Origin of the sequence: Aromatoleum evansii, assembly GCF_045689615.1 — a bacterium.
Taxonomy (GTDB): domain Bacteria; phylum Pseudomonadota; class Gammaproteobacteria; order Burkholderiales; family Rhodocyclaceae; genus Aromatoleum; species Aromatoleum evansii.
The window spans coordinates 5,339,444-5,394,747 of sequence record NZ_CP141259.1 but is presented as its reverse complement, the minus strand read 5'-3'; the positions used below and the strand labels follow the sequence as shown (position 1 = coordinate 5,394,747).

Annotated in this window: 57 protein-coding genes (2 of these 57 running past the window's edge); 41 read left to right on the top strand and 16 right to left on the bottom strand. The window is 67.8% G+C overall.

Annotation, left to right across the window (positions count from 1 at the left end; translation table 11 throughout):
- Positions 1–1,392, top strand: partial view of a TrkH family potassium uptake protein gene (locus tag U5817_RS25230; protein WP_169132460.1) — the 3' portion only. 75 nt of this gene lie to the left of the window's left edge; 1,392 of the gene's 1,467 nt are visible here — the last part of the coding sequence; its start codon lies off the left edge, out of view; the stop codon is at positions 1,390–1,392.
- Between the two features lie 481 nt (positions 1,393–1,873).
- Here U5817_RS25230 and U5817_RS25225 read toward each other — a convergent pair whose 3' ends face one another.
- Positions 1,874–2,191, bottom strand: a complete 318-nt coding sequence (locus tag U5817_RS25225; RefSeq protein WP_169132459.1) for a DUF2917 domain-containing protein — start codon at positions 2,189–2,191, stop codon at positions 1,874–1,876.
- A gap of 98 nt (positions 2,192–2,289) precedes the next feature.
- Between U5817_RS25225 and U5817_RS25220 the strand changes: the two genes are divergently transcribed.
- Both U5817_RS25220 and U5817_RS25215 read left to right on the top strand, forming a co-directional pair.
- The gene (locus U5817_RS25220; RefSeq protein ID WP_407279267.1) at positions 2,290–3,321 is read left to right on the top strand and encodes a GlxA family transcriptional regulator; all 1,032 of its coding nucleotides are present in this window, start codon (positions 2,290–2,292) and stop codon (positions 3,319–3,321) included.
- A gap of 117 nt (positions 3,322–3,438) precedes the next feature.
- On the top strand, positions 3,439–4,491 hold the full coding sequence (locus U5817_RS25215) for a porin (protein ID WP_407279266.1): 1,053 nt from the start codon (positions 3,439–3,441) through the stop codon (positions 4,489–4,491).
- 204 nt (positions 4,492–4,695) lie between these two features.
- On the opposite strand, the gene U5817_RS25210 is transcribed toward U5817_RS25215, so the two are convergent.
- Positions 4,696–5,775, bottom strand: a complete 1,080-nt coding sequence (locus U5817_RS25210) for an AbrB family transcriptional regulator (RefSeq protein WP_407279265.1) — start codon at positions 5,773–5,775, stop codon at positions 4,696–4,698.
- 36 nt (positions 5,776–5,811) lie between these two features.
- Positions 5,812–6,906, bottom strand: coding sequence for an ABC transporter substrate-binding protein (locus U5817_RS25205; RefSeq protein WP_407279264.1), 1,095 nt, complete (start codon positions 6,904–6,906; stop codon positions 5,812–5,814).
- A gap of 83 nt (positions 6,907–6,989) precedes the next feature.
- Here U5817_RS25205 and U5817_RS25200 point away from each other — a divergent pair, with 83 nt between their 5' ends.
- From U5817_RS25200 to U5817_RS25055, 30 genes are all read left to right on the top strand, one after another.
- On the top strand, positions 6,990–7,667 hold the full coding sequence (locus U5817_RS25200) for a response regulator (RefSeq protein ID WP_169132245.1): 678 nt from the start codon (positions 6,990–6,992) through the stop codon (positions 7,665–7,667).
- Between the two features lie 18 nt (positions 7,668–7,685).
- On the top strand, positions 7,686–9,089 hold the full coding sequence (locus U5817_RS25195; RefSeq protein ID WP_407279263.1) for a sensor histidine kinase: 1,404 nt from the start codon (positions 7,686–7,688) through the stop codon (positions 9,087–9,089).
- 82 nt (positions 9,090–9,171) lie between these two features.
- Positions 9,172–10,143, top strand: a complete 972-nt coding sequence (locus U5817_RS25190; protein WP_407279262.1) for a Bug family tripartite tricarboxylate transporter substrate binding protein — start codon at positions 9,172–9,174, stop codon at positions 10,141–10,143.
- Positions 10,144–10,293: 150 nt separating this feature from the next.
- A complete protein-coding gene (locus U5817_RS25185; RefSeq protein ID WP_169132248.1) occupies positions 10,294–11,277 on the top strand; it encodes a tripartite tricarboxylate transporter substrate binding protein in 984 nt (327 codons plus the stop codon).
- On the top strand, positions 11,274–11,756 hold the full coding sequence (locus tag U5817_RS25180) for a tripartite tricarboxylate transporter TctB family protein (RefSeq protein ID WP_169132249.1): 483 nt from the start codon (positions 11,274–11,276) through the stop codon (positions 11,754–11,756). The genes U5817_RS25185 and U5817_RS25180 overlap by 4 nt, the downstream gene beginning before the upstream one ends.
- A gap of 1 nt (position 11,757) precedes the next feature.
- Entirely contained in the window at positions 11,758–13,275 is a 1,518-nt protein-coding gene (locus tag U5817_RS25175) for a tripartite tricarboxylate transporter permease (RefSeq protein ID WP_169132250.1), read from the top strand.
- A 10-nt stretch (positions 13,276–13,285) separates the two neighbouring features.
- Entirely contained in the window at positions 13,286–14,029 is a 744-nt protein-coding gene (locus U5817_RS25170; RefSeq protein WP_407279261.1) for a TerC family protein, read from the top strand.
- A gap of 109 nt (positions 14,030–14,138) precedes the next feature.
- Positions 14,139–14,588 carry a universal stress protein gene (locus U5817_RS25165; protein WP_169132252.1) on the top strand — a complete coding sequence of 150 codons (450 nt, stop codon included), beginning with the start codon at positions 14,139–14,141 and terminating at the stop codon, positions 14,586–14,588.
- 160 nt (positions 14,589–14,748) lie between these two features.
- Positions 14,749–14,991: a hypothetical protein gene (locus tag U5817_RS25160; RefSeq protein WP_169132253.1), complete on the top strand. Its 243-nt coding sequence runs from the start codon at positions 14,749–14,751 to the stop codon at positions 14,989–14,991.
- 108 nt (positions 14,992–15,099) lie between these two features.
- The gene (gene hemE / locus U5817_RS25155) at positions 15,100–16,170 is read left to right on the top strand and encodes a uroporphyrinogen decarboxylase (RefSeq protein ID WP_407279260.1); all 1,071 of its coding nucleotides are present in this window, start codon (positions 15,100–15,102) and stop codon (positions 16,168–16,170) included.
- A gap of 490 nt (positions 16,171–16,660) precedes the next feature.
- Positions 16,661–18,832, top strand: a complete 2,172-nt coding sequence (locus U5817_RS25150; protein ID WP_407279259.1) for a primosomal protein N' — start codon at positions 16,661–16,663, stop codon at positions 18,830–18,832.
- Between the two features lie 719 nt (positions 18,833–19,551).
- Complete coding sequence (locus tag U5817_RS25145) at positions 19,552–20,733, top strand: hydrogenase small subunit (RefSeq protein ID WP_407279258.1); 1,182 nt, start codon at positions 19,552–19,554, stop codon at positions 20,731–20,733.
- Between the two features lie 2 nt (positions 20,734–20,735).
- Positions 20,736–21,743 (top strand): hydrogenase 2 operon protein HybA, encoded by a 1,008-nt coding sequence (gene hybA / locus U5817_RS25140; RefSeq protein WP_407279257.1) that lies wholly within the window; start codon positions 20,736–20,738, stop codon positions 21,741–21,743.
- On the top strand, positions 21,740–22,909 hold the full coding sequence (hybB, locus tag U5817_RS25135) for a Ni/Fe-hydrogenase cytochrome b subunit (RefSeq protein ID WP_407279256.1): 1,170 nt from the start codon (positions 21,740–21,742) through the stop codon (positions 22,907–22,909). The genes hybA and hybB overlap by 4 nt, the downstream gene beginning before the upstream one ends.
- 23 nt (positions 22,910–22,932) lie before the next feature.
- Positions 22,933–24,645 carry a nickel-dependent hydrogenase large subunit gene (locus U5817_RS25130; RefSeq protein ID WP_407279255.1) on the top strand — a complete coding sequence of 571 codons (1,713 nt, stop codon included), beginning with the start codon at positions 22,933–22,935 and terminating at the stop codon, positions 24,643–24,645.
- Positions 24,645–25,160, top strand: coding sequence for a HyaD/HybD family hydrogenase maturation endopeptidase (locus tag U5817_RS25125; RefSeq protein ID WP_407279254.1), 516 nt, complete (start codon positions 24,645–24,647; stop codon positions 25,158–25,160). Before U5817_RS25130 ends, U5817_RS25125 begins: the two co-directional genes overlap by 1 nt.
- A gap of 1 nt (position 25,161) precedes the next feature.
- Positions 25,162–25,569 (top strand): HypC/HybG/HupF family hydrogenase formation chaperone, encoded by a 408-nt coding sequence (locus U5817_RS25120; protein ID WP_407279253.1) that lies wholly within the window; start codon positions 25,162–25,164, stop codon positions 25,567–25,569.
- Positions 25,566–26,150 carry a [NiFe]-hydrogenase assembly chaperone HybE gene (gene hybE / locus U5817_RS25115; protein WP_407279252.1) on the top strand — a complete coding sequence of 195 codons (585 nt, stop codon included), beginning with the start codon at positions 25,566–25,568 and terminating at the stop codon, positions 26,148–26,150. Before U5817_RS25120 ends, hybE begins: the two co-directional genes overlap by 4 nt.
- Positions 26,151–26,314: 164 nt before the next feature.
- Positions 26,315–27,436, top strand: a complete 1,122-nt coding sequence (locus U5817_RS25110; RefSeq protein WP_407279251.1) for a nickel-dependent hydrogenase large subunit — start codon at positions 26,315–26,317, stop codon at positions 27,434–27,436.
- Positions 27,429–27,770, top strand: a complete 342-nt coding sequence (gene hypA, locus U5817_RS25105) for a hydrogenase maturation nickel metallochaperone HypA (RefSeq protein ID WP_407279250.1) — start codon at positions 27,429–27,431, stop codon at positions 27,768–27,770. Before U5817_RS25110 ends, hypA begins: the two co-directional genes overlap by 8 nt.
- 176 nt (positions 27,771–27,946) lie before the next feature.
- The gene (gene hypB / locus U5817_RS25100; protein WP_407279249.1) at positions 27,947–28,879 is read left to right on the top strand and encodes a hydrogenase nickel incorporation protein HypB; all 933 of its coding nucleotides are present in this window, start codon (positions 27,947–27,949) and stop codon (positions 28,877–28,879) included.
- 8 nt (positions 28,880–28,887) lie between these two features.
- Entirely contained in the window at positions 28,888–30,036 is a 1,149-nt protein-coding gene (locus tag U5817_RS25095) for a carbamoyltransferase HypF (RefSeq protein ID WP_407279248.1), read from the top strand.
- A 202-nt stretch (positions 30,037–30,238) separates the two neighbouring features.
- Entirely contained in the window at positions 30,239–30,493 is a 255-nt protein-coding gene (locus U5817_RS25090; protein ID WP_169132266.1) for a HypC/HybG/HupF family hydrogenase formation chaperone, read from the top strand.
- Positions 30,490–31,641: a hydrogenase formation protein HypD gene (gene hypD / locus U5817_RS25085; RefSeq protein WP_407279247.1), complete on the top strand. Its 1,152-nt coding sequence runs from the start codon at positions 30,490–30,492 to the stop codon at positions 31,639–31,641. Before U5817_RS25090 ends, hypD begins: the two co-directional genes overlap by 4 nt.
- A complete protein-coding gene (gene hypE / locus U5817_RS25080; RefSeq protein ID WP_407279246.1) occupies positions 31,638–32,702 on the top strand; it encodes a hydrogenase expression/formation protein HypE in 1,065 nt (354 codons plus the stop codon). Before hypD ends, hypE begins: the two co-directional genes overlap by 4 nt.
- A 7-nt stretch (positions 32,703–32,709) precedes the next feature.
- Positions 32,710–34,569, top strand: coding sequence for a hydrogenase maturation protein (locus U5817_RS25075; RefSeq protein ID WP_407279245.1), 1,860 nt, complete (start codon positions 32,710–32,712; stop codon positions 34,567–34,569).
- A complete protein-coding gene (locus U5817_RS25070; protein ID WP_407279244.1) occupies positions 34,566–36,026 on the top strand; it encodes a sigma-54-dependent transcriptional regulator in 1,461 nt (486 codons plus the stop codon). Before U5817_RS25075 ends, U5817_RS25070 begins: the two co-directional genes overlap by 4 nt.
- Positions 36,027–36,251: 225 nt before the next feature.
- Positions 36,252–37,247 carry a HupU protein gene (locus tag U5817_RS25065; protein ID WP_407279243.1) on the top strand — a complete coding sequence of 332 codons (996 nt, stop codon included), beginning with the start codon at positions 36,252–36,254 and terminating at the stop codon, positions 37,245–37,247.
- Positions 37,244–38,698, top strand: a complete 1,455-nt coding sequence (locus tag U5817_RS25060; RefSeq protein ID WP_407279242.1) for a nickel-dependent hydrogenase large subunit — start codon at positions 37,244–37,246, stop codon at positions 38,696–38,698. Before U5817_RS25065 ends, U5817_RS25060 begins: the two co-directional genes overlap by 4 nt.
- A gap of 5 nt (positions 38,699–38,703) precedes the next feature.
- Complete coding sequence (locus U5817_RS25055) at positions 38,704–40,056, top strand: sensor histidine kinase (protein ID WP_407279241.1); 1,353 nt, start codon at positions 38,704–38,706, stop codon at positions 40,054–40,056.
- A gap of 11 nt (positions 40,057–40,067) precedes the next feature.
- Here the strand turns inward: U5817_RS25055 and U5817_RS25050 are convergent, their stop codons facing one another.
- The 4 genes from U5817_RS25050 to U5817_RS25035 form a co-directional block, all read right to left on the bottom strand.
- Positions 40,068–41,690, bottom strand: coding sequence for a methyl-accepting chemotaxis protein (locus tag U5817_RS25050; protein ID WP_407279240.1), 1,623 nt, complete (start codon positions 41,688–41,690; stop codon positions 40,068–40,070).
- Positions 41,691–42,047: 357 nt separating this feature from the next.
- The gene (locus U5817_RS25045) at positions 42,048–42,704 is read right to left on the bottom strand and encodes an MOSC domain-containing protein (protein WP_407279239.1); all 657 of its coding nucleotides are present in this window, start codon (positions 42,702–42,704) and stop codon (positions 42,048–42,050) included.
- Between the two features lie 21 nt (positions 42,705–42,725).
- Positions 42,726–43,088 carry a hypothetical protein gene (locus U5817_RS25040; protein WP_169132327.1) on the bottom strand — a complete coding sequence of 121 codons (363 nt, stop codon included), beginning with the start codon at positions 43,086–43,088 and terminating at the stop codon, positions 42,726–42,728.
- A 511-nt stretch (positions 43,089–43,599) separates the two neighbouring features.
- The gene (locus U5817_RS25035) at positions 43,600–44,109 is read right to left on the bottom strand and encodes a DUF4124 domain-containing protein (RefSeq protein WP_407279238.1); all 510 of its coding nucleotides are present in this window, start codon (positions 44,107–44,109) and stop codon (positions 43,600–43,602) included.
- 203 nt (positions 44,110–44,312) lie between these two features.
- Here U5817_RS25035 and U5817_RS25030 point away from each other — a divergent pair, with 203 nt between their 5' ends.
- The 4 genes from U5817_RS25030 (at position 44,313) to U5817_RS25015 (ending at position 46,208) form a co-directional block, all read left to right on the top strand.
- Positions 44,313–44,522, top strand: coding sequence for a hypothetical protein (locus U5817_RS25030; protein WP_407279237.1), 210 nt, complete (start codon positions 44,313–44,315; stop codon positions 44,520–44,522).
- Between the two features lie 153 nt (positions 44,523–44,675).
- Positions 44,676–44,915, top strand: a complete 240-nt coding sequence (locus U5817_RS25025; protein ID WP_407279236.1) for a hypothetical protein — start codon at positions 44,676–44,678, stop codon at positions 44,913–44,915.
- A gap of 239 nt (positions 44,916–45,154) precedes the next feature.
- Positions 45,155–45,406, top strand: a complete 252-nt coding sequence (locus U5817_RS25020; RefSeq protein ID WP_169132331.1) for a hypothetical protein — start codon at positions 45,155–45,157, stop codon at positions 45,404–45,406.
- Positions 45,407–45,461: 55 nt separating this feature from the next.
- Positions 45,462–46,208, top strand: a complete 747-nt coding sequence (locus U5817_RS25015) for a hypothetical protein (RefSeq protein WP_407279235.1) — start codon at positions 45,462–45,464, stop codon at positions 46,206–46,208.
- On the opposite strand, the gene U5817_RS25010 is transcribed toward U5817_RS25015, so the two are convergent.
- Positions 46,205–46,879, bottom strand: a complete 675-nt coding sequence (locus tag U5817_RS25010) for a hypothetical protein (protein WP_407279234.1) — start codon at positions 46,877–46,879, stop codon at positions 46,205–46,207. The two genes, U5817_RS25015 and U5817_RS25010, sit on opposite strands and share 4 nt — an antisense overlap.
- A gap of 46 nt (positions 46,880–46,925) precedes the next feature.
- Positions 46,926–47,969 (bottom strand): 3-oxoacyl-ACP synthase III family protein, encoded by a 1,044-nt coding sequence (locus tag U5817_RS25005; RefSeq protein WP_407279233.1) that lies wholly within the window; start codon positions 47,967–47,969, stop codon positions 46,926–46,928.
- A 452-nt stretch (positions 47,970–48,421) separates the two neighbouring features.
- Here U5817_RS25005 and U5817_RS25000 point away from each other — a divergent pair, with 452 nt between their 5' ends.
- On the top strand, positions 48,422–49,426 hold the full coding sequence (locus tag U5817_RS25000) for a hypothetical protein (RefSeq protein WP_407279232.1): 1,005 nt from the start codon (positions 48,422–48,424) through the stop codon (positions 49,424–49,426).
- A 53-nt stretch (positions 49,427–49,479) separates the two neighbouring features.
- Here the strand turns inward: U5817_RS25000 and U5817_RS24995 are convergent, their stop codons facing one another.
- Together U5817_RS24995 and U5817_RS24990 are read right to left on the bottom strand one after the other, a co-directional pair.
- Positions 49,480–49,839, bottom strand: a complete 360-nt coding sequence (locus tag U5817_RS24995; RefSeq protein WP_407279231.1) for a hypothetical protein — start codon at positions 49,837–49,839, stop codon at positions 49,480–49,482.
- 304 nt (positions 49,840–50,143) lie between these two features.
- Positions 50,144–50,647, bottom strand: a complete 504-nt coding sequence (locus U5817_RS24990; RefSeq protein WP_407279230.1) for a hypothetical protein — start codon at positions 50,645–50,647, stop codon at positions 50,144–50,146.
- Between the two features lie 386 nt (positions 50,648–51,033).
- Between U5817_RS24990 and U5817_RS24985 the strand changes: the two genes are divergently transcribed.
- Entirely contained in the window at positions 51,034–51,720 is a 687-nt protein-coding gene (locus U5817_RS24985; RefSeq protein WP_407279229.1) for a hypothetical protein, read from the top strand.
- A 55-nt stretch (positions 51,721–51,775) separates the two neighbouring features.
- Here the strand turns inward: U5817_RS24985 and U5817_RS24980 are convergent, their stop codons facing one another.
- Together U5817_RS24980 and U5817_RS24975 are read right to left on the bottom strand one after the other, a co-directional pair.
- Entirely contained in the window at positions 51,776–52,033 is a 258-nt protein-coding gene (locus tag U5817_RS24980; protein WP_407279228.1) for a hypothetical protein, read from the bottom strand.
- An 8-nt stretch (positions 52,034–52,041) separates the two neighbouring features.
- Positions 52,042–52,464, bottom strand: coding sequence for a DUF2778 domain-containing protein (locus U5817_RS24975; RefSeq protein WP_407279227.1), 423 nt, complete (start codon positions 52,462–52,464; stop codon positions 52,042–52,044).
- A gap of 246 nt (positions 52,465–52,710) precedes the next feature.
- Between U5817_RS24975 and U5817_RS24970 the strand changes: the two genes are divergently transcribed.
- Entirely contained in the window at positions 52,711–52,962 is a 252-nt protein-coding gene (locus tag U5817_RS24970; protein WP_407279226.1) for a type II toxin-antitoxin system Phd/YefM family antitoxin, read from the top strand.
- Positions 52,959–53,213 (top strand): Txe/YoeB family addiction module toxin, encoded by a 255-nt coding sequence (locus U5817_RS24965; protein WP_407279225.1) that lies wholly within the window; start codon positions 52,959–52,961, stop codon positions 53,211–53,213. The genes U5817_RS24970 and U5817_RS24965 overlap by 4 nt, the downstream gene beginning before the upstream one ends.
- Positions 53,214–53,313: 100 nt before the next feature.
- On the opposite strand, the gene U5817_RS24960 is transcribed toward U5817_RS24965, so the two are convergent.
- The 3 genes from U5817_RS24960 to U5817_RS24950 all read right to left on the bottom strand — a co-directional run.
- A complete protein-coding gene (locus tag U5817_RS24960; protein ID WP_407279224.1) occupies positions 53,314–54,282 on the bottom strand; it encodes a hypothetical protein in 969 nt (322 codons plus the stop codon).
- Positions 54,283–54,425: 143 nt separating this feature from the next.
- Positions 54,426–54,971, bottom strand: coding sequence for a hypothetical protein (locus tag U5817_RS24955; protein WP_407279223.1), 546 nt, complete (start codon positions 54,969–54,971; stop codon positions 54,426–54,428).
- Positions 54,972–55,048: 77 nt separating this feature from the next.
- On the bottom strand, positions 55,049–55,304 hold the end of the coding sequence (locus tag U5817_RS24950) for a restriction endonuclease (RefSeq protein ID WP_407279222.1). 623 nt of this gene lie beyond the right edge of the window; 256 of the gene's 879 nt are visible here — the last part of the coding sequence; its start codon lies beyond the right edge, outside the window — the gene reads right to left on this strand; the stop codon is at positions 55,049–55,051.

The following is a 55,304-nucleotide window of genomic DNA, read 5'->3' as shown; positions in this document are numbered from 1 at the left end:
CTCTTTCCGCTCGCGGTGTCGTGGTTCACCGGTGACGGCGCCACCGTCGCCTTCGACCACGCGGTACTCATCACCTTCGCCGCGGGCCTGCTGATGTGGCTACCCACGCGCGGGCGCAGGCGCGACCTGCACACGCGCGACGGTTTCCTGCTGGTGGCGCTGACCTGGATCGTGATGCCGGTGTTCGGCGCGCTGCCGCTGCTCGACTTCATCCCCGACCTGTCGGTGACCGATGCGTACTTCGAGGCGGTGTCGGGGCTCACGGCGACCGGCGGCACGGTGCTGGTGGGACTGGAGCACCTGCCGGTGTCGATAAACCTGTGGCGCACCTTCATGCACTGGATCGGCGGCATGGGCGTCATCGTGCTGGTGGTGGCGATCCTGCCGCTGCTGGGCATCGGCGGGCGGCAGCTGATGAAGGTCGAGGTGCCGACGCCGATGAAGGAGCAGAGCCTGACGCCGCGGATCGCCGAGACCGCGAAGGGCCTGTGGCTGACCTATTCGCTGCTCACCGTGGCCTGCGCGGCGAGCCTGTGGCTGGCCGGGCTGGACGGCTGGGAGGCGATCATCCACACCTTCAGCGTCGTCGGGCTGGGGGGGTTTTCGAGCAAGGATGCGTCGCTCGGGCATTTCAACAGCGTGCCGGTGGACGTGATCGTGATCGTGTTCGCGCTGCTCTCGGGCCTCAACTTCGCGACCCACTACCTCGCCTTCGCGCGCCGCAGCGTCAGGCCCTACCTCGCCGACCCCGAGCTGCCCTTCTATTTCGCGACGCTCGCGCTGAGCATTACCGTGCTCACCGCCTACCTCATGCAGTTCGATGCGCACGAGGACCTGCTCAGCACGCTGCGCTACGTCGCCTTCCACGTCGTGTCGATCTCCACCTCGCTCGGCCTGGCGACCTACGACTACACGCTGTGGCCGATGTTCGCGCAGATCTGGGTGCTGTTCCTCGGCAGCTTCATCGCCTGCTCCGGGTCGGCCGGCGGCGGCATCAAGATGATGCGCGCGATGATCCTGTACAAGCAGGTGTTCCGCGAGATCGTGCGCTCGCTGCACCCGCAGGCGGTGCATCCGGTGCGCATCCGGCGCCAGCCGGTGTCGGACGACATCCTGCATGCGGTGCTGGGCTTCAGCTTCATGTACATGGTCACCATCGTGTCGCTGACGCTGCTGCTCACCGCGACCGGGCTGGACATCATCACCGCCTTCTCGGGGGTGGTCGCATGCCTCAACAACACCGGCCCGGGCCTCGGCGCCCTCGGCCCGGCGTCGAACTACCAGGGACTGACGGACTTCCAGACCTGGGTGCTGGCCTTCACGATGATCCTTGGTCGCCTGGAAATCTTCACGCTGCTGGTGGTGATGACGCCGGTGTTCTGGCGGCGTTGAGTCCCGCGCCCCGCACGGTCTTGGTGCACGCGATCGCCGTGTTGCGCCATCTCGGGGCGTGGCGTGCGCGCACGTGGCCGCACGCAACCCCCTCCAGTCTCTGTAATACATGAAAATCAGTTACTTAACGAATGTGGCACATCCATTGCAATAAGGCGGCAGAAGCCGCTGTCCTTGCAGGCTCGGTCTCCTGTCTTCCTCTCCGCGCAGGGTGGGGATCTTCGGGACGGACCTGACGCTTGCCTTGCGCCAGCGCGACGAACAACAGGCTGGAGGATGGAGGAGACAATAGGGGCCCGCTCGACGGGCTCCGGGGCGGGAGACCGCCTGCCGCAGAGGCGAACCATCACTCCTCGTGTCACCTTTCGGGGCCGGTCCCGGCCGGCCCTGTATTTTTTCCGGATTCGTGATCGCAGGACGCACGGCAGCCGTTTCCTGTCGCCGTCCTGCCAATGCCTTTCTACAAACACAGGGCCGACGCTCAGACAGTCCTCGCCGCTCCGGGAACATCCCCTATGTCCGGCTTGCACCGGGGTTCAACGGCGTTTCTCCGGGTCGGGCGCAGCGGCTGCGGGTGGAGCCGCAGTGTGGACGGCTGCAAAGCCTGGACCACCCCGCTGCGGCCACCCTCGAGTGTGTGCGACTGTCCCGGCCGCAGCACGAGATCCCCGCTTCGGCCGTGCTCCGTGACCCACAGCAGGCCGCTGACGCAATGCAGGCGGGTGATGCGTCCTTCGGGCAGTTCGACAAATTCGCGGCGCGCGACCGTCACGAGACTAGAATCGGTTTCCGTACGCATGCTCGCCTCCGTGTAGGGGTGATGGGGCCCGGGTGCCGCGTCGCGGCCTCGATGCAGGGCAGTGTGCGTCCCCGGACTTCGTGACGACAGGGGCGGAAATGACAATTACCGGGCCGAATCGGACAACTGGCTGCAAGACCGTCGCGCTGCTCGCCTACGACGGCTGCCAGGGCTCGGCGATCGCGTCGCTGATCGAAGTCCTGGATATCGCCAACCTCTACGGCGCACGCGGCGACCCGCGTGCCGAACCGTTGTTCCGCTGGGGCGTCGTGTCGCCCGACGGGCGCGCGCCGGTCGCGATGGGCGGGCTGGACATCGCCGTCGGCGGTTCGCCGGCGAGCGTCCCCGCGCCGGACCTGGTCTTCATTCCCGGCCTGCATTTCACCGGCGACGTCGCCCATTTCATGCAGCAGATCGCCTCGCTGGCGCAGGACTGCGGCGCCTGGCTGCGCGCCCAGCACGAGGGCGGCCGCGTTGTCGCCGTGAGCTGCGCCGGCGCCTTCGTGCTGGCCGAGTCCGGGCTGCTCGACGGCCGCAAGGCCACGACGAGCTGGTGGCTCGGCAAGCTCTTTCGCGCCCGCTATCCGCGTGTCGATTTCCGCGAGGGCGAGCTCGTCACGCAAGACGGTCGCATCCTGTCCTCGGGCGCCTTCACCGCCTGCCTGGACCTCGCGCTGCGCATCGTCGAGCATTTCGGCGGCCCCGCGCTCGCGCTGTCCTGCGCCAAGGTCCTGCTCATCCATGCCAAGCGCGACTCGCAGTTTCCCTACATGACGCTGCAGGCGCGCGTCGCGCATCAGGACGAACTCGTGCTGCGTGCGGAGAGCCATATCCGTTCGCATGTCCGCGAGACGCTCTCGGTGGAGCAGCTGGCCGCCGAGATGGCCACCACGCCGCGCACGTTGAATCGGCGCTTCCGCGAGGTGCTGGGCTGCTCGCCGAAGCAGTACATCCAGGACCTGCGCGTGGAAGGCGCGAAGCGCCTGCTCGAATCGACCGACCTCGACTTCGGCGAGATCGTCGAGCGCGTCGGTTACGCCGACCCGCGCTCGTTCCGACGGATCTTCGAGCGGGCGACCAAGGTCTCGCCCAGCCTGTACCGGCGCATGTTCTCCATTTCGCAGGGCTGAGCCTCCCGCTGACGGCGAAAGAAAGCAGACTGAAAGCGACTTTGAGTTGAATGCCCTCCACCCGGGCCGCGCTGGAGCGGCCGGGATCGGAAACATCCGACTCACCGGAGGAGCACAATGCACAAGAAAATCATCGCCGCGGCCATCGCGGCGGCCGTCGCCATGCCGTTCGCCGCGCTGGCCCAATCCGCGCCTGCCAATGTCACGATCTACGGGCTGCTGGACCTGAACCTCGCGCGCGAATCGGCGGGCGACAAGAAGCGCGTCGGCGTCGACCACGGCGAGCTGAACGGCTCGCGCCTGGGATTCCGGGGCAGCGAATCCCTGGGCGGCGACCTGAAGGCCATCTTCACGCTGGAGAGCGGCTTCGATCCCTCGACCGGCACCGCCGAGCAGGGCGGCCGCCTGTTCGGGCGCCAGTCCTTCGTCGGCCTGGAGAGCGCCACCTGGGGCCGGCTGACCCTAGGCCGCCAGTACTCGCCGGCCTTCGTCGCGATCGACCCCTTCGACGCGACCGGTGCAGCGGATCGCAGCCCGGGCCTGCTCGTGCGCAAGACGGGCGGCATCAAGCCGGCCTATGAGACGCGCTTCGACAACATGGTGAAGTACCGTTCGCCGAGCTTCGCCGGCCTGGAGTTCGACCTCGGCTACTGGCTGGGCGAGAAGAGCGGCAACGGCGACGCGATGAAGGAAGGCAACGGCCACGGCATCACGGCGCTGTACAAGAACGGTCCGCTGTCGGCCTCGCTTGTCACGCAGAGCGTGTATCGCGATGCGACCGGCGGGCGCGTGCGCACCAGCGGCGGCGGCCTCGCCTACGACTTCGGCGTCGTGAAACCCTACCTCGCCTACACCGAGGACAAGGAAAGCGGCTCGATCGGCAGCGGCAAGGCGCGCACCTTCGACATCGGCGCCGAGATCCGCGTCACCGGCACCGACACCATCGCGCTCAGCTACGCGAAACGCGACGAGCGCAACGACGTCGCCGCCGAGGATGCGCACGGCTGGTCGGCGTACTACATGCACGACCTGTCGAAGCGCACGACCCTGTATGCGGCGTACTCGCAGCTCAGCAACAAGGATGACGCGAACTACGCGCTCGGCAACCTCACGCCGGACGCGGGCGACGATCCGCGCGTCGTGATGGCAGGCATCCGCCACAAGTTCTGAGCGCGCACACCCTCTCCTCTTCGCGCGTGCCCCGCGCGTGTTTTCCCCCGGTATCGCGGTGCGTGGTGCCGGGGGTTTTTCGTTCTGTCCGGAGGGCGGGCTTTGCACAGCCAGCCCGCTCGGTCGGCGCAAAGCGATGCTTCGCGAAACCCCGTCCTCGCCCCCTTGAAGGGGAGGGAGATCCATCGTGGCCGGATCCGGGCTTCAGCGTTCCGCGCTTGCCCGTCGCGTCGCCCAGCGTTCGAACACACGACACGCCGCCGGGGCGCTGAGGCTCAGCACGATCACGCGCAGCACGTGGGCGGCCGTGACGAGCGGGACGCCCAGGTGCAGGACCTGGGCCGTGATGCTCATCTCGGTGACGCCGCCGGGCGCGGCCGCGAGCACGACGGTCGCGAGCGGCACCTGCAGCGCCCAGGACAGCACCCCGGCGAGGATCGCCAGCGTCGTCATGCACAGGCCGGTGCTGGCCGTCGCGGCGAGGATGAAGCGCGGCGCGCTGCGCACGAATCCGGGCGAGAAACGCGTTGCGAGCGACACCCCGATCAGGAGCTGGCCGGCGTTCACGAGCCAGCGTGGCAGCGCCGACAGCGGCAGCGCCAATGCGCTCGCCACGGCGACGCCGCCCAGCGCGCCGAGGATCCATGCGTTGGGCAAGCGCGCGAGGCGCAGCGCCGCCACCCCCGCGAGCGAGGTGGCGAGAAGCAGCGGCAGATGCAGCCACTCCACCTTCGCGGCCGCCGGTGTCCATTGGTCGCTGCCGTGCGCGCCGGCCTGCACGATCACGAAGGGCACCACCGCGACGACCAGCATCATGCGCAGCGCGTGGGCGGTCGCGACGCGCTCGGCCGACGCGCCGCGCCGTTCCGCGAGCGTCGCCATCTCGGAGGCACCGCCGGGCAGTGCGCAGAAGAAGGCCGTCGCCGCATCGACGCCGGTGAGCCGGCGCAGCAGCAACGCGCACAGCATGCCGACCGGGACCGCGCTGAATGCGATCGCCGCGATCAGCGGCGCGTTGAGGCTGAGCTGCGCGACCACCGGCGCCGTGAAGTTGAGGCCCAGCGTCGTGCCGATCACCCACTGCCCGGCATGGCGCGCCGGGCGCGGGGCGACGAGTTCCAGTCCGGCGAGGCGTAATGCGGCGACCGCGAACAGCGGGCCGATCATCCACGGCAGCGGCAGCTTCACGACGGCGGCGGCGAAGCCGGCGGCGGTGGCGAGGGCGAGGGTCAGGAGCGGCGCGGCAAAACGGGGCCGCGCGCCGTCGGAACGGGGCGTCGTCATGGGCGGGAGGGATGGAGGAGTGGTTTCAGCCGCCTGTCAGGGGGCGGGGAACACCGTGTGATGCCATTTGCGCAGGAAGTCGCGGCGCTTGATCTGGTCGAGGTAGGTCATCAGGCCGGGTCCGATCGGGATCGGGCGGAAGGCACCGCCGAGCTGGCGGCGCAGCTCGGAAGCCGCGGTGTCCTCGGGCACGTCGTCGCGCACCGAGAAGAAGCCGGGATGCCGTGCCAGCTGCTGCTGGCCCTCGCGCGACAGCACGAAGTCGAGCCACAGGCGCGCGGCGTTCGGGTGGCGTGCGCCGCGGGCGATGAAGGCGACGCGGCTCAGCACCAGGGTGTAGTCGCGCGGCAGCACGACGCCGATCGCGGGGTCGTCCGCGGCGCGCAGCAGCGCGTAGGAGCCCAGCACGTTGTAGCCGATCAGCGCTTCGCCGGAGGCGATGCGATCGAGCATCTCGGTCGTCGATGGTAGCGTTGCGGTGCCGGTGCGGCCGAAGGCCTCGGCGAGTTTCCAGAACACGACGGGGTTCGCGAGCACATCCTGCGTGTGCAGCATGAAGCCGAGGCCGGAGGTCGAGGGTTCGTAGGTCGCGAGCTTGCCGCGGAAGCGCTCGGGCTGCTGCGCGAGCAGGCGCAGCAGCTCGGCGTGCGTCGCGGGCGCCTCGGCGGGGGCGAGGAGCTTGCGGTTGTAGGCGATCGCGACCGGCTCGAAGGTGGTGCCGAAGGCCTCGTTCTTCCACACCGCCCATTCCGGCAGCGCTGCCGTTTCGGCGGAGCGGTGGGGCTGGGCGTAGCCGTCGTTGACCAGCTTCACCTGCAGATCGACGGCCGAGCTCCACACGAGGTCGGCGTGCTCGCCGCGCGCGAACTCGTCGAGGAAGCGCCGCAACAGCTCGCCGCTGTTGAGATCCACGTACTCGACGCGCACGCCCGGGTAGCGCTGCTCGAAGGCGCGGATCAGCGGGCGCGCGATGCGCTCGTCGGTCGCGGCGTGGATGACGACGCGGCCCTCGCGCACCGCCGCCGCATACAGCGGGTCGGCCGGCTCCGCGTGCACGCCCGCGGCCGGCAGCGCGAACAGCAGTGCGAGCGTGCGGAGCAAACGGGGCAGGTGGAGCAGGAGAGGGCTCAATCAGGGTCCTTGCGGCTTTTTGCGCGGCGCGCGCATTTGCGGCACGATGATCCGTCCAACAGCTTTCGAATCACTTTCAGCCGATGCGCCTGCTGCTCGTAGAGGATCATACCGAACTCGCGGAATGGGTTTCCAAGGCCCTCGCGCAGGCGGGCTACGCCGTGGACGTGATGAGGCGCGGCGACCACGCCGACCACGCACTGCTCACCCAGCCCTACGACCTCGTCGTGCTGGACCTGTCGCTGCCCGGCCTGGACGGCCTGGAGGTGCTGCGGCGGCTGCGCGGGCGCGAGGCGACGCGGACGACGCCGGTGATCATCCTCACCGCGCGCGGCGCGACCGAGGATCGCGTGAAGGGGCTCAACCTCGGCGCCGACGACTACCTGCCCAAGCCCTTCGAACTCACCGAGCTGGAAGCGCGCATCAAGGCGCTGCTGCGCCGGGCGGGCAACCTCGTGCCGAGCGTCAGGATCGGCCGGCTGGAGTTCGACCTCGGCTCGCGCCTCGCGACGGTCGAGGGCAAGCCGCTGGCGCTGACGCCGCGCGAGCTCGCGGTGCTGGAGGCGCTGATCGCGCGCCAGGGGCGGCCGCTCGCGCGCGAGGCGCTGTTCGAGAAGGTGTTCAGCTTCGACGAGGAGGCGCGCCCGGAGGCGATCGAGATCTACGTGCATCGCCTGAGGAAGAAGCTCGAGGGTTCGGGCGCGGTGGTCACGACGCTGCGCGGGCTGGGCTACCTGATCGGCGAGGCGGGCGGTGACTGAGGTTGCGCGCGGATGGGCATGCGCGCATCGCTGAGCCTGCGCGGGCGCGTCGCGCGCTGGCTGTTGCCGCCGTTGCTGATCCTGCTCGCGATCAACGCGGTGCTGTCGTGGCTGGGCGCGCGCCAGGCCGTCAATCGCGCCTACGACCGTTCGCTCACGGCGTCGGTGCGCGCGATCGCCGAGCAGGTGCATTCGCTCGAGGGCGAGATCACCGTCGATGTGCCCTCATCGGCCTTCGAGGTGTTCGAGGCCGGCGTGCAGGAGCGCATCTTCTACGCGGTGTTCGCCCCCGACGGGAGCCTCGTGACCGGCTACGAGGATCTGCGCGCGCCGCGCCCGCCGGCCGAGGACGGCACGCTGCTGCTGGCGGAGACGCAGTACCGCGGCGAGGACGTGCGCATCGGCGCGATGAAGAAGCGCCTGTACGACCCCGCGCTCGCGGGGGGCGATGCGGTGACGATCGTGTTCGCGGAGACCACCGAGTCGCGGGTTGCGCTTGCCCGTGAGCTCTTCCTCGACAGCCTGCGCCGCCAGCTGCTGCTCGTCGGTCTCGGCGCGCTGATGCTGGCGCTGGCGCTGGGCTCGGCCTTCCGCCCGCTCGTCGAGTTGCGCGACGCGGTGCAGAAGCGCGCCGAGGACGATCTCACGCCGGTGCCCACCGGCAACGTGCCGAGCGAGGTGCAGCCGCTGATCGGCGCGATCAACCACCACATGGAGCGCCTGTCGGCGATGCTCGTCGCGCGGCGGCGCTTCCTGACCGATGCCGCGCACCAGATCCGCACGCCGCTCGCGGTGCTCAGCACGCAGGCCGAGTTCGGCGCGCGCCAAGGCGATCCGGGCGAGATGCGGCGCATCTTCGAGAGCCTGCTGGCGACGATACGCAGTACGCGCCGCATGGCCGACCAGATGTTGTCGCTGTCGCGCGCAGAGCCCGCGAACGGGCTGATCCAGGAGCAGGCGCCGGTGGACCTCACCGACATCGCACGCGAGGTCGCGCTTGAGCTGGTGCCGGTCGCCTTGAAGAAGCGCATCGAACTCGCCTTCGAGGCGCCGGGGCCGGCGACGATGACGGGCAACGGTGCGATGCTGCGGGAGCTGGTCGCGAACCTCGTCGACAATGCGATCCGCTACAGCCCGCCGGACACCCAGGTGGTCGTCGCGACGGGCGTGTCGGACCGGCGCGTCGTGCTCGCGGTGAGCGACGAGGGGCCGGGCATCCCGCCGGAGGAGCGCGAGAAGGTGTTCCATCGCTTCTACCGCATCCTCGGCCAGGGCGGGCCGGACGGCAGCGGCCTGGGGCTCGCCATCGTGCGCGAGATCGCGCTCGCGCACGATGGCGAGGTGCGCCTCGCGGATGCGCCGGGCGGGCGCGGGCTGCTCGTGGAGGTGGAGTTCCCGCGCCGTGAAGCTGTCGACCGCTGAAAGCCAATCGAAAGCACTCCTCCGTATCGTCCGTCTCCATGCAGGGCCGGAGCGACCGGCCTGATACCAAGAGGAGACAAGCATGTTCAGGAACATCGTCAGGACCACCCTCGTCGCCGGCGCACTCGGCCTCTGCTTCGTCGCCAGCGCCCCGGCGCTCGCGCTCGACAGCGTCAAGATCCTCGTGCCGGCCAATCCGGGCGGCGGCTGGGACCAGACCGCGCGTGCGCTGCAGGCGGCGATCAATGCCGAAGGCATCGCGAAGAAGGTCACCGTCGACAACAAGGGCGGCGCGGGTGGCACGATCGGGCTGGCGCAGTTCGTCAATGGCACGAAGGGCGACGGCGGCGCGACGCTGGTCGGCGGCATGGTGATGGTTGGCGCGATCGCGACCAACAAGTCGCCAGTGAACCTGACCCAGGTCACGCCGCTGGCGCGCCTGTCCGGCGAGACGCTGGTCGTCGTGGTGCCGGCGAGTTCGAAGATCCAGACCCTGAAGGACTTGGTCGACCAGTTCAAGGCCAACCCCGGCTCGGTGTCGTGGGGCGGCGGCTCGGCGGGCGGCTCCGACCACATCCTTGCGGGCCTGATCGCGCAGGCGGTCGGCGTCGATCCGGCGAAGGTGAACTACATCGCCTATTCGGGCGGCGGCGAGGCGCAGGCCGCGATCATGGGCGGTCATGTCGCGGCCGGCATCAGCGGCTTCGGCGAATTCCAGTCGCAGATCAAGTCCGGCAAGTTGCGCGCGCTGGCGGTCTCGGGCGCCGAGCGCATCCCCGGCGAGAGCGTGCCGACGCTGAAGGAGCAGGGCGTCAATGTCGAGATGGTGAACTGGCGCGCGATCTTCGCCGCGCCCGGCATCACCGAGCCGCAGCAGAAGGAGTTGGTCGCCGCGCTCGACAAGGCGGTCACGTCGAACTCGTGGAAGGAGGCGCTCAAGCGCAACGACTGGCAGGACATGTACCTCACCGGGCCGGAGTTCAAGAAGTTCCTCGAAGCCGACGTCGCGCGCATCACCAAGCTCGTGACCGATCTCGGCATGGTCAAGCCGTAAGTCGGAACCCGACCGTCCAATAACGCCGCGTTCAGCCACGTCCGTGCGCGCCGAGCCCGTCGCAGGGCCCGGCCCGCACGGTAGCGGGTCGGCCGATCCTGCGTGGCTGCACCGTCCCGCCCCGCAGCACCTCTTCCGGAGACATTCCACATGCGACATAACGATATCGGCGCCGGCCTCGGCCGCGCGCTGCGGACCGTCCTCGCCGGTCTCGCCCTCGCGGGCGCCACGACCCTGGCCTGCGCCGCCGACTACAAGATCCTCGTCCCGGCCGCGCCCGGTGGCGGCTACGACCAGCTCGGCCGCGCGGTGCAGGCCGCGCTGCAGGCCAACAAGCTCGCCGACCGCGTGCAGGTGAACAATGTCGCCGGTGCGGGCGGCACGATCGGCCTGGCGCAGCTCATCAACAGCAGCAAGGGCGACGGCGGCGCGCTGATGGCGAGTGGCAAGGGCATGGTGTCGGCGGTGTTCATCAACAAGTCGCCGGTCACGCTCGCGAACGTCACGCCGATCGCGCGCCTGACCGGCGAGTATGAAGTCCTCGTGGTGCCGGCGAGCTCGCCGCTGAAGAACATGGCCGACCTCGTCGCCGCCTACAAGGCCAACCCCGCCGCGGTGTCGTGGGCGGGCGGCTTCGCCGGCGGCGTCGACCAGCTCACCGCCGGCATGATCGTGCAGGCCATCGGCGGCGAGGCGGGCAAGTTCAACTACGTCGCCTTCGGCAGCGGCGGCGAGGTCCTCGCGCAGGTGCTGGGCGGCCACGTCACGGTTGGCCTGGGCGGCTTCAATGAGTTCGCGGGCCAGATCAAGGCCGGCAAGCTGCGCGCGCTGGCGGTCACGGCGCCTGCCCGCGTGCCGGACATCGACGTCCCGACGCTGAAGGAGCAGGGCATCGCGGTCGAGTTCGTGAATTGGCGCGGCATCATGGCGGCGCCCGGCATCAGCGACGCGCAGCGCGACGAGCTCGTGAAGACGGTGACGCAGATGGCGAAGAGCGACGCGTGGAAGGCGACGCTGGCGAAGAACGAGTGGGTCGACATGCTGATGACCGGCGACGAGTTCCGCCAGTACGTCGAGGCCGAGCAGAAGACCGTGCTGAAGCTCGTCAATGATCTCGGGTTGGTGAAGAGATGAGCACGCGCGCGCGCACGGACGTCGGCGAACTGCTGATCTCGCTCGCGCTGCTGGCGCTCGGCGGCTTCGTCGTGTTCGAGACGCAGGGGATCGCCGAGACACAGGGCTATTCGCAGGTCGGCCCGCGCCTCTTCCCCTATCTCATCGGCACCGGCCTCACGCTGTGCGGCACCTGGCTCGCGTGGCAGGCGCTCTCAGGCGGCTGGCGCGCGATGCCGGACGAGGCCGGGACGCACGCCGCGCCCGACCGCACGGGCTTCGTGCTCATCAGCGCCGGCGTCGTGCTGCACATGGTGCTGATCGGCTGGGCCGGCTTTATCCTCGCCTCGACCCTGCTCTTCGTGCTGGTCGCGCGCGGCTTCGGCAGCACGAAACCGGTGCGCGACGTCGCCATCGCGGCGGTGCTGTCGACGGCCGTGTATTTCCTCTTCACGCAGGCGCTGGGCCTGAGCCTGCCCGCGGGCCTGTTCGGAGGCTGAGATGGAAACCCTCAACGCACTCTTGTCGGGCTTCGCCGTCGCGCTGACGCTGCAGAACCTGCTGCTCGGCTTCGTCGGCGTCACGCTGGGCACGGCGGTCGGCGTGCTGCCGGGCGTCGGCCCGGCGCTGACGGTGGCGCTGCTGCTGCCCGCGACCGCAAGCTTCGACCCCACCGGCGCGCTGATCATGTTCGCCGGCATCTACTATGGCGCGATGTTCGGCGGCTCGACGACCTCGATCCTGCTCAACACGCCGGGCGAATCGGCGACCATCGTCACCGCGATGGAAGGCAACATGATGGCCAAGCGCGGCCGCGCCGGCCCCGCGCTGGCGACCTCGGCGATCGGCTCCTTCGTGGCCGGCACGATCGGCACCGTGCTGCTGACCTTCGTGTCGCCCTTCGCGGTCGACGTCGCGCTGAAGTTCGGCCCCGCCGAATACTTCTCGGTGATGGTGCTGGCCTTCGTGACGGTGTCCGCGGTGCTCGGCTCCTCGCCCGCGCGCGGCCTCGCCGCCCTCTTCATCGGCCTGACGATCGGCCTCATCGGCCTCGACAGCCAGACCGGGCAGGCACGCTTCACGCTGGGCGTCCCGGAGCTGCTCGACGGCCTCGACATCGTCGTCGTCGCGGTGGGCCTCTTCGCGGTCGGAGAGACGCTCTACGTCGCGACCTACTTGAACCGCGGCGTCGACACCATCGAGCAGATGAAGGGTTCGATCTGGATGAGCAAGGACGACTGGAAGCGCTCATGGAAGCCGTGGCTGCGCGGCACCGCCTTCGGCTTCCCGTTCGGCTGCATCCCCGCGGGCGGCGCCGAGATCCCGACCTTCCTCTCGTACGCGACGGAGAAGAAGCTCAGCCAGCATTCCGCCGAGTTCGGCAAGGGCGCGATCGAAGGCGTGGCGGGCCCGGAAGCGGCCAACAACGCCTCCGCGAGCGGCACGCTGATGCCGCTGCTGACGCTGGGCCTGCCGACCACCGCGACCGCCGCGATCATCCTCGCCGCGTTCCAGCAGTACGGCCTGCAGCCCGGCCCGCTGCTGTTCGACACGCAGCCGGAGCTGATTTGGGGCCTGATTGCAAGCATGTATATCGGAAACGTCATCCTGCTGGCGCTGAACCTGCCGCTGGTGGGGGTCTGGGTAAAATTGCTGTCGATCCCGCGCCCGCTGCTCTACGCGGGCATCCTGATCTTCGCGACGATGGGCGCCTACGGCATCCGCAACTCGTGGTTCGACCTCGCGCTGCTGTACGGCATCGGTCTGCTGGGATTCGTGATGCGCCGCTACGACATCCCGGTCGCGCCGGTGCTGGTCGGCCTGATCCTCGGCCCGCTGTCCGAGCAGCAGTTCCGCCGTGCGCTGGCGATCAGCCAGGGCGACCTGTCGATCTTCGTGACACAGCCGATCTCGGCGACGGTGCTCGCGATCACCGCGCTGGTCGTGATCGTGCCGCAGGCCTGGCGCCTCGTGCGTCGCATGCAGGCCGACGCGATCGGCCACCATTCCCCGATCTGAGGAGATAACAGTGTTTGAAACCATGATGGATGCCGCCTTCTGGGTATCCGTGCTGCAGATCATCGCGATCGACATCCTGCTCGGCGGCGACAACGCGGTCGTCATCGCGCTCGCGTGCCGCAAGCTGCCCGAGCATCAGCGCAACAAGGGCATCGCGTGGGGCGTGGTCGGCGCGATTGGCCTGCGCGTCGTGCTCATCTTCTTCGCGCTGCAACTCCTGGCATTGCCCTTCCTGAAGGTCGTCGGCGCGCTGCTGCTGCTGTGGATCGGCGTGAAGCTGATGCAACCGGAGGACGACGAGGGCCAAGGCAACATCGAGGGCTCGACCCATCTGCTCGGCGCGATCAAGACCATCGTCATCGCCGACGCGGTGATGAGCCTGGACAACGTGATCGCGGTCGCCGGTGCGGCCAAGGGTGACCTCGGCCTCGTCGTGTTCGGCATCGTCGTCAGCATCCCCATTATCGTGTGGGGCAGCAAGTTCGTGCTCAAGCTGATGGACCGCTTCCCGATGGTCATCACCCTCGGGGCGGCGCTGCTGGGCTGGATCGCGGGCGGCATGCTGATCGGCGACGTCGTCGTGAAGCCCTATGTCGAACACCTGCCGGGCTGGCTGCACTACGTGAGCTCGACCGCCGGCGCGCTCTTCGTCGTCGCGCTGGGCGCGTGGCTCGCGAAGCGGCAGTCCGTCGAGGACCACGCCGCGGGCGAACTCGCGGTCGAAATGGCCGGGCAGGGCGCCGCGCGCGACTAGCGCGACGGTCGGTCCGGAACGACTCCTCCGTTCGCCCGGGCCTGTCGCGGGCAGCCGCAAGGCCGCGACGGGCCCGGGTGGAACGAACCTCTCATCCCAAGGACGCCCCATGTTCCAGCATATCCTCGTCCCCACCGACGGCTCGCCCTTGTCCGACCAGGCGCTCGATCGCGCGATCGCGCTCGCCCGCGGTCTGGGTGCCCGGCTGACGATCCTCAACGCGACCGCCGAACCGCCGTTCCCGGTCACGAATTTCGGCGAGGACGGCCATTACGATCCGGAGAAGACGCGCCGCTTCGCCCGCGAGGCCGCGTCGCACGGCCAGCGCATCATCGACGCGGCGCTTGCGCGGGCGCGGGAGGCCGGCGTGAAGGCCAACCCCGTCGTAGAAAGCAGCGAGACCCCGCACCGCGTGATCATCCAGACCGCCGAAAGCCTCGGCTGCGACCTGATCTGCATGGCCTCGCACGGCCGACGCGGCATCAACGCGCTGCTGCTGGGGAGCGAAACCAACAAGGTCCTCGCGCACTGCACGATCCCCGTGCTGGTCTGCCGCTGAACGCGGCGGCGGTGGAAAGCGCCTGACCGTCGCCCAGTGACGGCTGGAATGACGCTTTCCACCCGGCCGCCGGCGAAGCCAGCTTCGCGGCGGTGGCATGCAACTTGTTTTACCTTGATCCGATTCTGCAGCCGCAGACATTCAATTCGAGGAAAACGTCATGAAGCCGATCCGCAGCCTGGCCGCCCTGGCCCTCACACTCACCACCGGCACGGCCCTCGCGCACGGCGATCACGGCTTCGTGCCCGGCCTCGCGCACATGTTCTCGTCCGGCATCGAGCACCTGCCCTCGGCCCTCGTCACGCTCGTGAGCGCCTTCTTCGCGATCCGCTCGACCGGTGCGCTGCGCTGGACGCTGGGCGGGCTCGCGGTCGCCGCCGGCGCGCTGAGCCTCGCGATCTGATCGTGCAGCGGGGCAAATGCCCCGCAGCCCGCGCGGGAGCGGCATGACGGCGGAAAAACGGCGATAATCGAGGTTTGCGCCCGCTCGGGCAGATTTGAGGACGTAACCGTGACCCGCCTGCAGAACGACACCTTCCTGCGCGCCCTGCTGCGCCAGCCGACCGAATACACGCCGCTGTGGCTGATGCGGCAGGCGGGGCGCTACCTGCCCGAGTACTGCGAGACCCGCAAGCGCGCCGGCAGCTTCCTGAACCTGTGCAAGAGCCCGACGATGGCCTGCGAGGTCACGCTGCAGCCGCTCGCGCGCTACAACCTCGACGCCGCGATCCTCTTTTCCGACATCCTCACCGTGCCGGACGCGATGGGCCTGGGCCTGTACTTCGCCGAAGGCGAGGGCCCGCGCTTCGAGCGCCCGCTGCGCGACGAGTGGGAGATCCGCAATCTCGCGATCCCCGATCCGCATGCCGAACTGCAGTACGTGATGGACGCGGTCGCCGAGATCCGCCGCGCGTTGAACGGCAGCGTGCCGCTGATCGGCTTCTCCGGCAGCCCGTGGACGCTGGCCTGCTACATGGTCGAAGGCGGCTCGTCCGACGACTACCGCAAGGTCAAGGCGATGGCCTATTCGCGCCCCGACCTGATGCACCACATCCTCTCCGTGACGGCCGACTCCGTCGTTGCCTACCTCAACGCGCAGATCGAATCCGGCGCGCAGGCCGTGATGGTGTTCGACTCCTGGGGCGGTGCGTTGTCCGAGGCGGCCTACCACGAGTTCTCGCTGCCCTATCTCAAGCGCGTCGTCGATGGGCTGATCAAGGAGCGTGACGGCGAGCGCGTGCCGAACATCGTGTTCACCAAGGGCGGCGGCCTGTGGATCGAGGGCATCGCGGACATCGGCTGCGACGCCGTCGGCCTCGACTGGACCATGGACATCGGCCGCGCGCGCAAGCTCGTCGGCGACAAGGTCGCGCTGCAGGGCAACCTCGACCCCAACGTGCTGTTCGCGCCGCCCGAAGCGGTCGCGCGCGAAGCGAAGCGCGTGCTCGATTCCTTCGGCAACCACCCCGGCCACGTCTTCAACCTCGGCCACGGCATCTCGCAGTTCACGCCGCCCGAGTCGGTGTCCGTGCTGGTCGACACCGTGCACGAGCACAGCCGCAAGATCCGCGCGGGCGCCTGAGCGTCTCGCGGCGGTACCCGAACCCCGGCCGGGTTGCGCAGGACGCGCCCCGCCGGGGTTCCCTTTTGGGGTTGGGGAAAATTCCCCGCTTGTCGGCACCGTCAAGGTGCGAAGTGCGCAATCGGGAGTGTCCGGTCGACCCTTGTCAAGCGGAATAATATGCGTTGACCGCTTGACTTATGCACACCGGAGCACTTCCGAAGCCGGATCCTGCATGGAATCCGGGTTTATTCACATGAATTTATAAGTAATTGAAAAATAAAGAATAAAAATTTGCCTACTGTTAAGGCAATGTGACACAAGGGCAGGACTGGCGCCGGGTTCAGGGCGTTTCACCCATGCTATCAACAAAGTTATCCACAGGATTTGTGGACAAGCTTCGGAAGGGTTTCGCGGCAAAGATTTACTCCCCGTTTCCGAACAACGAATTTAAGAACTCCTCGTAAACGTCTGATAATTAATTGAAAGTTGTGTAAGAAACGAAACCCGAATGCCCATCGTCCGCGTCGCGCTTCCCGTTCCGCTGCCACAACTCTTTGATTATTCATCGCAAGATGCATGCGATGAGGATGTCGGCCGCTGCGTGCGGGTGCCCTTCGGGCGGGGGGAGAAGAGCGGCCTGATCGTTGCGCGCGTCGCCGAATCGGACGTGGACCCCGCGCGCCTCAAGGCGGTGCGTCACATCCAGCGCGAGGTCGCGCCCCTGCCGGCGGACTGGCTGGAGCTGGTCGGCTTCGTCGCGCGCTACTACCACGCGCCGCTCGGCGAAGTGATCGCGCTCGCCTTGCCGCCGGGTCTGCGCCGCGCCGATGCGGTGAGCGACCGCGAGAGCGACCCGCTGCTGGACCTGAGCGAGGCAGGCCACTCGGCGCTGGCCGAGGCCCGCCGTGCGAGCCGGGCGCTGGCCCTGCTCGGCGAACTGCGCGCGGCCGGCGTGATCCGCCGCAGCGCGGCGCGCGAGCTGCCATCGGGCGCCGCTTTGGGCGACGCGATGAAGCGCGGCTGGGTCGTTGCCGTACGCGGTGCGGATCCGGCGATGCCCGCGGCGAACCGTCCCGAGCTCACCGAGGAGCAGCGCGCCGCGGTCGAGGCGGTGTCGGCAGCGCCGGCAGGCTTCGCGCCCTGGCTGCTGCAGGGCGTGACCGGCAGCGGCAAGACCGAGGTGTATCTGCGCCTCGCCGAGCGCGCGCTCGCCGCGGGGCAGCAGGTGCTGATGCTGGTGCCCGAGATCGCGCTCACGCCGCAGCTCGAATCGCGCGTCGCCAACCGCTTCCCCGCCGCGTGCGTCGTGAGCCTGCATTCGGCGCTCGCCGAGGGGGCGCGTTCGCGCGGCTTCGTGCAGGCGCTGGAAGGACGCGCCGACATCGTGCTCGGCACGCGCCTGTCGGTGTTTGCGCCGCTGCCACGCCTCGGCCTGATCCTCGTCGACGAGGAGCACGACGCCTCCTACAAGCAGCAGGAAGGGGTGCGCTACTCGGCGCGCGATGTCGCGGTGTGGCGGGCGCGCCAGCGCGGCGTGCCGGTCGTGCTCGGTTCGGCGACGCCCTCGCTGGAGAGCTGGCAGCATGCGCGGCTGGAGCGCTACCGCAGCCTGCGCCTCGACGCGCGCGCGCTCGCGAGCACGCTGCCCGCGGTGCGCCGCATCGACACGCGCCGCATGAAGCTCGACGAGGGTCTCAGCCCGCAGCTCAAGACCGCGATCGGCGAGCGCCTCGCACGCGGCGAGCAGAGCCTCGTGTTCCTCAACCGCCGCGGCTACGCGCCGGTGCTGTCCTGCCCCGCCTGCGGCTGGGTCAGCCAGTGTCCGCACTGCTCGGCCAACCTCGTCGTGCATCTGGCCGACCGCCGCCTGCGCTGCCACCACTGCGGCTGCGACACCGAGGTGCCGCACCACTGCCCGGTGTGCAACAACCAGGACATCCAGCCCTTCGGCCGCGGCACGCAGCGCATCGAGGCGCGGCTGGCCGAACTCTTCCCCGAGGCGCGCGTGCTGCGCGTCGACCGGGATTCCGCGCGCACGCGCAACCAGTGGGAAAGCCTGCTCGCGCAGATCGCCAGCGGCGAGGCGGACATCCTCGTCGGCACGCAGATGATGGCCAAGGGCCACGACTTCCCGCAGCTTACGCTGGTCGGCGTGATCGGTGCGGACGCGTCGCTGCACGCGGCCGATTTTCGCGCACCGGAGCGCCTGTTCCAGCAGTTGATGCAGGTCGGCGGGCGGGCGGGACGCGCACACCTGCCGGGCGAAGTGCTGGTGCAGACCGAATACCCCGACCACCCGCTGTATCGCTGCCTCGCCAAGCACGACTTCGACGCCTTCGCCGCGAGCGCGCTGGACGAGCGTCGTGCGGCCGGCTTCCCGCCCTTCACCTTCCAGGCGATGCTGCGCGCCGACGCGCCGATGCTCGACGACGCGATGCAGTTCCTCGCCCACGCGCGCCGCCTCGCGCAGGAGATCGCGCCGGCCGGCGTGAGGGTGTTCGATGCGGTGCCGATGCGCCTGACGCGGCTGGCCCGGCGCGAACGCGCGCAGCTGCTGGTCGAGGCGGACGAACGCGCGCCGCTGCAGGGTTTCATCGGCCATTGGATCGAGGTGCTGCGCGGGCAACGCATTCATCGCGAGCTGCGCTGGCAGCTCGACGTGGATCCGCTGGACGTCTGAACTTGCGGCCGGCCCCCTCTCCGCGCATGTGGAAGGGGAGGCATTCGTGGGAGCGGCTTCAGCCGCGAAGCAGCGTCCCCGCAGTCTGAAGCGCCCATTCGCGGCTGAAGCCGCTCCCACCGAGTTCCTCCACGGCTACCGCGCCCCACTTGTGGATCCGCCGGACGTGTGAACTTGCGGCCGGCCCCTTCTCCGCGCATGTCGAAGCGGAGGCATTCGTGGGAGCGGCTTCAGCCGCGAAGCAGCGTCCCCGCAGTCTGAAGCGCCCATTCGCGGCTGAAGCCGCTCCCACCGAGTTCCTCCACGGCTACCGCGCCCCACTTGTGGATCCGCCGGACGTGTGAACTTGCGGCCGGCCCCTTCTCCGCGCATGTCGAAGCGGAGGCATTCGTGGGAGCGGCTTCAGCCGCGAAGCAGCGTCCCCGCAGTCTGAAGCGCCCATTCGCGGCTGAAGCCGCCCCCACAGAGTTCCTCCACGGCCACCGCTCCCCGCGAGCTCGTGTCCTACGAAAGCCACGTGGAAAGTCAGATGAAAAGAAGCTTTCCAGTGTTGGACCGTTGCTGGCGCCGAACTTGCCGGGTGAACTTCCCCAATTCTTTCAAGCAACTGATCCATAACGGAAAACTACCAGCCCGAAAACCGGCACGCTTCTTGTGATCTCCCCCGCGTACGACGCGCACGCGTGATGCCGTCCATGGACAAGAACAGGGGGGAGTGCATGCACCACGAATTGAAGGAACTGGCGGAGGCTTGGGCGGCGCGGCCGGTCGAGGAGCGCCTGGGCATGAGCCGGCGCGGTTTCATGCAGTTCTGCGCGACGCTGGCGACGACGCTGGGCCTGCCCGCGACCGCCGCGGCGCAGATGCAGACCGCGATCGAGCAGAAGCGCCGCCCGTCGGTGATCTGGCTGCACTTCCAGGAATGCACCGGCTGTACCGAGTCGATGCTGCGGGCGGAGCATCCGACGATCGAGAAGCTGATCCTCGACATCATCTCGCTCGACTACCACGAGACCCTGTTCGCCGCCGCCGGCCACCAGGTGGAGGCGGCGCGCCGGCAGGCGATGGCGGACAACAAGGGCAAGTACATCCTCGTGATCGAGGGGGCGATCCCGACCAAGGAAAACGGCATCTACTGCAAGGTCGGCGGCCAGACCGCGATCGAGATGACCAAGGAGTGCGCCGCCGATGCCGCGGCGGTGATCGCGATCGGCTCCTGTGCAAGCTGGGGTGGCATGCCTTCGACCGGGCCGAATCCCACGGGCGCCTCTGGCGTTGCTGAGGTGCTCGGCAAGCCGGTGCTGACGATTCCCGGCTGTCCGCCCAACCCCTACAACTTCCTCGCGACCGTGGTGCACTTCCTGACTTTCGGGTCGCTGCCCGAGCTCGATCACCTGGGGCGGCCGAAGTTTGCATACTCGCGCCTCATCCACGAGAACTGCGAGCGCCGCGCGCACTTCGACGCCGGCCGCTTCGCGATGGAGTTCGGCGATGAGGGGCACCGCAAGGGCTACTGTCTGTACAAGCTTGGCTGCAAGGGGCCGGAGACCTACGCGAATTGCCCGACCATCATGTTTGGCGATGCGGGGGCAGGGACCTGGCCGGTGGCCTGTGGCCATCCCTGCATCGGCTGTACGGAGCAGGGGGTGGGCTTCCAGAAGCCGATCCACATGCTCGCGAAGGTAAAGAACGTGGAGCCGCCGGCGTCCTATCCGTCGGTCGGCGAGGCGCAGGGTACGGGGGCGTCGCTGGGTTCGGCGGCCGTGCTGACCGCCGTTGCGGCCGCCGCCGCAGGCGCCGGGGCGATGTTCGCGAAGAATCTCGGCAAGTCGCACGCGGACGAGCAGGCCGGGAAGGAGAAGGACGGCAAGCCGGACAACAAGAGCGCCGGGCGGGAGTGATGATGAGCTCCCGACGCGATTTCCTCAGATGTGCGCTGGCAGGCGGCGCGGCCGTCGCGGGCGCGGCGGCGAGCCCCGCCGTGCAGGCGCGCGGCAACGCCGAGATCTCGCCCGATGCGGTGGGGCTGCTGTTCGACTCGACGCTGTGCATCGGCTGCAAGGCCTGCGTGGCGGCGTGCAAGCGTGCGAACGATCTGCCGGTCGATGTGAATACGACGCCTGAATCGCCGTGGGACGTGCCGCTCGATACGACCGCGCGCACCTTCAACGTGATCAAGGTTTATCGCGACGGCAAGGCAACGATCAAGGACGCGGAGCAGGGGGGCTACGCCTTCATGAAGAGCTCCTGTCTGCACTGCGTCGATCCGAGCTGTGTATCGGCCTGTCCGGTGTCGGCGATGACCAAGGATCCGGTGACCGGCATCGTGGGCTACGACAAGGATGCCTGCATCGGCTGCCGTTACTGCGTGGCAGCCTGCCCCTTCGGCATTCCGAAGTACGACTACGATTCGCCGACCGGCGCGATCGGCAAGTGCGAGCTGTGCCGCCATCGCATGAAGGACGGCCACTACGCGGCCTGCGCCGAGGTGTGTCCGACCGGGGCGACGCTGTACGGCAAGGTCTCGGACCTGAAGGCCGAGGCGCAGCGCCGCCTTGGGCTGAAGGCGGGCGAGACGACGGTGTATCCGCGCGGCAACCTGTCGGCGGGCGACCAGCCGTCGTGGGAAGGAGTGGTGCCGGCCTACGTGCAGCACGCATATGGCGAGAAGGAGGTTGGCGGCACGCAGATGCTCAAGCTCGCCGCCGTGCCCTTCGACAAGCTGGGCCACAAGCCGCTGCCCGAGCGCTCGTTCTCGTCGAAGTCCGAGACGCTGCAGCACACGCTGTATGGTGGGCTTGCGCTGCCGGTGGTCGCGCTGGGGGTGATGACCTTCCTCGCGAAGCGCAACATGCCCAAGGATGGCGAGGGCGAAGGCCAATACTCTGACAAGCGGGAGGGCGGCCAATGAGCGCTCATGTCCATGCCGCGCCGGCGCCGGTCGGCGGGCGGCTGCTCAACGCGGTGAGCTTCGTCTGCGGCGTGCTGATCCTCGCGGCCTTCGCGATCCTCGCGTTGCGCTTCTGGGGCGGCCTCGGGGCGGTCACCAACCTCAACGACGGCTATCCGTGGGGCATCTGGGTGGTCGGCGACGTGGTGATCGGCTCGGCCTTCGCCTGCGGCGGCTTCTCGGTCGCGATGCTGGTGTACATCTTCAACCGCGGCGAGTACCACCCGCTGGTGCGCCCGGCGCTGCTGGCGAGCCTCTTCGGCTATTCGCTGGCGGGTGCCGGCGTGATCTTCGACCTCGGCCGCTACTGGAACTTCTGGCACATCCTGTGGCCGGGCTATGCGTCGCCGAATTCGGTGATGTTCGAGGTTGCGGCCTGCATCTCGCTCTACATCATCGTGATGTGGCTGGAGTTCTCGCCGACCTTCTTCGAGAAGTTCGGCTGGACGAACGCCCAGCGCAAGGTGGGCCGCGCGATGTTCTTCCTGGTGGGCCTCGGCACCGTGCTGCCGATGATGCACCAGAGCTCGCTCGGCTCGATGCTGATCGTGTTCGGCACGCAGCTGCATCCGCTGTGGCAGACGATGGCGCTGCCGGCGATCTACCTGATCTCGGCGATCACGATCGGCTACGCGGTGGTGCTGTTCGAGTCCTGCGTCGCCGCTGCGGGCTACCGGCGCTCGATCGAGATGCACCTGCTGACCCCGCTCGCGAAGGTGATGCTGGGCATGCTGGGGCTGTATCTGGCGCTGCGCTTCGGCGATCTCATCGTGCGCGGCGCCATCGTCACCGCCTTTGAGCCTACGCTGCAGGCCTTCATGTTCTGGCTGGAGAGCATCGCCTTCGTGCTGCCGTTGTGGATCCTCGGCTCGCCCGCGAAGCGCGCGAATCCGGCGAACCTGTTCGTGGGCGGCGCCGTGCTGATGATCGCCGGCATCCTGCTGCGCGTGAATTCCTATCTGGTCGGCTACCAGACCGGCGACGGCTGGTCCTACTTCCCGTCCATCCCCGAAATGATGGTCACCTTCGGCATGTTCGCGATCGAAGTGCTGGCCTACATCGTCATCACCCGCCGCTTCCCGGTGCTGCCGCGCGAGGATTACGCGCCGGCCGGGCAGGCGGCCTGAGAATTTCCGAGGAGACTTTTTCCATGAGCCAACGCATCACCATCGACCCGGTCACCCGGATTGAAGGCCACCTCCGGATCGACGTCGAGGTCGACGGCGGCAAGGTCACCAAGGCCTGGTCCTCGGGCACCATGTGGCGCGGCGTCGAGAACATCCTGATCGGCCGCGACCCGCGCGATGCGTGGGCGATCACGCAGCGCATCTGCGGCGTGTGCACGACCGTGCATGCGATCTGCTCGGTGCGCGCGGTCGAGAACGCGCTCAAGCTGGACATCCCGCTGAACGCGCAGCTGATCCGCAACATGATCATCCTGGCGCACGCGGTGCATGACCAGATCGTGCATTTCTACCACCTGTCGGCGCTCGACTGGGTGGACGTGGTCTCGGCGCTGAAGGCCGACCCGGACAAGGCCGCTGCGCTCGGCGAGAGCCTGTCGACGTGGTCGGGCAACAGCAAGCACGAGATGCGCAAGGTGAAGGAGAAGCTTGCGAGCTACGTCGCCAGCGGCCAGCTCGGCATCTTCACCAACGGCTACTGGGGGCACCCGGCGATGAAGCTGCCGCCGGAGGTGAACCTGCTGGCGGTCGCGCACTACCTGCAGGCGCTGGAGATCCAGCGCTACGCGAACAAGATCGTGTCCATCCTCGGCTCGAAGACGCCGCACATCCAGAACGTCGCGGTGGGTGGCGTCGCCAACCCGCTGTCGACGAACGCGCAGTCGGTGCTGACCGTCGAGCGCCTGATGGCGATCCAGGAGTGGATGACCAAGCTCGACGACTTCGTGAAGAACGTCTACATGGTGGACGTCGCAGCGATCGGCGCCTTCTATCCCGAATGGACGCAGGTGGGCCGCGGCGTCGTCAATTACCTCGCCGCGCCGGACATTCCGCTGGATTCCGCGGGCACGCAGTTCGCGATTCCGGGCGGCTACATCCCGAACGGGGACCTGTCGCAGTTCAAGCCCATCACGGCCTTCGGCGACAAGTTCTTCGAGGACGGCGTCTCGGAAGCGGTGAAGCACTCGTGGTACGAGTACGGCGCGGGCGATGCGGCCTCGCTGCACCCCTACAAGGGCGAGACGACGCCCAAGTACACCGACTTCCAGGACGACGGCAAGTACTCGTGGCTCAAGTCGCCGACCTTCCTCGGCAAGCCGGCCCAGGTCGGCCCGCTCGCGCGCGTGCTGTGCGGCCTCGCGGCCAAGCACGAGGGGATCACGAAGTACGCGACGGGAATGCTCGACACGGTGTCCTCGCTGGCGAAGACCAAGGTCGGCCTGGACGCGATGCACTCGACGATCGGCCGCCACGCGTCGCGCGCGATCATGTGCGGCGTCGAGACCGATGCGCTGCAGGGCCAGTGGCAGATGCTCATCGACAACATGGCCAAGGGCGACCTCGACACCTTCAACGCGCCGGTCTTCCCCAAGGGCGAGATCCACGGCGTGGGCTTCCACGAGGCGCCGCGCGGCATCCTGTCGCACTGGGTCGTGATCGAGAACCAGAAGATCAAGAACTACCAGTGTGTCGTGCCTTCCACGTGGAACGCCGCGCCGAAGAACGAGAAGGACGAGATGGCGCCTTACGAGGCCTGCCTGATCGGCAACCCGGTCGCCGACGCGGAGAAGCCGCTGGAAGTGCTGCGCACGATCCATTCCTTCGATCCCTGCCTGGCGTGCGCGGTGCATATCCTGGATACGGAGAATGCGGAAGTGGTGCGGGTGAAGGCTTCGTGATGCGCACGATCAACAGCCCGATCCGCCGCGCCGTGCTGCTGGGCGTCGGCAACATCCTGCTCACCGACGAGGGCGTCGGCGTTCGTCTCGTCGAGCAGCTGCAGGCCGAGTACGAGATCCCCGACGCGCTGACCGTGCTCGATGGCGGCACCGCGGCGATGGAGCTCCTCGAGGATCTGGAAAACCTCGACCTGCTGGTCATCGCCGACTGCGTGCGCGTCGGCAAGCCGCCGGCCTCGGTCGTCGTGCTGAAGGACGACGAGGTGCCGGCCTTCTTCCGCGCGCGCATCTCGCCGCACCAGGTCGGGCTGTCGGACGTGCTCGCGACGCTCGAAATCACCGAGCGCGCGCCGCGCCATGTGGTCGTCGTCGGCGTGCAGCCCTTCGACATCTCGACCTCGATGGAGCAGAGCGCGCCGGTGCGTGCGGCGATGCCGGTCGCGCTGCAGGCGATTCGTGACGGGTTGGCGGACTATGGGCTCGATACGCCGCCGAAGGTCGCGGAGGCTGCTTAGCATGTGTCTATCGGTGCCGATGATGGTCGACTCGTGGATCGGCGATGGCGAGATCGCATGGGTCGTGCGCGGCGAGCGCCGCGAGCAGGCCAACATGCTGCTCGTCGGCCCGCAGCCGGTCGGCACCTGGGTGCTCGTCGCGCTCGGCTTCGCGAAGGACGTGCTGGACGAAGAGAGCCTTGCGCTGACCGAGGAGGCGCTGGCGGCGCTGGCGGCGACGCTGGACGGCGATTACGACCCGGAGGCGTGGTTCGGCGACCTGCGGATGCCCGCCGCCGAATGCGACCCCGGTTCTGTGGGAGCGGCTACAGCCGCGAATGGGCGCCGATTCGCGGCTGAAGCCGCTCCCACAGCAGCAACCCCCTCCACTGCAGAGCCGGTGGAGACTGCGGCAACCGAAACCCCATGAGCGAGGTGATCCCCTTCGTCCGAGTGCCGGCGGTCCGCCCGCCGGAAGCGGCGGTCGCCGCGGTCTGGCATGATGACCCGAGCACGACGCTGCAACGCCATTTCCGCCGCGTCCATGAAACGCGTATGGCCGGGCTGCCCTTCCTCAACGAAGCCCTCGACGTCGCGGTCGCCGCTTGCGAGCGCGTCGCCGGCGACTGGCTGGCGGCGCTCGTGACGCCGTGGAGCATCCAGCTCGTGCTGTTGCCCGGCGGCGGCACCTTGTGGCGCGATACCGCGGCCGGCGCGCGCCATACGCTGAGCCTGCCGGTGGGCGATCTCGTGTTCATCGGCGAGGCGGCCGAGCACGCGACCGACCTCGTGCCGGCCTTCCTGTACTGCCCGCTGATCACGCCGCCCGAGGGCATCGCGAACACCGACGCAGCCTGCGCGATCGCGCGCGAAGCGCTCGCCACCGTGCTCAAGCCGCTGCCCGCAAGCGCCCCCGACACTACTGGAGCGGCCCGCTCCGAAGACGCCGATCCGAATCCGCGGACGCCGCCTTCGCCCTCGCGTCGCGCCTTCCTGCGCGGCCGCGTCTAGACATGCGTCAACGGTTGCCGTCGGCAGGCTTTCGCGCTCGCACGTCTGCGCCTATCATCGTCCGCACCCGGCGGATGCGCGCCAACGGCGCGTTGTCCGGGCCGCGCGCGCATGGGGTGCGGCGGCAAGCGTGTGGCGACCGGACGGCGGAACGGAGAAGGCGGATGAACCCGGGGGGAGTGATGCGGCTGGTGGCGCGGCGGCAAGGGCGGAGGATCGTCCATGTCGAGGTCGACAACCCCCGGCCGCAGGCCGCGCGCGTACTCGTCGGGCGGACGGTCGAGGAGGCGCTCAAGCTCGTTCCGACCCTCTTCAGCCTGTGCTCGCACGCGCAGCGGATCGCCGCCACGGCGGCCTGTGTCGCGGCGGGCGCCACGCAAACGGCGCGCCCCGAGGCCTGGGCCGAGGAGCGCGAGCTCGCGACCGAAATGACGCAGGAGCACCTGTGGCGCCTCATGCTCGACTGGCCCACGCTGTTCGGCCACGCGCCGCGCCGCGACCGCTTCGCGGAACTGCACCGTCGCCTGGCGCGCCTCGTGGATGCCCGTGCAGCCTACGAGTTGGGCGGAGATATCCTCGACCTGGTCGCCGTGGAATTGCTGCAGGGCTTCTTCATGGCCACGCGCGGACCGAGCAGCCTGCGCGAGTTCGTCGAGCGCGCGCGGCGCGGCGGCACCATCGGCGCGGCGCTCGGCGACCTGATCGAAATGGGCTCCTCGACCCCGAAAGAGGAGGCCGTACCGCTCCTGCCCATGCTGTCGGCGGGCGCGTGGGCGAACGAGCTGGGCGGGGTGCCGTCGGCGGATTTCTGCGCGACGCCGACCCTCTTCGGCAAGGCGCACGAAACCGGGGTGTTGTCGCGTCACGCCGGGGAATTGATGGTGCGCGGCCTGCTCATGCACCGCCATCGCATCGCCGCACGGCTGTTCGCGCGGGTGGTCGATCTCTCGGAATGTGCGAGCCGCCTGCGCCATCCGCTCGCGTCCGACATGCCCAAGCTGATCGATGCGGCGCCGCTCGGCGAGCACGCCGGCCTCGCCTGCGTCGAGACTGCGCGCGGCCTGCTGATGCACGCGGTGCGTCTCGACGGCGAGCGCATCGCCGAGTACGCGATCGTCGCGCCGACCGAGTGGAACTTCCACGCCGACGGACCCTTCGTGCGCGAAGGCTGCGGCTGGGAGACCGATTCGGACGAGGCGGCGCTGCTGCGCCTGAAGGCGCTTGCGCTGTCGCTGGACCCCTGCGTCGAGTACCAGATCGCGATCGAGGATGTCGCCGATGCATGAGATGTCGCTCGCCGAGAGCGTGCGCGGCATCGTCGAGGACGCCGCGGGCGCGCAAGGCGCGCAGCGCGTGAAGACCGTCGTGCTGGAGATCGGCGAGCTGTCGTCGGTGGAGGTCGAGGCGCTGCGCTTCTGCCTCGACGTCGTGTTGCGCGACTCGCTCGCGGACGGCGCGGCGATCGAGATCGAGGCCGTCCCCGGCGTCGGCTGGTGCCTCGCATGCGACCGCGCCGTGCCGCTCGCGCAGCGCTACGATCCATGCCCCGAATGCGGCGGCTATCAGGTCAGGCCGACCGGTGGGACAGAGATGCGCGTCAAGGAAATCGAAGTCGAATGAAGGGATGATGCGTTCGACCGAGGCTTTCGAGCGGGGATGAAGGCGTAGGGCGGGAGGAGCGCAGCGCATCCCGCCGTGCGGCGCGGGAGTGCCCTCCGGCGGAGGGATTGGCGGGATACGCCTTCGGCTCCTCCCGCCCTACGGTTCGTGCGGGAAATGAGAGGACGGAGCAGGACATGTGCACGGTATGTGGTTGCGGGGCAGGTGAAGTGAGTATCGGCGGTGCGGGGTGGTCGAAGGCCGCGCGGCCGAAGGGCGGCGCGACGCGCGGGTGGAAGGCCGCGGCCCCCGCGCCCGCGCATGAACATTCTCGCGAACCCGCCGCTGAGGCCGCGGCCGGCGACGCGCACATCCATTCCGCCGATCACCACCTGCACTTCGGCACCGGCCCGGCCCACGCGCACGCGCCCGGGCTCACGCAGTCGCAGATGGTCAGGATCGAGCGCGACATCCTCGGCAAGAACGACGCCCGGGCCGACGAGAACCGGCGTTCCCTCGCCGCGCGCGGCATCTTCGCGCTGAACCTCGTCTCCAGCCCCGGGTCGGGCAAGACGACGCTGCTCGTGCGCACGCTCACCGAACTCGCCGGGCGCATCCCCGCGGCCGTCATCGAAGGCGACCAGCAGACCGAGTTCGACGCCGAGCGCATCCGCGCGACCGGCGTGCCGGCGCTGCAGATCAACACCGGCAAGGGCTGCCATCTGGACGCCGACATGGTCGCGCGTGCGTTGCGGCAGATGGACCTCGCCGACGACAGCCTGCTGCTGATCGAGAACGTCGGCAACCTCGTGTGCCCGGCGGCCTTCGACCTCGGCGAGGCGCACAAGGTCGCGATCCTGTCGGTGACCGAGGGCGAGGACAAGCCGCTCAAGTACCCCGACATGTTCGCCGCCGCCGACCTGATGCTGCTGAACAAGGTCGACCTGCTGCCGTATCTCGCCTTCGACGTCGAGCGCGCGATCGCCTACGCGCGCCGCGTGAATCCGGCGATCGAGGTGATCCGTACCTCCTCGACGAGCGGCGAGGGTATCGCCGAGTGGCTCGCTTGGCTCGAGCAGGGCATGGCGAAGGCGCGCGCCGCTCGCGCAGCCGCGGTGCAGTCGGCCTGAGTCGGACGATGAGTGCCGCGCACGACGTACCTCCCTTCGCCGTGACGCTGCCGCTCGCGCCGCGCGGCCCGGCCGTGCTCGCGTTCGGCGCCTGGTTCAAGAACGCGCTGTGCCTCGCCGCCGAGGGCGAGGCCCGGTTGGGGGCGACCGTCGGCGACCTCGACACCCCCGAGGCCTGTCACGACATGGACGCGTGGGCCGAGGCGATGATCGCCCATCGCACGCCCGCCGTCGTCGCGCACGACCTGCATCCCGATTTCCATTCCAGCCGTCGCGCGGTGGAGTTGGCGGAGCGCCTCGGCGTACCGGCCATCGCCGTGCAGCACCACCACGCGCACGTCGCCGCGGTGCTGGCGGAGCACGGCCACCGTGGCCCGGCGCTGGGCCTCGCGTTGGACGGCGTCGGCCTCGGCACGGATGGGATGGCCTGGGGCGGCGAGCTGCTACGCGTCGACGGCGCGCACTTCGAGCGCCTCGGCCATCTCGCTCCCCTGCCACTCGCCGGTGCCGACCGCGCGGCGCGCGAACCCTGGCGCATGGCCGCGGCGGTGCTGCACCGTGCCGGCCGCGCCGCCGAGATCGCGAGCCGCTTCGCCGCCCAGCCCGCGGCGGCGATGCTCGCGCAGCTGCTGGATCGTGCCGCGCTGTGTCCACCGACCTCCAGCCTCGGCCGCGTATTCGACGCCGCCGCGGGGCTGCTGGGCCTGTGCCCGGTAATGCACGTCGAGGCGGAAGCCGCGATCGCGCTGGAGCGCGCGGCGGCCGAGCACCTCGACAATACCGGCGAAGTCGAACCCGAGGCCGGTGGCTGGACGATAGACGGGGCAGGGCGGCTCGACCTGCTGCCGCTGCTTGTCGCGCTGGCGGACGAACCGGACACGGGCCGCGGCGCGGCGCGCTTCCACGTCACGCTCGCCGCCGCACTCGACGAGTGGGTCGCGCTGGCGGCAATGCGCACCGGCCTCGACGTCGTCGCACTTTCCGGCGGCTGCCTGCACAACCGCATCCTGTCGCAACGCCTCGCGGCGGCCCTGCGCGCGCGCGGCCTCACGGTCCTCGAAGCGCAGCGCCTGTCGCCCGGCGACGCCGGCCTCGCGCTTGGGCAGGCGTGGGTGGCGGTGCATCGCCTGATAGCCGGGGAAGGCCGTGAATCGTAGGGCGGGAGCAGGGCAGCGTATCCCGCCATCGGCCTTCGTCGCAGGGTCGGACGCGGTCCGGCGGAATGCGCCTTCGGCTTCTTCCGCCCTACGGTTTTGCGCGAACCGGACGCTGTGGGAGCGGCTTCAGCCGCGAATCGGCGCCCATTCGCGGCTGAAGCCGCTCCCACAGCCACGCATAACCGAATCGAAGGAACAAGCAATGTGCCTCGCCATCCCTGCCCGCATCGTCGAACTGCTCCCCGGTGACGCCTGCCGCGTCGACCTCGGCGGCGTGCGCAAGGAGATCTCGCTCGCGCTGGTCGACGGCGCCGAAGTCGGGGATTACGTGATCGTGCATGTCGGCTACGCGCTGTCGAAGCTGGATGAGGAGGAGGCCGAACAGACGCTCGCGCTCTTCGCCGAAGCCGGCCTCGCCGGGCCCGCACTCGCCGCCGCGACCGAGGACGGCGCGTGAAATACGTCGACGAATTCCGCGACGGCACGCTCGCGCGCAAACTCGCCGACGCCATCGCACGCGAGGCCGACCCCGGCCGCAACTACGCTTTCATGGAATTCTGCGGCGGCCACACGCACGCGATCTCGCGCTACGGCGTCACCGACCTGCTACCCGCCAACGTGCGCATGATCCACGGCCCCGGTTGCCCGGTATGCGTGCTGCCTATCGGCCGCATCGACATGGCGATCCGCCTCGCGCTCTCCCGCCCCGATGTCACGATCTGCACCTACGGCGACTGCCTGCGCGTGCCCGCGTCCGACGGCCTGTCGTTGCTGAAGGCCAAGGCGCGTGGCGCAGACATCCGCATGGTGTATTCGGCGGCCGATGCGCTGGCGCTCGCGCAGAAGCTCCCCGAGCGCGAAGTCGTGTTCTTCGCGATCGGCTTCGAGACGACGACTCCGCCCACCGCGCTGGTGCTACGCCAGGCGCAGGCGCTGGGGCTCGCCAACTTCAGCGTGCTGTGCAACCACGTGCTGACGCCCTCGGCGATCCTGACCATCCTCGAATCGCCCGAAGTGCGCGAGCTCGGCACCGTGCCGCTCGACGGCTTCATCGGTCCGGCCCACGTGTCGACGATCATCGGCAGCCGCCCCTACGCCTTCTTCGCCGAGGAATACCGCAAGCCCGTCGTGATCGCCGGCTTCGAGCCGCTCGACGTGATGCAGGCGATCCGCATGCTGATCCGCCAGGTGAACGAAGGCCGCGCCGAGGTCGAGAACGAGTTCACCCGCGCGGTGAGCGAGGAGGGCAACCTCAAGGCGCAGGGCCTCGTGTCCGAAGTCTTCGAATTGCGCCGCAGCTTCGAATGGCGCGGCCTGCGCGAAGTGCCGTACTCCGCGCTGCGCATCCGCGCGCCCTTCGCCGCGTGGGACGCCGAGGCGAAGTTCGGCCTCGAATTCGTCTCCGTCCCCGATAACCGCGCCTGCGAATGCGGCGCGATCCTGCGCGGCGTGAAGACGCCCATCGACTGCAAGCTGTTCGGCACCGTGTGCACGCCCGAGAACCCGATGGGCTCGTGCATGGTGTCGTCCGAAGGCGCCTGCGCGGCGCACTACAACTACGGGCGCTTCCGGGACATCCCGGTCGTCGCCGGGACCGCCTCATGAGCCTCGCCGGAACCGTCAGGAAGGGCTACGTGCGCCCGCTGGATCTCAAGCACGGACGCGTCGACATGGGCCACGGCGCGGGCGGCCGCGCGATGGCGCAGCTGATCTCCGAACTCTTCGCCGCCGCCTTCGCCAACGAACACCTCGACCGCGGCGACGACGGCGCCGTGCTGCCGGCTCCCGCGGCAGGCGAGCGCCTCGTCGTCGCGACCGACGCCCACGTCGTGAGCCCGCTGTTTTTCCCCGGCGGCGACATCGGCTGCCTGTCCGTGCACGGCACGATCAACGACCTCGCCGTGATGGGCGCCCGCCCGCTGTACCTCGCCGCGAGCTTCATCCTCGAGGAAGGCTTCCCGCTGGCGGACCTCGCGCGCATCGTCGCTTCGATGGCGCACGCGTCGCGCGAGTCCGGGGTGCCGGTCGTCACCGGTGACACCAAGGTCGTCGAGCAGGGCAAGGGCGACGGCGTGTTCATCACCACCACCGGCGTCGGCGCGCTGCCCGTGGGGCGCGAGATCGGCGGTGCGAACGCGCGTCCCGGCGACGCGATCCTTGTCTCCGGCACCCTCGGCGATCACGGCATGGCGATCATGGCGCAGCGCGAGTCGCTCGCCTTCGACTCCGAGATTGCCTCCGACACCGCCGCGCTGCACGGCCTGATTGGCGCGATGCTGGATGCGGTGCCGACGATCCGTGTCCTGCGCGACCCGACGCGCGGCGGCCTCGCGACGACCTTGAACGAGATCGCCACCCAGTCCGGCGTCGGCATGGAGCTCGACGAGGCCGCGATCCCCGTCCAGCCCCAGGTCGCCGCCGCGTGCGAGCTGCTGGGCCTGGATCCACTGTATGTCGCGAACGAAGGCAAGCTGATCGCGATCTGCGCGGCCGACGATGCGGAGCCTCTCCTCGCCGCGATGCGCGCGCACCCGCTGGGCGAACGCGCTGCGCGCATCGGCACGGTCACGGCGGATCCCAATGCCTTCGTGCAGATCCGCACGTCGTTCGGCGGGCGGCGCATGGTGGATTGGTTGTCGGGCGAGCAACTGCCGCGGATTTGTTGAGACCGACATGCGCATCCTCCTCCTCACCCACAGCTTCAACAGCCTCACCCAGCGCCTCTTCGCCGAGCTGCAGGCCGACGGCCACGAGCTCTCCGTCGAGTTCGACATCGCCGACCGCGTCGCCGAGGAGGCCGTCGCGCTCTTCCGCCCGGATCTGATCCTCGCGCCCTTCCTCAAGCGCGCCGTGCCCGAATCGATCTGGTCGTGCCACCTCACGCTGATCGTGCACCCCGGCATCGTCGGCGACCGCGGCCCGTCCGCGCTCGACTGGGCCATCACCAACGGGGAAGGGGAGTGGGGCGTCACCGTCCTGCAGGCCGAGGCCGCGATGGACGCCGGCCCCGTCTGGGCGAGCGTCACCTTTCCGATGCGCGACGCGACGAAGGCGAGCCTCTACCGCAACGAAGTCACCGCCGCCGCATTGCAGGCGGTCCGATCCGCCATCGAAAAGCTGCCCGCCTGGCGTGCCGGCACATGGGTGCCGACGCCCCTGGCCGGGATCCCGTCGGGCGCCTCCCTCGTAGGGCGGGAGGAGCCGAAGGCGTATCCCGCCACACCCGGCATGGCGGGATGCGCTGCGCTTCTCCCGCCCTACGACCGTGCCCTCGCATGTGGGACGCGCGGTATCGAACGCCCGCTGATGCGACAAGCCCACCGGCAAATCGACTGGTCCAACGACAACACGACAACCATCCTGCAAAAACTCCGCGCCGCCGACGGCTTCCCCGGCGTCGCCGACGCGCTGTTCGGCGTTCCCTGCCACCTCTTCGACGCCCACCCTGCGACGCCCGACGAACTCCGCCCCGCCGGACCCGGCGAAGTCATCGCCCGCCGCGACGGCGCCCTCCTGCGCGCCACCACCGACGGCGCCGTCTGGATCGGCCACGTCAAACGCGCCGACCACGAGCACCCCTTCAAGCTCCCCGCGACCGTCGCCTTCGCCGCCGAATCGGCCGCGCTGCCCGAACTCGCCATCCCCCTGATGCGCGACGCGACCGACCTCCGCTGGAGCGAACTGCGCTACCGCGAAAGTCCCGACGGCACGATCGGCTTCCTCGCCTTCGACTTCTACAACGGTGCGATGGCGACCGACCAATGCCGCCGCCTCACCGCCGCGATCCGATTCGCGGCGACCCGCCAGACCCGCGTCCTGGTCCTCGAAGGCGGGCGCGACTTCTGGTCCAACGGCATCCACCTCAACCGCATCGAGGCCGCCGCCTCGCCCGCGGACGAATCCTGGGCCAACATCAACGCGATGGACGACGTCTGCCTCGCGCTGCTCACGCTCACCGACCGCCTCACGGTCGCCGCGCTGCGCGGCAACGCCGGGGCAGGGGGCTGCTTCCTCGCGCTCGCGGCGGATTACGTGTGGGCGCGCGACGGCATCGTGCTGAACCCGCACTACAAGAACATGGGCAATCTGTTCGGCTCGGAATACTGGACCTACCTGCTGCCGCGCCGCGTCGGCACGGAAGCCGGCCGCCGCATCATGGCCAACCGTCTGCCGCTGCTCGCGCGAGATGCGAAGCCCCTCGGCCTGGTCGACGCCACCTTCAGCCCCGACCTGCCCACCTTCGAGACCGAAATCGCCCGCCACGCCGCCGCGCTCGCGGCCGATCCCGCCCTCGCCGAGCGCATCGCCGCCAAGGCTTCCCGGCGCGCCGCCGACGAAGCCGACAAGCCGCTCTCCGCCTACCGCGACGAAGAACTCGCCGCGATGCGCCGCAACTTCTACGGCTTCGACCCCAGCTACCACGTCGCGCGCTACCATTTCGTGATGAAGAGCCCGCAATCCTGGACCCCGCGCCACCTCGCGCGCCACCGCGACCTCGGCTGGCGCGTGCCGGACGAGGCCGAAGCCGCATGACGAGCCGCCTCCCCGCCGGCGCCCTGCCGACCGTCCTCATCGTCGACGACGAAGTCCGCTCGCAGGAGGCCCTGCGCCGCACGCTCGACGAGGACTTCGAGGTCTTCACCGCGTCCTCGGCCGATGAAGCGCTCGCGATCCTAGAACGCGAGTGGATACAGATCGTGCTCTCCGACCAGCGCATGCCGGGCACCTCCGGCGTGCAGCTGCTGCGCCAGGTGCGCGAACGCTGGCCCGACGCCGTGCGCATCATCATCTCCGGCTACACCGATTCGGAAGACATCATCGCCAGCATCAACGACGGCGGCATCTACCAGTACCTGCTCAAGCCCTGGCAGCCCGAACAGCTCCTGCTCACGCTGCGCGGCGCGGCCGAGATGCACCGTCTGCAGCGCGAGAACCAGCGCCTGTCGCTCGACCTCAGGGTCGCCAGCCCCGTGCTGCGCCAGCGCGTCGCCGGCAAGAAGGACACCGCGCGCCGCCGCTTCGGCGCCGACGCCCTGCTGCGCGCCCCCGACTCGCCGATGAACGCCCTCTGCGCGCTCGTCGCCAAGGTCGCCGACTTCGACATCCCGGTGCTGCTGACCGGCGAATCCGGCACCGGCAAGGAACTCCTCGCCCGCGCGCTGCACTACGGCAGCGGCCGCAGCGAGCAGGCCTTCGTCGTCGAGAACTGTGGCGCCGTGCCCGACACCCTGCTCGAATCCGAGCTCTTCGGCGCCCGCCGCGGCGCCTTCACCGGCGCCCACGAAGACCGCGAAGGCCTCTTCCGCCAGGCCGACAACGGCTCCATCCTGCTCGACGAGATCGGCGAAACCTCCGCCGCCTTCCAGGTGAAGCTGCTGCGCGTGCTGCAGGAAGGCGAAGTCCGCCCGGTCGGCGCCGCGCGCCCGGTGGCCGTCGACGTGCGCGTGATCGCCGCCACCAACCGCGACCTCGAAGCCGACGTCCGCGAAGGCCGCTTCCGCGAAGACCTCTACTACCGCCTCGCCGCGATCACCATCGCCGTGCCGCCGCTGCGCGAGCGCCGCATGGACATTCCGCTCATCGCCCAGCAATACGTCGACAGCGCCCGCCAGTCCCTCGGCCGCGAGTTCGAGCCGCTCGGCGCCGACATCCTCGCCTGCCTGCAGGCCTACCGCTGGCCCGGCAACGTGCGCGAACTCAGGAACGAAGTCCTGCGCATGATCGCGCTGTCCGACGGCCCCCGGCTTTCCGCGGCCCACCTGTCGCCGCGCGTGCTGCGGGCCGCCGAAGACCACCAGGAACCGGAACTCCAGCTCCTGGCCGGCCTCGACGGCGACCTCAAGACCCGCCTCGAAGCGCTGGAGGCCCGCATCGTCAAGGAAAGCCTGATCCGCCACCGCTGGAACAAGACCCGCGCCGCGCAGGAACTCGGCCTGTCGCGCGTCGGCCTGCGCAGCAAGCTTGCGCGCTATGGCCTGGAGACGAATTGAGATGGGAGACGGACAACGCCGTCGTACCGGCGGCGGGTTGGCGGCATGCATTTCGCTTTCCCGCACGGCCGAAACGGCATCTGGCGCGGGCCCGATTCCGTGGGAGCGGCTTCAGCCGCGAATGGGCGCCGATTCGCGGCTGAAGCCGCTCCCACAGGCATGTAACGCGGCCGAACACCCCCAGCCGGGCGCGGATTCGACGGAACAAAGAGCACGAAAACAGCCATGAACCTCCTCTGGCTCCAATCCGGCGGTTGCGGCGGCTGCACGATGTCCCTGCTGTGCCACGACTCGCGCGACCTCGTCGCCATGCTGCGCGACGCCGGCATCAAGCTCCTGTGGCACCCCGCGCTGTCCGAGCAAACCGGCGCCGAGGTCATCACACTGCTCGAGTCCTGCGTCCGCGGCGAAACCGCCGTCGACCTCCTCTGCGTCGAAGGCTCCATGCTGCGCGGCCCGCAAGGCACCGGCCGCTTCCACATGCTCGCCGGCACCGGCCGCCCGATGATCGACTGGGTCCGGGACCTCGCCGCCCGCGCCAAACATGCCCTCGCGATCGGCAGCTGCGCCGCCTGGGGTGGCATCACCGCCGGCGGCATGAACCCGGCCGAAGCCTGCGGCCTGCAATACGACGGCGAAACCCGCGGCGGCCTGCTCGGTGCCGAGTACCGCTCCGTCGCCGGCTGGCCGGTGATCAACGTCGCCGGTTGCCCGACCCACCCCGCCTGGGTCGTCGAGACACTGCTCGGCCTCGCGCTCGGCGAACTCGGCCCCGACGGTCTCGACGCCCTCGGCCGTCCGCGCTTCTACGCCGACCACCTCGTGCACCACGGCTGCAGCCGCAACGAGTTCTACGAGTTCAAGGCCAGCGCCGAGAAGGCCTCCGACCTCGGCTGCCTGATGGAAAACCTCGGCTGCATGGGCACCCAGGCCCATGCCGACTGCAACGTGCGGCCGTGGAACGGCGGCGGCTCCTGCATCACCGGCGGCTACGCCTGCATTGCCTGCACCGAACCCGGCTTCGAGGAACCCGGCCACCCCTTCGCCACCACGCCCAAGGTCGCCGGCATCCCCATCGGCCTGCCCTCCGACATGCCCAAGGCCTGGTTCGTCGCGCTCGCCGCGCTGTCGAAGTCCGCGACGCCGAAGCGCGTGCGCGACAACGCGCGCGTCGACCATCCGGTCGTCGCACCGGCGCTGCGCAAGGCGAGGCCGAAATGACTCGCCTCATCGTCGGCCCCTTCAACCGCGTCGAAGGCGACCTCGAAGTCACGCTCGACGTGCAGGACGGCCGCGTCGCCGCCGCACACGTGAATTCCCCGCTCTTCCGCGGCTTCGAACAGATCCTGCTCGGCAAGGACCCGCGCGACGCACTCGTTTTCGTCCCGCGCATCTGCGGCATCTGCTCGGTGTCGCAATCGGCCGCCGCCGCCCGCGCCCTCGGCGACGCGATGGGCCTCGCGCCGCCCCCGAACGGCGAACTCGCCGCGAACCTGATCCTCGCCAACGAGAACCTCGCCGACCACTTCACCCACTTCTACCTCTTCTTCATGCCGGACTTCGCGCGCGACGCCTACGCCGGTCGGCCGTGGTTCGACGCCGCCCGCGCGCGCTTCAAGGCCGTCGAAGGCTCGGCCACCGCCGATGCCTTGCCCGCGCGCGCCGCCTTCCTGCAGATCCTCGGCCTCCTCGCCGGCAAATGGCCGCACAGCCTCACGCTGCAGCCCGGCGGCTCCGCGCGCGCGATCGGCGCCTCGGAGAAGATCCGCGTGCACGCGCTGCTGCGCCAGTTCCGCGGCTGGCTCGAACGCCGGCTCTTCGGCGACACGCTCGAAGCCATCGCCGCGCTCGACTCGATCGCCGCGCTGGAGGCCTGGAAAGCCGCCCGCGCCCCCGCGTCCAGCGACTTCCGCCTCTTCCTCGAGATCGCCGACGCGCTCGCGCTCGATCGCCTCGGCCGCGCCACCGACCGCTTCCTCAGCTACGGCAACTACCCGCTCGCCGGCTCCCCGCTCTTCGCGCGCGGCGTGTGGCACGCGCCCGGCGCCACGCTCGCCCCGGTCGCTCACACCGACGTCGCCGAAGACGCGAGCCACGCCTGGATGGCCGACGCGCACGCGCTCCACCCCTGGCAGGGCGACACCCGCGTCGACATCGAACGCGCCGGTGCCTACAGCTGGTGCAAGGCGCCGCGCCTCAAGGGCGAAGTGGTCGAATGCGGCGCCCTCGCGCGCCAGGTCGTCGACGGCCATCCGCTGATCCGCGAACTCGTCGCCACGAGCGGCGGCAACGTCGCCAACCGCGTCGTCGCGCGCCTGCTGGAATTCGCCCGCGTCGTGCCGGCGATGGAAAGCTGGATCCGCGCGATCGAACCCGGGGAAGCCTTCTGCCACCACGGCCCGCTGCCCGACGAAGCGCAGGGCGTCGGCCTGGTCGAGGCCGCGCGCGGCGCGCTGGGCCACTGGCTGGTGATCCGCCAGGGGCGCATCGCCAACTACCAGGTCGTCGCCCCGACCACGTGGAACTTCTCGCCGCGCGACGCCGACGGCACGCCAGGCGTGCTCGAACAGGCCCTCGTCGGCACCCCGGTAGCGGAGGGCGAGGCCGTCCCGCTGGCGGTGCAGCACGTCGTCCGCTCCTTCGACCCCTGCATGGTGTGCACCGTGCACTGAAAACCATGAGCGAGCAGCCGCCCCCCGACAAGACCCCCGGCCACACCGGCCACCCCGGCGAGCTCATCGCCGTGGACGAGGACATGTGGATGGACGTCATCCACAAGATGGACGAGGTCTACTCCGACCTGCTGCAGTACGAAGTCGCGCTCGAAGAGAAGAACGCCAAGCTCGAGGAATCGCAGCAGTTCATCCTCTCGGTGCTGACCTCGATGTCCGACATCATGGTCGTGTGCGATCGCAACGGCCGTATCGAGGACGTCAATCGCTCGCTCGTCGACTTCTGCGGCCGCGACGCCGGCGAGCTGCGCGGCCGGCCGATCCACGACCTCTTCGCCGAGGACGTCCCGCACGACCGCGCCCGCGAACTCCTCGGCAGCTTCGGCCAGCAGGCCGTGCATGACTGCGAACTGCCGCTGCGCGCGGCCGACGGCGGCGCCGTGCCGGTGTCGCTCAACTGCACGCCGCGCTTCAGCGCCGTCGGCAAGTCGCTCGGCATGGTCATCACCGGCCGCCCGGTCGGGGAACTGCGCAAGGCCTACCACGCGCTGCGCCAGGCCCACGAAGATCTCAAGCGCACGCAGCAGCAGCTCCTGCATTCCGAGAAGATGGCCTCGCTCGGGCGCCTGGTCGCCGGCGTCGCACACGAACTCAACAACCCCATCAGCTTCGTGCTCGGCAACGTGCATGCGCTGAAGCGCTACGCCGAACGGCTGGAACGCTACCTCGCCGCCGTACATGCCGGCGAGCCGCCCGCAGCGCTCGCCGAATTGCGCGGGGAACTGCGCATCGACCGCATCGTCGCCGACCTGCCGCCACTGATCGAAGGCACGATAGAAGGCGCCGAACGCACGCGCGACATCGTCGATGGCCTCAAGCGTTTCTCCGCGATCGACCGCGACGAGAACCGCCCCTTCGACCTGCGCGACGTCGTCGAGCGCGCCGTGCGCTGGGTGTGCAAGGCCGCGCGCGACAACTTCCGTGTCGACGTCGACCTGCCCGACGAACTCCCGCTCACCGGCTCATCCGGGCAGATGCAGCAGGTCGTCATGAACCTCGTGCAGAACGCCTGCGACGCCACCGCCGGCCGCGCCGATCCGCGCCTCGACATCCGCGCCGAACGCAGCGACGGCCGCGTGCGCATCCTCTTCCACGACAACGGCCCGGGCCTCGCGGCCGAGATCCTCGACCGCATCTTCGACCCCTTCTTCACCACCAAGCCGGTCGGCATGGGCACGGGGCTGGGCCTGGCGATCAGCTACGGCATCGTCGAGCGCCACGGCGGGCGGCTGTCGGCGGCCAACCACCCCGACGGCGGCGCCTTGTTCACCGTCGAGCTGCCGCTCGCCGGCACCTGACGCCGCGCGCCTCAGGCGCGAAAGCGGCACACCAGCTCGCGCAGCTCGGCCGAAGTCTCGCCCAAGGTCCCGACCACGGTGGCCGACTCCTTCGCCGAGATGTGATTGCCCTCCGCCATGCGCGCGATCTGCTCGACGTTCTGGGCGATGCCCTGGCTGGCGATGCGCTGTTCCTGCACGGCCTGCGCGATGTCATCAACACCGGCCGCGGCGTGGGTCACGGATCCGTCCGCACCGCCCAGGCTGTCCACGACACTGTCCACGCAGGCATGGCTCTTCTCCAGCGCCAGCAGGCAGTTGCGGATCGCGCCCTCCACTTCGGAGGAGCGTTCGCCCAGGCTGGCGGTGACTTCGTCGATCTGCACCGCGGAATGCGACGATCGCTCGGCCAGCTTGCGCACCTCGTCCGCCACCACCGCGAAGCCGCGGCCGTGTTCGCCCGCCCGCGCGGCCTCGATGGCCGCGTTGAGGGCCAGCAGGTTGGTCTGGTCGGCGATCTCCCTCACCTGACGCGTCATGGTCGTGATGACGGAGGTGCTCTCGATGAAGGCGGCTGCGGAGCTCGCGATGTTGCGCACCCCTTGCTCGATCGCGCTCACTTCCGCGATCAGGCGGTCGAGGTTCTCGCGGCTCTGCTCCGTGCGGTCGCGGGCGCCCTGCGAAAGTGTGCGCACTTCTTCCGCGCTGGCGGCGACCGCCGCAATGCTGACCGACAGCTCCTCGATGGTGGCCGCCGCGGTTTCCGAGGCGTTGCTCTGCGAGAAGGCGCGCTTCTCCGTTTCGCTTGCCGATGCGGCGAGCTCCCTGGCCGCGGTGTCGAGGCTTTCGGCGTTGCGGCTGACGTCTTTCACGATCTGCTGCAAGGTGTTCATGAAGGCGTTGAAGGCCGTCGCGCTGCCGGCGATCTCGTCATTGCCTTCGGTGGGCAGCCGCTTGCGCACATCCGCTTCGCCCGATGCGAGATCCGCCATGAAGGTCTGCAAACTGCGCAAGCGCTGGCTGATGCTGCGCACGGTGAGGATGCTCATGAGCACCAGCAGAGGCAGGGCCACGGCCAGCGCCCCGATCGCCAGGCGCTTCTGCCCCGCTGCGGCCGCGACCGCCTCGTCGCGCGAGCGCTTGGTCTGTTCCACGAGGTGGTCGCTGACCTTCTCCAGCGCAGCCTCGAGCTCGGTGAACTGCTTGTCGAATTCGCCCTTCTTCTCGAAGGCCGCCTCCCTCTGCTCCAGCGCCATCGCCACCAGCGCTTCGGCGCCGCGCGTGTAGGTCTCGAGCGCCGGCCGGGCGTCGGCGATGGATGCCTTGATCGCGGGCGCGATCGGCAGTTCGGCCAGCGCGCCGACGTTGGCCGTGATCGCCGCCGCGTGCTCCCTGACGTCGGCCAGCGCCTGCTTGTGCCCGTCCGCGTCTTCGCGCAGGCCGGCGAGGAGTGCCGCCTGCACGTCGCTGTTGATGGCGTCGTGGAACATGTCCGTCTCGACGTGGTGGCGGATGGCTTCCGCGTAGGTCGCGGAGAGGTCATTCGCTTCGGTCAGACGGACGATCGCGTTGTAGCCGATCAATCCGACCCCCAGGGTGACAAGGACGGCGACAAAGGCGGTGCCGAAGACCTTCTGCCGGATGGTGAGGGTCATGGTGGAGCTCCTGATCAGCGTGAAGCGGCGAAAGGAACGGCTGGTTTGCCGCCGCTTTCAATGGTGGTTGAACGGTAACGGATTGTAACGGTGGGCTTCGCGGAAAACTTTAGGGTGGGTGAGCAAACCGCGGCGAATCGGCGCTCGACTGCGATTGCCAGTGTGAATGCCGACCGAGAGCCAGCGAAACCGCCGAGCGACCAAGCGATGCACTTCTGGTTGGGCCGCTATCGCGTGACCTTCCCGCGGAGTCCGCGAGGGGGAGCAGACCTTACCGTGCAAGCGAAGCAGGAAAAGCCGCCTGCGCACCTTCGCGGTTTCCGGCAGAGGGGCAGCAAACGCCGGGTCTTGGGTGCGTCACGACCGTTCGAGCCAGTCCGCCCGTTCGCTCAGGCGCCGCATCCATTCGGGCGCAAGGCCAGCCGCGGCGGCAATGGCGCGCAGCTCGGCCGGCTCAGGCCGATGCGCCTGGGTCGCACCGATGAACGCGGTGACGCTCAGCGCCGGGTTAGGGCGCTCGACCAGTTCGAAGACGTCGCCCGCCGCGATCGTGCCGGCTTCGCGCACGCGGTAGTACCAGCCGGTGATCCCCGCCTGCGCGACGAACAGCGAGGCGCCCTCGCTATCGAGGCGGTGGTCGATCTTCCAGCATGGCCGGCGCGGCTGGCTCAGCTGGACAAGGGCGGTGCCGATGCGGAACAGGTCGCCGATGCACACCGACTCTTCCGTCCAGCCCCGCGTCGACAGGTTCTCGCCGAGCACGCCCGCCTGCAACAGCGCGGCGCGTTCGGGGTAGCGCAGCGCCAGGCGCGCGTAATGCTCGGCGGGATAGTGGTGCAGCGCCTTCTCCGCGCCGCCGTGGTAGCGTCGGTCGGCCTGGCGGTCGCCGGCGAGGCCCTCGGCCGTGACGGCGACGGGGCCGTCGACCGCCTGCTTGAACATGCCCGTCAGCTGGCCTTCGGGCGGCAGCGGGCGCAACGCGCCGACGAATACGTGGTCGATCAGGGTGTGCATCGCGTCATGCTACTGCACGGATCACTCGGTGGGCGCGAATCCGTAGTACGAGCCATAGGCGGAAGGGGCCGGTGCGTAGGCGGCAACCTTGATTGCGTCCGCCAGTGTGACCTGGTTGGTGAAGCCGTCGACACCGCCTTCCTCGCCGCTCCAACGCTCCTCGACCTCCTTCTCGGTCAGGCCGTCGAGATCGAGGTTGCGGTCGAAACGCTCGGAGCGGTATTCGAAAGCCGTGTCATGGGCGATGAACAAGGTGTGCGCGCAGGCGGTAATGCGTGTCTCGTCAGCCGGGTCGGCCCCCATGACACGCGTGCCGCAGAACGGGCAATGCACGGGGGTGTAGTAGTAGGTGCGGAGTTCGGTTCGCTGGATGGGGCTTAGCATGGTGTGCTCCTTGTCGTGATGAAACGGCGGGTCCTGGCCGCTGCGGCCACGCCGAAATGAAGTGCACGGGCAGACACGCCGCGTGCGGGGAGGGACCAAGCCGTTACTTGATGATGCCGGGCAGAGCCTCTGGGTGAGGCGAGATCAAGAAGGCGAACTGAGAAGGGGGAATTGACGCCGCAGAACTGCGGACATTAGACCAACAAGACAGCAACACTACTGGAAATCGCGCCGTGTACGATACGCGCCGTGGGCGCCTATTGCAACCTAAATATTTGAAAACATAAGATAACCTCAGGTGTGGCCGGGCCCGCGCCGCGCGCCGGCCGCTGCACGCCGAAACGCCGCTCGTGCATCTCGCCGAACTCTGCCCAGATACCGTTCGCCTTGACCGTGCGGCGTTCCAGTCCGCTCATGAGATCCACGGGCGGCCGTCCGGAGTGGTGTCCGATGCGTCGTGCGGGTGCTGCGAAAAGCGAAATGGCAAACCGACCACGATTGCCGTTCCGAATCAATACCGCCCGAGGCACTCGGTGAAGTACTTGTCGCGAAGCGCCCGTGCCTTCTCGCGCCGCGACCGCGCATCGTCGCCCCGTCTCCTGAGCTCGATCTCATATTTCTGTTGCTGCGGGACCAGGGGCTTCTCGAGCTGTTCGGCGCGCTTGATGTAGTCCGCGCATCGGGCCTCGAGGCTCGGTTCCGGCGGTTCCCGGGCCTCACGTTTGCGGCGGGCTTCCTGCTCCAATTCGGCGTTGCGCTCCTGGTCCTCGCGCGCCTCCTCCAACTGCCGCAAGCGTTGTCGTTCAGTGGCAGCGCGCTCCTCGGCATCCAGTTCGTCCCGAACCGACGGGCGACCGGTCTCGATGTGGAGTGGGCGCGGGCTATGTGTGCCGGCGCAGGGCGAATCCTGATAGATGACCTTGCCGTCGGCCAGGACGCACTTGAACACCTCGCCGGTAGCGGGCAGGGGGACTGCCCACGCGAGGGTCGTGAGGACGAGGGTGCGCAGCAATGCCTTCATCGCAGCTTCCGCGGATGACTGGTTGGTCGCGTTGATCGTCCATTGTGCGCGTTCTTTCGTTCAGAGCAAGGCGCCCGATACATGCCGGGACATCTTTGTCGCCCGACCCGCACGCGGCATGAGCCCAGGACCGCCCTTGTATGGCCGCGTCCGGGTTTCTAGTTGGCGAAAGCGGTGCAACGCCACCATTGCAGCAAGCCGTCATGAGCACGATCGTCATGCTCGACAGCGCGAAGGCCCCGGACTGCGCCAACCACAGGATCACCGACACCGAATTGATCGAGAGAAGCCGGCGCCCAAAGCAGTACGTGGAACGTTGGACGCTCGATCGATGCGGGCAAGCGATACGCTACCGCGTGACCTTCATGCCGAGCCCGCGAGGTGGAACGGACTCTACCGTGCAAGCGGAATAGGCAAAGCGCGCCTGCGCGCAGCCCGCCGTGGCCGGCAGGGCGGCCTGCAACGCCGGGCTTCTACCGTCGCAGGGCTTCGGAATAAACCCGCGCGTCGACCTGTTCAGCTCATACGCAGGCATCTTCGTCCGCGTTGTCCCCGAGGAGATCCCCATGAAAAAGTTCGTCATCCTGGCCCTCGCCGCACTGTTCTCCGGCAGCGCCCTGGCCATGCATTGCCCCGCCGACATGAAGAAGATCGACGCCGCCCTCGCCGCCAGCCCCAAGCTGAGCGTAGCGCAAATGAGTGAAGTCAAGCAGCTGCGCGCCGACGGCGAAGCCCAGCACAAGGCCGGCAAGCATCAGGAATCCGTCGACACCTTGGGCAAGGCGATGAAGATTCTCGGCATCTGAGCTGAGCGAGTACGGGGTGGGTCCTGGTCGCCGTGAAGGCGGGAGGGCGCCAGAGACAAGACCCGCCCCGCGCAAGCCGGCTGCCGGCAGTTCGACAGAAAGCACCACAGGGGTTCATGGTACGACCCCGATCCTTGACCTATCTTGTGTAGGGGAGGTTGGTCAAAAAGCGCAGGCCCTCCGGACGCCGGATCGCACCGGTTGCGGCGACGCGCTGCGCGGCAGCGATGGAGGTCATCATGAGCTCAGCCAACGACTATGGGATCCACTACTGGTGCGTGAAGGGCGACGGCGACGCGGTCTACGTCTATGCCGACAGGCTGGAGATCACTCCCTGTGGCGCACTCGTCGCATTGGGCGGGTACCGCAAGGAGGGCACCCATGCCGAGCACGAGCAACAGCTGTGGGCCGCGGCGCCCGGCCAATGGAAGACGTTCTTCGCGGCCAGCATCGTCGATAGGAGGCCGGTCGCGGTGGACGTGCCGGCATGAAGCGCAGGCCGAAAACAAGCGACCGCCGACCATTCCCGTTCCAGGCTCGAAGACAGTGAGGACAGTAGCCGCGTCCCTGTTCCTCATGTTGGCCGCGACCGCCCACGCGGCGGACATCTGGGGCTCCTCCCGGCTCGATGTGCTGTGCGGCGAGTTCCCGGTCGTGTCGCGCGACGCCTTGCAGCTGGCCCTCGGCGGGCACTTCGACGCCGTGGTGCAGCGCGAAGGCGTCGACCCGGCGCGTGTGCATAGGGTCGATCCGGCCGGGCTGGCGCCGGTCCTGCAGCGTGCCGCCGCCCTCGGCGTGGGGCCGCTCGACCTGTTTTCCGACCCGCAGTTTGCCGCAGACGGCCCCTGTGTCCTGTTCCTCGACGAGACGACACTGGCGGCGGTCGACCGGCAGTTCGACATCCACGGCCTGTGGATGGTGCGCGCGACGGTCGCGGGCGAGCCCGACGCACCGCTCGCGATGCGCTACATGCTGCTCGGGCGGGGGCGGCTCATCGTCGGCTATCCGCGCCACGCGACCGTGCAGGTGGCGGACTACCCGATCTTCACCGGGCGCTACGACTACCAGCCCTACATGGCGCTGGACATCGTCGCCACGCCCGAGCGGCGCGCGCACGTCGGTCTGCGCACCCTGCACGAACCGTCCGGCGTCTTCCAGCCCTTCGTCGGACCGCTCGGCGCGGCGATCCGCGAGCTCGAACTCAGTGGCGACGGGATCCTCGTGCGTTACCGCGTGCTGGGCGGGGTCGAACGCGAGATGCAGGTCCGGCACCCGCCGATATCGCTGCGCTAGCGCGTCCCCTCCGGCGGCAGCACCTCGAGCTTGCCGACGGTTTCCGTCGCCTGGCCGGCCGCGTCGGTGACGCGCAGGACCGCCTCCAGCGCGGTCGGCGACTTCACGGCCGGCGCCTTCGTGTCGGTGACGATCCAGCCCCCTTCCTTGACCGCCTGCTGTTCGGCCAGCGTCCGTTCGCCCAGCGTGAGGCGGTAGCGATAAGGCGGGATGCCGCCGATGACGGCAGCGGTGATCCGCAGATCCTGCCCTGCGCGTGCCGGCGCCGGGCTCAGCATGATTGGCGTCAGGCGGGGCAGGGCGGCCGACTCGGCGCGGCTTCCGATCTGCGATTCCGATCCGAAGTAGAAGCCGACGATGGTCCCGAACACGCCCAGCAGCAGCGACAGCACTTCCTTGCCGCGCTGGAAGCGCTTCTCGATCTCCTCGGACGTGCCGCTCGACAGCGCGGACACCACCAGCACCACCGCTGTGCCGATCGTCACGACGGCGAAGAGATAGGTGATCAGCCCGCGCGCGAACTCCAGCCGCGCCATGCTGCCCAGCACCCCGCTGTCGATGCCGAAGATCGCCGCGCCGATCAGCGCGAACACGCCGAAGATGATGATCAGCGGGATCAGCACCACCGGATTGAGCAGGCCGGTGAACGCGCTCTTCTTCTCGGGTTCCATGTGCGACCTCCTGCGCTCGAAGCTCGACGGACGCCGCGCGCGGCGCCTAGAACGTGAACTGCACCACGGCCAGCACCATCCCCGCACTCGCGGGGCACAGCACCACGCGGTCTCCGCGCTTCAACCGGCCCCGGGCCGCGGCATGCCGGATCGCGGCAGGGATCGACGCGGATACGAGATTGCCATATTCACGGAAGGAGTCCAGATAAACTTTGCCCGGATCTATGCCCCATGTCGCGGCGACGCGCGGATAAGGGCCGGCCGCCGCGCTGTGCGGGAACCAGATGTCCGGCTGCGCGACGTCCGCCACGCACTCGCCGATCAGCTCCCCGAGTCCGCCCACCGCCACCTCGAACAGGCGCGTGCCGAAGGACACGAAGCGGTGCTCCCCCTCCGTGCAGGGCGTGGCGTCCGGCGCACAGAAATCGCGATGCCCCGGCAGGGGAATCGCGCACAGCCCCGCCCACTGCGGCAGCGCGCGGAAACGGAAGGACCACGGATCGTCCGAGTGCGACACGATGGTCGCGGTCGCCGCCTCGCCGATCGTGAAGGCCGCGAACGCATGGTTCAGCGCTTCCGGCGCGGGAATACGCAGGATCTCCGGGTAGCCGCACTCGTAGGCGTTGAATTCCGCATTCACGATCAGGATGTGACGGTAGCCGCCCCCCGCCAGATACTTCGACGCGATCTCCAGCGCCCGCACCCAGCTCATGCACGCGTCGAGCACGTCGAAGCAGGGACAGGCAAGCCCCATCGCATCGGCGAAGAAATACGCGTTCGCCGGCTCCAGGAACCCACGCCCGACGCCGCAGTAGATCAGGAGGTCGATCTCGTCGCGCGCGAGGGCCGCCTGCGCCAGCGCCTCGTCCACCGCCTTGCGCGCGAGCCCCAGCGCCGTTTCCCCTGCCGCCCGGTCGCGCAGGTAGCGCGTCTGCGATCCCGTTCGGCCGAGCAGGTAGGCCACCTCCCGCTCGTAGCGCGCAACGCGCTCCCGCGGCTGGTCGGCGTTGTGCGCCGCGATACCGGCGAGGATGTCGTCGTTGTCGACCCGCAGCGACGGGATCTGCGCGGAGAGGGAGAGGATCTTCATGAGGGTGCGGCATCGAGGCGCGCCCGAGCGTGGGCGGCCACAGGCTAGCAAGGCGCGATGGGCGGTGCAACCTGGCGCTCGCCGGGACCGACGCGGACCGAAGGCAGGCGTCAGGCTATCGAAGCCGGCTCCACAAGTGCATGAGTCGCCCCGAGGTTCTCGGGGGGCGCTTTGTTCGAGTCAGGCGGCCATGACCTGCCCGGAAAGACAGCGGTAGTAGTCTGCCTCAGCTTCGGCGGGCGGGACACGTCGAGGGGACAGACCACATTTCCCACTCGTTCCTTGCGGTGTGGGCGTCGAATTTCCTATGCTTGGATGAGGCTCACTTCGCGCGCCGGGGATGCCCCACGCCGTGGCGCAATCGAGGGGCCGAGCGATCCTCCCGGGACCATGCCATGAAGTTCAGCACGTCCACCCTTCCCGCCTTGCCGAGGCGAAGCAGTCGGCGCCGAATGCGCCTGCTGCATCTCGCTGCAATGGTGCTGGGCGCCCATCTTGCAGTGCCGACGATGGCGATGGAGGGCAAGTTCAACCACCGCGACCCGCTCGGCCTCGCCAAGAAGCGGGAAGCCCGCGACCTGCCGCTTAACATCGAGGTGGCGCCCGGCGACTGGGGCAAGGCGTCGACGCAGGACATCCAGGTCTTCCTCGACGCCGTCGCCCGCGAGTTTCTCGCCGCGGTCGATTCGCCCCGCGCCGGCGAGCTCACGATTCGCGTCGTCCCGCGCACCGGATCGCCGAAGGTGCTGTATGAGCAGCGAAGCGACGGCGAATACGTGATTCACCTGACCGCGCGCGACGAGCGCTGGTATCAATACGCCTACCAGTTCGCCCACGAGCTGTGCCATGTGTTCACCAACTTCGATCACAAGGCGCAAAGCGCCGAACGGGTGGCGGAGCAGAATCAGTGGTTCGAGGAGTCGTTGTGCGAGACCGCGTCGCTCTTCGTCCTGCAGCAGCTGGCGGTGAAATGGGCGAGCAGCGCGCCGACCAAGAACTGGTTCGGCTACGATCAGGCGCTGGCCGGCTACGCCCGCCGCCTGCTGTCGGAGCGCCACCGCTACCTCGCCGCCGACCAGTCGTTCCCGGCGTGGTTCGCGGCCCGCCAGGCATCCTTGCAGAGCAATCCCTACGCACGGGAGGACAACGAACTGGTGGCGACCACCTTGCTCCCGCTCTTCGAGGCCCACCCCGAGTACTGGCAGGCGATCAAGTACCTCAATCCGGACAAGGCCAGCGCCGGCAAGCCGTTCGCCGATTACCTGCACGACTGGCTGGCCGCGAGCCCGGACAAACGGCTGCCCCGCGAAATCCTCGCCCTCTTCGGCCTCGCCGGCGAGGCGTCGCCGACCGTTGCAGAACGCGGCGGCAAGGCGAGCACGACGCAGGAAACCGCGGGCGCGCAACCGTCCGCCAAGGTTGCCGGCGGTCCGGCGGGGCCCCGCGGAGATCGGTAGCAGCGACCGACGAGCCGCTCGGCAAGGCCCCCTCGCGGCCCGGCTCCATGAGCTTACTGGTCCTGCCTTTCCTGGATGATGTGGTTGATGGCTTCGACGTAGTCGTTGAACCAGCGCGAACCCGTATCGGGCATCCGGAATCCGGAAATGTAGCCCTCGAAACCGCTCAAGGGTCCATTCGGACCGGCCGCGCCGTAGGGTTCGGTGCCCTCGCGCAATGCAATGTCCTGGTTGAGCCGTTCGACGTAGTAATTGAACCAGCCGGAACCCGTGTCGGCGTTTCCGGCCGTGAGGGTCTCAACCATCCTGTTGAACGCGGCGTCGGAGCCGCTCTCGAAAGTGGCCGCACCCACCGGTGCCGCCAGGAGAGCCGCGCATCCCGCCACGAGCAGCGAAATCTGCTTGATCTTCATTTTCCGCCTCCTGGGTGGTGCTGCAACGGACTCGAGCGCTCTGAGCTGCATCCGGCAGCGCACACGCAGTTTCCTGTCCCGGGAGATGAACGAAGCGCGGCGGCTGCACCACTCGTTCCGTAAATGCAGTCTAGGCCGGGGGATACCGGACTTCAACGCGACGCCGGGCATATGGGCGCTGCGTGGGCGGCGCGCGCTCTGCAAAACCGGCGACAGACCACGCCATCGATCCTTGCGAAGGAAAATAGCGAGGGGGGGCCGTGGTCTGTCCCCGATTCCTCCGCTTCATGGGGGATTAGCGCAGCTACTTGAGCTTCCGGTCCTCGCGCTTCGCTTCCGCCATGGCTTCGGGCTCGAGTTCCTCCGCGTAGCGATTCATGCGTATGAACACCCCCCAACCGGCAAGCAGGCCTCCGGCGGCGAGCACGATGGAAGCTGCATACACCATGTGCGACGCGTCCTCGCTCGCAGCCTTGAACGTTGCGACAAGGCCTTCAATGACCAAAGCGACGACCACGACAACGAGGAATCTCGAGAGGAAGCGGCGTACGCGCGTCGGTCCGCTGATGTGCGCGTCGCGAACGACCTCCTCTTCCGCGACGGTCTGTGCAATCTGCAGTGCCACGACGGCCACCGTCAGCAGGCCGATCGCTTCGATGATCTGCTGAGCACTGCCCCGGTCCAATCCGCCCGCAAACGCCAGCCAGCCAACCTTGGCGGCGATGACGATGAGCATCAGTGCGCCACAGGCAAAGAGAATTGCCATGACGCCGTGGAAGATCGAGAACGTCCGCAGTAGAGCTTTCATCAGCTGGTCATCGGTAGAGATGCAAACGGTTGTGCAGCCGGACGAATGAATTCGACTTCCCCTGATCCCGCGGCAGCGATCTGGTGCGGAACGTACTCAGTGTGGATGGGGGCGGCAGGGATGGCAAGGTGCTGCTTCGGCGTGTGCGGGGGAGAATTGGGGACAGATCACTTCGTTCCGCGGGCTGAACGATTCGTACGGCTTCCTTCTCATGCGCCGAACGTATGTGCGGCGGACTTCCGTCTCCCCACCTGCCACGAAGCGGGAAATCGTGGTCTGTCCCCGATTTACGGTTCCTATCTTTTGTTTCAATCGCGCAGTCGCATGGAACGGGGCGCTGGTTATGATCGGCGATCTTCAATTCGCAATAGATGGATATGCAATCAATGAGCCCGCCATTGCCCATGCGGGCGCAGTTACGCTCCCGTTTTCCGGCCATCGCACTGATTGCGGCGGCGTCGGCGGTCCCGATCGGGATCGTGCTGATGTTGCGGGTGTGGAAAGGAGTGCCGATCCATTTGCTGACGTCGGACGTGACGAGCATCGCCGGCGTGCCGGCCTACACCGGTTTCCTCTCGCAACTGGGGATCTTCGTCTGGGCCGGTGCGGCGGCCATCTGCTTTTTCTGCGCGCGACTGCTCGCGGCGCGATCAGACGCACAGGAGGAGCGACGCTTCCTGTTCGTGTCGGGACTGCTGACGGTGGTGCTCGCCTTCGACGATCTGTTCCTGCTGCACGAGGAATTCTTCCCGTCCCTCGGTATTCCGGAGAAGGGCGTGTTCGTCGCCTACGCGGCCTTCGTGCTGTTCCACCTGGTCAGTTTCCGGCGCCTGATCCTGCGGACCGACTATATCCTGCTCGCCATCGCGTTCGCCGCGTTCGCGGTCTCGGCCGGCCTCGATCTCGCCAATCCGGCGGGAATCAACCCCTACCTCTACGAGGACAGCGCCAAGTTCGTGGGGGTCGTGAGCTGGCTTGGATATTTCTTCCGTGCGGGTTCGGGGGCGTTGTCGGGCGTGCAGGGCTCGGACACGTGCGAGGGGGCGCCCCGTGGCGGGGCTCAGGCTGCGTAACCGGACATGGGGAAATCGTGGTCTGTCCCCTATTTCCCGTCCGCTGGGATAATTGTTAGCGCTGTTTCTTGGTGTATGTAACAACCGCAATGGCAATCGCAGTTACCGCCACTACAACCAAGAAAGCAGCGACGACCACGACAAAAAGCTCGACGTTCTGTGCGTCGTCCACATTCGCTGCTCCGAATAGGTGATCTAGGTAGCGCCAGAATGACTCGTCGAAGCGCGGGAAGTACTCAGGATTCCCGTACCACCAGCGACTCAGTAATGTCGCTCCGACGAGCACCCACAATACCAGCGCAAGAGTGCTCAAGGCCTTTCTCATTTCACGACCACCCTGCCGTAGGCTCTCAAATTGGTACCCTGAACGGGGAAGGGTGATGCGCTCTTGAGTATCGCGCGAATGTGGTGAAAGTCGGCAGCCTTTTCTATAGTGATGCAGCCTTCGCTGATGCCGCGTGGCCCTCTTGGGTGAAGACGGAAGTGACCTCGCGATAGTTGATTGCAGAAGGTCTCGTCGTCGATTTTTCCGTCTACCGCATAGAGAGCAAACCACTCACTGTGGTCACTCAATAAGTTTCTGAACCACTCAAGCCGGCCACCGCCTTGACGATCAAATATGTAGTATTGACCGGGAGGTATCGGGCCTTGCCCTGCCAGGCAGGCGGAGCTTCGTTTGTTAACGTTTTGCCCTTGACCTGAGAAAGCGGGAGCGGATATGGCGCCTATTTTGAAGGCACTCATGGGTTGATTGTTCAAATCAAAGCTGCACTGAAACATACAAGCCTTTCTCGATACGTGTTGGATACGCAAACGTGGAGTTCAGGGGCGCCCGGCCCGCAGCCGTTTCAAGGACTGACACCCGTGCAACACCCGACGCGGGAAGGCGCCCCGCTTACCGGGCGCCCGCTGCAACGTAGTGATAGGAATGGTGCTGGACAAAGCATGGGCAGAAGCGTACAGTTTGTTGTACATGTACGGAGAAGCACCATGGACGCTATTTCTTACACTGCCGCGCGCGCCAACCTGGCGAGCACAATGGAACGGGTTTGCAACGACCACGAGGCTTTGATTATTACCCGCAGCGGGCAAGGATCGGTTGTGATGGTTTCGCTCGAGGACTTCCAAGCCCTCGAGGAAACCGCATACCTGTTGCGCAGCCCTGAGAATGCCAAGCGCCTCTTGGGCGCCATGGCTGAACTGAACGCCGGTGGAGGCAAAGAGCGGGAACTTGACGAATGAGATTGGTGTTCGCTGAGGCCGCATGGGAAGACTACCTCTATTGGCAGCAACAAGACCGGCGGATGGTGGAGCGGATAAACAAGCTCATTAGGGAAACGCAGCGCGAGCCATTCGGAGGCACTGGCAAGCCCGAGCCACTAAAACATGCCCTCGCGGGATTTTGGTCCAGGCGCATTACCGATGAGCATCGCATTGTGTACAAGATCGACGGCGACTCATTGTTGGTGGGTCAGTTGCGCTACCAGTACTGACCATTTCTAACGTTTGACATGAGAGGCGTGACCCGGCTTGCCGGGGCGCGTCCTATCGATGGAGGGGTTGGGCGTCACTTGATCGAAGTCGGGTTTGGCTTTAGTCAATCAGGGGCATTGGCGCGAACGCATTCACGTTGTTTGCAGCAACGGATTCTGCCGACTGATCGGCTTTGATCAGACCAGGTTGCATGAGTGGGTGCAAAGCCTCAAGAATTGCCATCACCGGAAACTTGCGCCGAGCACTCAGCCACTCGGCGACAGCCAAATCATCTTCATAGACAAGCGCGGGTGCCTTCGGCATGTTTGCATTTGCGTGCATCAACTGCTTCGCGATTTGGAAACTTGCTCCGAAGAGAACCATGAAGTCGCTTCGGTATGGAAGCGGGCAAATGATCAGGTTCTTGGCTTCGTCCCTCTTTGGCCCCTCTTTGGTCTTAGATGGAAAGATGCCAACTCTGAGGCCTGGAGCTTGCTTCAGTTCTTCGCGATTGACCTTGAGCGTAGTGCCAACCCATTGTTCCGCGGTTGGTGAACCCAAGAACAAATCGGCTTGCCATAGACCACTGATGCTCTGCGGTAAGCGATCTCTGTGTTTGACGCTTCTAAAAGCGCGCTCGAGAACAGCAACTCTGTGCTTGAGAAATGGCGGTTTTCCCACCTTACCTGCCAGTACCCGCGCGTCGTCCGTCAGGCTGTTTCTCGCAGTCTCGACAACGTTGAGGTTGCCGTTCTTTTCAATTCCGAAAAGAATCGACTCGGGGTTGCCTTTGATCTTGCAGAAGGAATGAAGGACGTCTTCGATGATCGGGTAAATGGAGGAGTGCCGTGCGCGAATTGAGTCATGCAGTGCGTACTCGAAACAGATTCCAAAGTCACCCGTTCCCTCCTGATAGACCCTCGCAAGCTGTTCCAGTGTGATCTTCTCAGGCCCGCCGAGCGCTGTAATCATGTTGCGATTCGATGAGTACAACATCGCCCGAAGAATTGACGACGTCATTGTGTAGCGGGCGCGGACAGACTCGCCAACTTCATCGCTTTGAATTGCAAGGGAGAGTTTGTGACTCATCGCAGGGTTCCTGTAGATGCTCGGGGAGGGTCAGATTGTGTGTTGTCTCGCACTGGCTAGTGACGCCCAACGTTGGCCTTCAGCGGACGACGAAAAGCGCAGCTTTTTGACGGTCCGCTGCAAGCGCTTGTTACGCGTGAGGCTCATGTTTGAGGATCTTCCTTGGTGGGGGAGAGCGCTGACCAAGACACCCTTGCATATGTTCCTTCGCCCTTCGATAGCCGCTTACGTTCAATAAAGCGTCCCTCAAATTCAAATTTGTCGCTGATTTTTACAATCAATAGCTTATTGAAGTTTCCGGCGCGTTTGACTTGAACTTTGCCCCCATCTTTCTCTGGGGAGATGGTTTTAATTTCAACAAAGTCATTTCCAAGTTTGCCATCTGAACCCCGGGTGTGTGGCTTGTGGCGCTTGATGCCATATTTGATTTCAGCATATAGCTCACCCAGCTCGCCCCAAATTTGCAGATAGCGCCCTGTGAGTGCGTGGTACGACATTGCGTTTTCGATCAGGCTCTCGAAGATCATAGCCAGCTCAGGATCATCCTCCTGTTGGCACAGCGCCGGCAATTCATCCTCGTGTATGACTCCCCACTCCCAGGGGTTGTAGCCACAAGCAGCAGCATCGGCTATTTGCTCAGCGCTATAGCCGTCGTTATGCATATCGTGCAGAAAGTCCCAGTCGCTCATATATATTCCTTGCCTAACGTTGGCCTTCAGCGGACGGCAAAAAGCGTAGCTTTTTGACTGTCCGCTGCAAGCGCTTGTTAGCCCTTAAATTTGCTGAAGAAAGACTCATCGATTTCATAGGTGGTCACTGGTTTTAATCCGAGCTCGAGATGTTCAAGCATGTCGACCAACTTCTCCCCGTCGATCAATTCGATGGGAGGAACACCATCTCGCGACGCTTCGCGACGCGCCTCTGCGGTGAACGTTCCGGTGGTAATGATGATGCCCTTATCCGCACGACCGGCCATAGCTCCGCGAAAATCGCGCACATGGGACGGTGAGACTGATTTCGTA

What these genes read in the sequence shown, in the direction of transcription:
- U5817_RS25200 (WP_169132245.1), top strand. Translation starts at nt 6,990, where the DNA reads ATGCGCCTGCTGCTCGTAGAGGATCATACCGAACTCGCGGAATGGGTT.
- U5817_RS25110 (WP_407279251.1), top strand. Translation starts at nt 26,315, where the DNA reads ATGAACCCGGGGGGAGTGATGCGGCTGGTGGCGCGGCGGCAAGGGCGG.
- U5817_RS25180 (WP_169132249.1), top strand. Translation starts at nt 11,274, where the DNA reads ATGAGCACGCGCGCGCGCACGGACGTCGGCGAACTGCTGATCTCGCTC.
- U5817_RS25000 (WP_407279232.1), top strand. Translation starts at nt 48,422, where the DNA reads ATGCGCCTGCTGCATCTCGCTGCAATGGTGCTGGGCGCCCATCTTGCA.
- U5817_RS24985 (WP_407279229.1), top strand. Translation starts at nt 51,034, where the DNA reads ATGAGCCCGCCATTGCCCATGCGGGCGCAGTTACGCTCCCGTTTTCCG.
- hybE (WP_407279252.1), top strand. Translation starts at nt 25,566, where the DNA reads ATGAGCGAGGTGATCCCCTTCGTCCGAGTGCCGGCGGTCCGCCCGCCG.
- U5817_RS25045 (WP_407279239.1), bottom strand. Translation starts at nt 42,704, where the DNA reads ATGCACACCCTGATCGACCACGTATTCGTCGGCGCGTTGCGCCCGCTG.
- U5817_RS24955 (WP_407279223.1), bottom strand. Translation starts at nt 54,971, where the DNA reads ATGAGCGACTGGGACTTTCTGCACGATATGCATAACGACGGCTATAGC.
- U5817_RS25035 (WP_407279238.1), bottom strand. Translation starts at nt 44,109, where the DNA reads ATGAAGGCATTGCTGCGCACCCTCGTCCTCACGACCCTCGCGTGGGCA.
- U5817_RS25060 (WP_407279242.1), top strand. Translation starts at nt 37,244, where the DNA reads ATGACTCGCCTCATCGTCGGCCCCTTCAACCGCGTCGAAGGCGACCTC.
- U5817_RS25165 (WP_169132252.1), top strand. Translation starts at nt 14,139, where the DNA reads ATGTTCCAGCATATCCTCGTCCCCACCGACGGCTCGCCCTTGTCCGAC.
- U5817_RS25065 (WP_407279243.1), top strand. Translation starts at nt 36,252, where the DNA reads ATGAACCTCCTCTGGCTCCAATCCGGCGGTTGCGGCGGCTGCACGATG.
- U5817_RS25075 (WP_407279245.1), top strand. Translation starts at nt 32,710, where the DNA reads ATGCGCATCCTCCTCCTCACCCACAGCTTCAACAGCCTCACCCAGCGC.
- U5817_RS25020 (WP_169132331.1), top strand. Translation starts at nt 45,155, where the DNA reads ATGAGCTCAGCCAACGACTATGGGATCCACTACTGGTGCGTGAAGGGC.
- U5817_RS25090 (WP_169132266.1), top strand. Translation starts at nt 30,239, where the DNA reads ATGTGCCTCGCCATCCCTGCCCGCATCGTCGAACTGCTCCCCGGTGAC.
- hypA (WP_407279250.1), top strand. Translation starts at nt 27,429, where the DNA reads ATGCATGAGATGTCGCTCGCCGAGAGCGTGCGCGGCATCGTCGAGGAC.
- U5817_RS24990 (WP_407279230.1), bottom strand. Translation starts at nt 50,647, where the DNA reads ATGAAAGCTCTACTGCGGACGTTCTCGATCTTCCACGGCGTCATGGCA.
- U5817_RS25070 (WP_407279244.1), top strand. Translation starts at nt 34,566, where the DNA reads ATGACGAGCCGCCTCCCCGCCGGCGCCCTGCCGACCGTCCTCATCGTC.
- U5817_RS25125 (WP_407279254.1), top strand. Translation starts at nt 24,645, where the DNA reads ATGCGCACGATCAACAGCCCGATCCGCCGCGCCGTGCTGCTGGGCGTC.
- U5817_RS25190 (WP_407279262.1), top strand. Translation starts at nt 9,172, where the DNA reads ATGTTCAGGAACATCGTCAGGACCACCCTCGTCGCCGGCGCACTCGGC.
- U5817_RS25160 (WP_169132253.1), top strand. Translation starts at nt 14,749, where the DNA reads ATGAAGCCGATCCGCAGCCTGGCCGCCCTGGCCCTCACACTCACCACC.
- U5817_RS25025 (WP_407279236.1), top strand. Translation starts at nt 44,676, where the DNA reads ATGAAAAAGTTCGTCATCCTGGCCCTCGCCGCACTGTTCTCCGGCAGC.
- U5817_RS25195 (WP_407279263.1), top strand. Translation starts at nt 7,686, where the DNA reads ATGCGCGCATCGCTGAGCCTGCGCGGGCGCGTCGCGCGCTGGCTGTTG.
- U5817_RS25040 (WP_169132327.1), bottom strand. Translation starts at nt 43,088, where the DNA reads ATGCTAAGCCCCATCCAGCGAACCGAACTCCGCACCTACTACTACACC.
- U5817_RS25150 (WP_407279259.1), top strand. Translation starts at nt 16,661, where the DNA reads ATGCCCATCGTCCGCGTCGCGCTTCCCGTTCCGCTGCCACAACTCTTT.
- U5817_RS24995 (WP_407279231.1), bottom strand. Translation starts at nt 49,839, where the DNA reads ATGAAGATCAAGCAGATTTCGCTGCTCGTGGCGGGATGCGCGGCTCTC.
- U5817_RS24970 (WP_407279226.1), top strand. Translation starts at nt 52,711, where the DNA reads ATGGACGCTATTTCTTACACTGCCGCGCGCGCCAACCTGGCGAGCACA.
- U5817_RS25185 (WP_169132248.1), top strand. Translation starts at nt 10,294, where the DNA reads ATGCGACATAACGATATCGGCGCCGGCCTCGGCCGCGCGCTGCGGACC.
- U5817_RS25130 (WP_407279255.1), top strand. Translation starts at nt 22,933, where the DNA reads ATGAGCCAACGCATCACCATCGACCCGGTCACCCGGATTGAAGGCCAC.
- U5817_RS24960 (WP_407279224.1), bottom strand. Translation starts at nt 54,282, where the DNA reads ATGAGTCACAAACTCTCCCTTGCAATTCAAAGCGATGAAGTTGGCGAG.
- U5817_RS25145 (WP_407279258.1), top strand. Translation starts at nt 19,552, where the DNA reads ATGCACCACGAATTGAAGGAACTGGCGGAGGCTTGGGCGGCGCGGCCG.
- U5817_RS25010 (WP_407279234.1), bottom strand. Translation starts at nt 46,879, where the DNA reads ATGGAACCCGAGAAGAAGAGCGCGTTCACCGGCCTGCTCAATCCGGTG.
- U5817_RS25225 (WP_169132459.1), bottom strand. Translation starts at nt 2,191, where the DNA reads ATGCGTACGGAAACCGATTCTAGTCTCGTGACGGTCGCGCGCCGCGAA.
- U5817_RS25120 (WP_407279253.1), top strand. Translation starts at nt 25,162, where the DNA reads ATGTGTCTATCGGTGCCGATGATGGTCGACTCGTGGATCGGCGATGGC.
- U5817_RS25055 (WP_407279241.1), top strand. Translation starts at nt 38,704, where the DNA reads ATGAGCGAGCAGCCGCCCCCCGACAAGACCCCCGGCCACACCGGCCAC.
- U5817_RS25005 (WP_407279233.1), bottom strand. Translation starts at nt 47,969, where the DNA reads ATGAAGATCCTCTCCCTCTCCGCGCAGATCCCGTCGCTGCGGGTCGAC.
- U5817_RS25050 (WP_407279240.1), bottom strand. Translation starts at nt 41,690, where the DNA reads ATGACCCTCACCATCCGGCAGAAGGTCTTCGGCACCGCCTTTGTCGCC.
- U5817_RS25220 (WP_407279267.1), top strand. Translation starts at nt 2,290, where the DNA reads ATGACAATTACCGGGCCGAATCGGACAACTGGCTGCAAGACCGTCGCG.
- U5817_RS25030 (WP_407279237.1), top strand. Translation starts at nt 44,313, where the DNA reads ATGAGCACGATCGTCATGCTCGACAGCGCGAAGGCCCCGGACTGCGCC.
- U5817_RS25215 (WP_407279266.1), top strand. Translation starts at nt 3,439, where the DNA reads ATGCACAAGAAAATCATCGCCGCGGCCATCGCGGCGGCCGTCGCCATG.
- U5817_RS24965 (WP_407279225.1), top strand. Translation starts at nt 52,959, where the DNA reads ATGAGATTGGTGTTCGCTGAGGCCGCATGGGAAGACTACCTCTATTGG.
- hybA (WP_407279257.1), top strand. Translation starts at nt 20,736, where the DNA reads ATGAGCTCCCGACGCGATTTCCTCAGATGTGCGCTGGCAGGCGGCGCG.
- U5817_RS25210 (WP_407279265.1), bottom strand. Translation starts at nt 5,775, where the DNA reads ATGACGACGCCCCGTTCCGACGGCGCGCGGCCCCGTTTTGCCGCGCCG.
- U5817_RS25095 (WP_407279248.1), top strand. Translation starts at nt 28,888, where the DNA reads ATGAGTGCCGCGCACGACGTACCTCCCTTCGCCGTGACGCTGCCGCTC.
- U5817_RS25175 (WP_169132250.1), top strand. Translation starts at nt 11,758, where the DNA reads ATGGAAACCCTCAACGCACTCTTGTCGGGCTTCGCCGTCGCGCTGACG.
- U5817_RS24975 (WP_407279227.1), bottom strand. Translation starts at nt 52,464, where the DNA reads ATGAGTGCCTTCAAAATAGGCGCCATATCCGCTCCCGCTTTCTCAGGT.
- hypB (WP_407279249.1), top strand. Translation starts at nt 27,947, where the DNA reads ATGTGCACGGTATGTGGTTGCGGGGCAGGTGAAGTGAGTATCGGCGGT.
- hypE (WP_407279246.1), top strand. Translation starts at nt 31,638, where the DNA reads ATGAGCCTCGCCGGAACCGTCAGGAAGGGCTACGTGCGCCCGCTGGAT.
- hybB (WP_407279256.1), top strand. Translation starts at nt 21,740, where the DNA reads ATGAGCGCTCATGTCCATGCCGCGCCGGCGCCGGTCGGCGGGCGGCTG.